Origin of the sequence: Paenibacillus uliginis N3/975, assembly GCF_900177425.1 — a bacterium.
Lineage (GTDB): Bacteria > Bacillota > Bacilli > Paenibacillales > Paenibacillaceae > Paenibacillus_AQ > Paenibacillus_AQ uliginis.
Window position 1 is genome coordinate 2,553,024 of sequence record NZ_LT840184.1, and the last position, 57,671, is coordinate 2,610,694.

The 57,671-nt window shown below is 41.8% G+C and carries 52 protein-coding genes, 2 pseudogenes and 1 other annotated feature (2 of these 55 cut by a window edge); of the genes and pseudogenes, 45 read left to right on the plus strand and 9 right to left on the minus strand.

Features of this window, described 5'->3' with window-relative positions:
- Positions 1–620, minus strand: partial view of a response regulator transcription factor gene (locus tag B9N86_RS12145; RefSeq protein ID WP_208919446.1) — the 5' portion only. Its footprint begins 55 nt before the window's first position; 620 of the gene's 675 nt are visible here — the first part of the coding sequence; its start codon is at positions 618–620; its stop codon lies beyond the left edge, outside the window.
- Positions 621–898: 278 nt separating this feature from the next.
- Between B9N86_RS12145 and B9N86_RS12150 the strand changes: the two genes are divergently transcribed.
- The 6 genes from B9N86_RS12150 (at position 899) to B9N86_RS12175 (ending at position 6,494) form a co-directional block, all read left to right on the plus strand.
- Positions 899–1,750: a DUF2785 domain-containing protein gene (locus B9N86_RS12150; RefSeq protein ID WP_208919447.1), complete on the plus strand. Its 852-nt coding sequence runs from the start codon at positions 899–901 to the stop codon at positions 1,748–1,750.
- A 153-nt stretch (positions 1,751–1,903) separates the two neighbouring features.
- A complete protein-coding gene (locus tag B9N86_RS12155) occupies positions 1,904–2,497 on the plus strand; it encodes an RNA polymerase sigma factor (RefSeq protein ID WP_208919448.1) in 594 nt (197 codons plus the stop codon).
- Positions 2,463–3,653: a DUF4179 domain-containing protein gene (locus tag B9N86_RS12160; protein ID WP_208919449.1), complete on the plus strand. Its 1,191-nt coding sequence runs from the start codon at positions 2,463–2,465 to the stop codon at positions 3,651–3,653. Before B9N86_RS12155 ends, B9N86_RS12160 begins: the two co-directional genes overlap by 35 nt.
- A gap of 35 nt (positions 3,654–3,688) precedes the next feature.
- On the plus strand, positions 3,689–4,576 hold the full coding sequence (locus tag B9N86_RS12165; protein WP_208919450.1) for a DUF5643 domain-containing protein: 888 nt from the start codon (positions 3,689–3,691) through the stop codon (positions 4,574–4,576).
- 165 nt (positions 4,577–4,741) lie between these two features.
- Positions 4,742–5,323: an RNA polymerase sigma factor gene (locus B9N86_RS12170; protein ID WP_208919451.1), complete on the plus strand. Its 582-nt coding sequence runs from the start codon at positions 4,742–4,744 to the stop codon at positions 5,321–5,323.
- Positions 5,298–6,494 (plus strand): DUF4179 domain-containing protein, encoded by a 1,197-nt coding sequence (locus B9N86_RS12175; RefSeq protein ID WP_208919452.1) that lies wholly within the window; start codon positions 5,298–5,300, stop codon positions 6,492–6,494. Before B9N86_RS12170 ends, B9N86_RS12175 begins: the two co-directional genes overlap by 26 nt.
- Before the next feature lie 121 nt (positions 6,495–6,615).
- Here the strand turns inward: B9N86_RS12175 and B9N86_RS12180 are convergent, their stop codons facing one another.
- Positions 6,616–7,167, minus strand: a complete 552-nt coding sequence (locus B9N86_RS12180) for an NADPH-dependent FMN reductase (protein WP_208919453.1) — start codon at positions 7,165–7,167, stop codon at positions 6,616–6,618.
- A gap of 203 nt (positions 7,168–7,370) precedes the next feature.
- On the opposite strand from B9N86_RS12180, the gene B9N86_RS12185 reads away from it, so the two are divergent.
- From B9N86_RS12185 to B9N86_RS12235, 12 genes and pseudogenes are all read left to right on the plus strand, one after another.
- Entirely contained in the window at positions 7,371–8,543 is a 1,173-nt protein-coding gene (locus B9N86_RS12185; protein WP_208919454.1) for a GNAT family N-acetyltransferase, read from the plus strand.
- Positions 8,544–8,988: 445 nt separating this feature from the next.
- A complete protein-coding gene (locus B9N86_RS12190; protein ID WP_208919455.1) occupies positions 8,989–10,173 on the plus strand; it encodes an alanyl-tRNA editing protein in 1,185 nt (394 codons plus the stop codon).
- A gap of 249 nt (positions 10,174–10,422) precedes the next feature.
- Complete coding sequence (locus tag B9N86_RS12195) at positions 10,423–11,427, plus strand: ABC transporter substrate-binding protein (protein ID WP_208919456.1); 1,005 nt, start codon at positions 10,423–10,425, stop codon at positions 11,425–11,427.
- Positions 11,428–11,449: 22 nt separating this feature from the next.
- Positions 11,450–13,048, plus strand: a complete 1,599-nt coding sequence (locus B9N86_RS12200) for an AraC family transcriptional regulator (RefSeq protein ID WP_208919457.1) — start codon at positions 11,450–11,452, stop codon at positions 13,046–13,048.
- Between the two features lie 85 nt (positions 13,049–13,133).
- Positions 13,134–13,509: pseudogene (locus tag B9N86_RS30770) on the plus strand (DUF6886 family protein).
- Between the two features lie 227 nt (positions 13,510–13,736).
- A complete protein-coding gene (locus tag B9N86_RS12205; protein WP_208919458.1) occupies positions 13,737–14,924 on the plus strand; it encodes a multidrug effflux MFS transporter in 1,188 nt (395 codons plus the stop codon).
- Between the two features lie 265 nt (positions 14,925–15,189).
- On the plus strand, positions 15,190–16,260 hold the full coding sequence (locus B9N86_RS12210; RefSeq protein WP_208919459.1) for an undecaprenyldiphospho-muramoylpentapeptide beta-N-acetylglucosaminyltransferase: 1,071 nt from the start codon (positions 15,190–15,192) through the stop codon (positions 16,258–16,260).
- Positions 16,261–16,358: 98 nt separating this feature from the next.
- Positions 16,359–16,613: a binding site (T-box leader), on the plus strand.
- 72 nt (positions 16,614–16,685) lie between these two features.
- The gene (locus B9N86_RS12215; RefSeq protein ID WP_208919460.1) at positions 16,686–18,365 is read left to right on the plus strand and encodes a glutamine--tRNA ligase/YqeY domain fusion protein; all 1,680 of its coding nucleotides are present in this window, start codon (positions 16,686–16,688) and stop codon (positions 18,363–18,365) included.
- Between the two features lie 255 nt (positions 18,366–18,620).
- Positions 18,621–19,514 (plus strand): NUDIX hydrolase, encoded by an 894-nt coding sequence (locus tag B9N86_RS12220; protein ID WP_208920280.1) that lies wholly within the window; start codon positions 18,621–18,623, stop codon positions 19,512–19,514.
- The gene (locus tag B9N86_RS12225; protein ID WP_208919461.1) at positions 19,511–20,065 is read left to right on the plus strand and encodes a riboflavin biosynthesis intermediates N-glycosidase; all 555 of its coding nucleotides are present in this window, start codon (positions 19,511–19,513) and stop codon (positions 20,063–20,065) included. The genes B9N86_RS12220 and B9N86_RS12225 overlap by 4 nt, the downstream gene beginning before the upstream one ends.
- Positions 20,066–20,307: 242 nt before the next feature.
- On the plus strand, positions 20,308–21,498 hold the full coding sequence (locus tag B9N86_RS12230) for an MFS transporter (RefSeq protein WP_208919462.1): 1,191 nt from the start codon (positions 20,308–20,310) through the stop codon (positions 21,496–21,498).
- Positions 21,499–21,858: 360 nt separating this feature from the next.
- Positions 21,859–22,851 (plus strand): helix-turn-helix transcriptional regulator, encoded by a 993-nt coding sequence (locus B9N86_RS12235; RefSeq protein WP_208919463.1) that lies wholly within the window; start codon positions 21,859–21,861, stop codon positions 22,849–22,851.
- Between the two features lie 125 nt (positions 22,852–22,976).
- On the opposite strand, the gene B9N86_RS12240 is transcribed toward B9N86_RS12235, so the two are convergent.
- Together B9N86_RS12240 and B9N86_RS12245 are read right to left on the minus strand one after the other, a co-directional pair.
- A complete protein-coding gene (locus tag B9N86_RS12240; RefSeq protein WP_244563051.1) occupies positions 22,977–23,840 on the minus strand; it encodes a DNA alkylation repair protein in 864 nt (287 codons plus the stop codon).
- Positions 23,841–23,911: 71 nt separating this feature from the next.
- Positions 23,912–24,598, minus strand: coding sequence for a Crp/Fnr family transcriptional regulator (locus B9N86_RS12245; RefSeq protein ID WP_208919464.1), 687 nt, complete (start codon positions 24,596–24,598; stop codon positions 23,912–23,914).
- Positions 24,599–25,111: 513 nt separating this feature from the next.
- On the opposite strand from B9N86_RS12245, the gene B9N86_RS12250 reads away from it, so the two are divergent.
- Together B9N86_RS12250 and B9N86_RS12255 are read left to right on the plus strand one after the other, a co-directional pair.
- Complete coding sequence (locus tag B9N86_RS12250; RefSeq protein ID WP_208919465.1) at positions 25,112–26,059, plus strand: acetylxylan esterase; 948 nt, start codon at positions 25,112–25,114, stop codon at positions 26,057–26,059.
- Positions 26,060–26,296: 237 nt separating this feature from the next.
- Positions 26,297–26,752, plus strand: a complete 456-nt coding sequence (locus B9N86_RS12255) for a V4R domain-containing protein (protein ID WP_208919466.1) — start codon at positions 26,297–26,299, stop codon at positions 26,750–26,752.
- 317 nt (positions 26,753–27,069) lie between these two features.
- On the opposite strand, the gene B9N86_RS12260 is transcribed toward B9N86_RS12255, so the two are convergent.
- The gene (locus B9N86_RS12260; protein ID WP_208919467.1) at positions 27,070–28,020 is read right to left on the minus strand and encodes a helix-turn-helix transcriptional regulator; all 951 of its coding nucleotides are present in this window, start codon (positions 28,018–28,020) and stop codon (positions 27,070–27,072) included.
- Between the two features lie 161 nt (positions 28,021–28,181).
- Here B9N86_RS12260 and modA point away from each other — a divergent pair, with 161 nt between their 5' ends.
- The 13 genes and pseudogenes from modA to B9N86_RS12325 all read left to right on the plus strand — a co-directional run bounded on the left by modA (position 28,182) and on the right by B9N86_RS12325 (position 37,064).
- Positions 28,182–29,039, plus strand: coding sequence for a molybdate ABC transporter substrate-binding protein (gene modA / locus B9N86_RS12265; protein ID WP_208919468.1), 858 nt, complete (start codon positions 28,182–28,184; stop codon positions 29,037–29,039).
- Positions 29,040–29,041: 2 nt separating this feature from the next.
- Positions 29,042–29,707 carry a molybdate ABC transporter permease subunit gene (gene modB / locus B9N86_RS12270; protein WP_208919469.1) on the plus strand — a complete coding sequence of 222 codons (666 nt, stop codon included), beginning with the start codon at positions 29,042–29,044 and terminating at the stop codon, positions 29,705–29,707.
- Between the two features lie 276 nt (positions 29,708–29,983).
- Positions 29,984–30,445 (plus strand): GNAT family N-acetyltransferase, encoded by a 462-nt coding sequence (locus B9N86_RS12275; RefSeq protein WP_208919470.1) that lies wholly within the window; start codon positions 29,984–29,986, stop codon positions 30,443–30,445.
- A gap of 254 nt (positions 30,446–30,699) precedes the next feature.
- Positions 30,700–31,248 carry an AAA family ATPase gene (locus tag B9N86_RS12280; RefSeq protein ID WP_208919471.1) on the plus strand — a complete coding sequence of 183 codons (549 nt, stop codon included), beginning with the start codon at positions 30,700–30,702 and terminating at the stop codon, positions 31,246–31,248.
- A gap of 181 nt (positions 31,249–31,429) precedes the next feature.
- Positions 31,430–31,996, plus strand: a complete 567-nt coding sequence (locus B9N86_RS12285) for an NUDIX domain-containing protein (protein ID WP_244563052.1) — start codon at positions 31,430–31,432, stop codon at positions 31,994–31,996.
- 322 nt (positions 31,997–32,318) lie between these two features.
- Positions 32,319–32,672, plus strand: a complete 354-nt coding sequence (locus B9N86_RS12290; protein ID WP_208919472.1) for an acylphosphatase — start codon at positions 32,319–32,321, stop codon at positions 32,670–32,672.
- Positions 32,673–32,988: 316 nt separating this feature from the next.
- Positions 32,989–33,381, plus strand: a complete 393-nt coding sequence (locus B9N86_RS12295) for a VOC family protein (protein ID WP_208919473.1) — start codon at positions 32,989–32,991, stop codon at positions 33,379–33,381.
- A gap of 271 nt (positions 33,382–33,652) precedes the next feature.
- Positions 33,653–33,915: pseudogene (locus B9N86_RS12300) on the plus strand (hypothetical protein).
- A 174-nt stretch (positions 33,916–34,089) separates the two neighbouring features.
- A complete protein-coding gene (locus tag B9N86_RS12305) occupies positions 34,090–34,614 on the plus strand; it encodes a GNAT family N-acetyltransferase (RefSeq protein ID WP_244563053.1) in 525 nt (174 codons plus the stop codon).
- Between the two features lie 74 nt (positions 34,615–34,688).
- A complete protein-coding gene (locus tag B9N86_RS12310) occupies positions 34,689–35,369 on the plus strand; it encodes an NUDIX hydrolase (RefSeq protein ID WP_208919474.1) in 681 nt (226 codons plus the stop codon).
- A 195-nt stretch (positions 35,370–35,564) separates the two neighbouring features.
- A complete protein-coding gene (locus B9N86_RS12315; RefSeq protein WP_208919475.1) occupies positions 35,565–36,038 on the plus strand; it encodes a DUF6896 domain-containing protein in 474 nt (157 codons plus the stop codon).
- Positions 36,039–36,289: 251 nt separating this feature from the next.
- Positions 36,290–36,556, plus strand: a complete 267-nt coding sequence (locus B9N86_RS12320) for a hypothetical protein (protein ID WP_208919476.1) — start codon at positions 36,290–36,292, stop codon at positions 36,554–36,556.
- 97 nt (positions 36,557–36,653) lie between these two features.
- Positions 36,654–37,064, plus strand: coding sequence for a hypothetical protein (locus B9N86_RS12325; protein ID WP_244563054.1), 411 nt, complete (start codon positions 36,654–36,656; stop codon positions 37,062–37,064).
- Between the two features lie 47 nt (positions 37,065–37,111).
- Here the strand turns inward: B9N86_RS12325 and B9N86_RS12330 are convergent, their stop codons facing one another.
- On the minus strand, positions 37,112–37,921 hold the full coding sequence (locus tag B9N86_RS12330; RefSeq protein WP_208919477.1) for an alpha/beta fold hydrolase: 810 nt from the start codon (positions 37,919–37,921) through the stop codon (positions 37,112–37,114).
- 145 nt (positions 37,922–38,066) lie between these two features.
- Between B9N86_RS12330 and B9N86_RS12335 the strand changes: the two genes are divergently transcribed.
- Entirely contained in the window at positions 38,067–39,395 is a 1,329-nt protein-coding gene (locus tag B9N86_RS12335) for an MFS transporter (protein ID WP_244563055.1), read from the plus strand.
- 77 nt (positions 39,396–39,472) lie between these two features.
- The gene (locus B9N86_RS12340; RefSeq protein WP_208919478.1) at positions 39,473–40,360 is read left to right on the plus strand and encodes a YwqG family protein; all 888 of its coding nucleotides are present in this window, start codon (positions 39,473–39,475) and stop codon (positions 40,358–40,360) included.
- A 504-nt stretch (positions 40,361–40,864) separates the two neighbouring features.
- Here B9N86_RS12340 and B9N86_RS12345 read toward each other — a convergent pair.
- The gene (locus tag B9N86_RS12345; protein WP_208919479.1) at positions 40,865–41,761 is read right to left on the minus strand and encodes a phosphotransferase; all 897 of its coding nucleotides are present in this window, start codon (positions 41,759–41,761) and stop codon (positions 40,865–40,867) included.
- Positions 41,762–42,585: 824 nt separating this feature from the next.
- Here B9N86_RS12345 and B9N86_RS12350 point away from each other — a divergent pair.
- From B9N86_RS12350 to treR, 10 genes are all read left to right on the plus strand, one after another.
- Positions 42,586–44,307 (plus strand): ABC transporter ATP-binding protein, encoded by a 1,722-nt coding sequence (locus tag B9N86_RS12350; RefSeq protein WP_244563056.1) that lies wholly within the window; start codon positions 42,586–42,588, stop codon positions 44,305–44,307.
- Positions 44,304–46,088, plus strand: a complete 1,785-nt coding sequence (locus tag B9N86_RS12355; protein WP_208919481.1) for an ABC transporter ATP-binding protein — start codon at positions 44,304–44,306, stop codon at positions 46,086–46,088. Before B9N86_RS12350 ends, B9N86_RS12355 begins: the two co-directional genes overlap by 4 nt.
- Before the next feature lie 218 nt (positions 46,089–46,306).
- On the plus strand, positions 46,307–46,819 hold the full coding sequence (locus B9N86_RS12360) for a hypothetical protein (protein WP_208919482.1): 513 nt from the start codon (positions 46,307–46,309) through the stop codon (positions 46,817–46,819).
- Positions 46,820–46,850: 31 nt separating this feature from the next.
- Positions 46,851–47,258, plus strand: coding sequence for a hypothetical protein (locus B9N86_RS12365; protein WP_208920292.1), 408 nt, complete (start codon positions 46,851–46,853; stop codon positions 47,256–47,258).
- A 67-nt stretch (positions 47,259–47,325) separates the two neighbouring features.
- Complete coding sequence (locus B9N86_RS12370) at positions 47,326–48,084, plus strand: N-acetyltransferase (protein WP_208919483.1); 759 nt, start codon at positions 47,326–47,328, stop codon at positions 48,082–48,084.
- Positions 48,085–48,353: 269 nt separating this feature from the next.
- Positions 48,354–49,910: an ABC-F family ATP-binding cassette domain-containing protein gene (locus tag B9N86_RS12375; RefSeq protein ID WP_208919484.1), complete on the plus strand. Its 1,557-nt coding sequence runs from the start codon at positions 48,354–48,356 to the stop codon at positions 49,908–49,910.
- 212 nt (positions 49,911–50,122) lie between these two features.
- Positions 50,123–50,467 carry a DUF4181 domain-containing protein gene (locus tag B9N86_RS12380; protein ID WP_208919485.1) on the plus strand — a complete coding sequence of 115 codons (345 nt, stop codon included), beginning with the start codon at positions 50,123–50,125 and terminating at the stop codon, positions 50,465–50,467.
- A 184-nt stretch (positions 50,468–50,651) separates the two neighbouring features.
- The gene (gene treC / locus B9N86_RS12385; RefSeq protein WP_208919486.1) at positions 50,652–52,370 is read left to right on the plus strand and encodes an alpha,alpha-phosphotrehalase; all 1,719 of its coding nucleotides are present in this window, start codon (positions 50,652–50,654) and stop codon (positions 52,368–52,370) included.
- A gap of 28 nt (positions 52,371–52,398) precedes the next feature.
- The gene (gene treP, locus B9N86_RS12390) at positions 52,399–54,432 is read left to right on the plus strand and encodes a PTS system trehalose-specific EIIBC component (RefSeq protein WP_208919487.1); all 2,034 of its coding nucleotides are present in this window, start codon (positions 52,399–52,401) and stop codon (positions 54,430–54,432) included.
- Positions 54,433–54,474: 42 nt separating this feature from the next.
- On the plus strand, positions 54,475–55,206 hold the full coding sequence (gene treR / locus B9N86_RS12395) for a trehalose operon repressor (protein WP_208919488.1): 732 nt from the start codon (positions 54,475–54,477) through the stop codon (positions 55,204–55,206).
- Positions 55,207–55,554: 348 nt separating this feature from the next.
- Here treR and B9N86_RS12400 read toward each other — a convergent pair whose 3' ends face one another.
- Both B9N86_RS12400 and B9N86_RS12405 read right to left on the minus strand, forming a co-directional pair.
- A complete protein-coding gene (locus B9N86_RS12400; RefSeq protein WP_208919489.1) occupies positions 55,555–57,507 on the minus strand; it encodes a PTS fructose transporter subunit IIABC in 1,953 nt (650 codons plus the stop codon).
- Positions 57,508–57,610: 103 nt separating this feature from the next.
- On the minus strand, positions 57,611–57,671 hold the 3' portion of the coding sequence (locus B9N86_RS12405; RefSeq protein WP_208920294.1) for a BglG family transcription antiterminator. It continues 1,874 nt past the right edge of the window; only the last 61 of its 1,935 coding nucleotides appear in the window; the start codon falls outside the window, past its right edge; the stop codon is at positions 57,611–57,613.

Here is a 57,671-nt window from a genome sequence, read left to right on the forward strand (position 1 = left end):
AGCGCAGCGATTTTCCTGCGCAGCCGGTTCACGTTCACGGTCAGTGTGTTATCATCGACGAACTGTTCTTCATTCCATAGTGCCTGCATTAAGTCCTCGCGCGAAATAATTTTCCCGATGTTCCGCATCATCAATTGTAAAAGGATGAATTCATTCCGGCTTAACTCCGTGCTTTGCCCTTTATGTTCAATTGATGAATTGGTTACATTTAATTTCAAGCCCTGATGGATGAATCTGATATTCTCATCTTCCTGGTAGGTATATTTCCGGCGGATGAGGGCACTGATTTTTGTGACAAGGATATCTAAATCAAATGGCTTCTGGATAAAATCATCCCCACCCATATTAATCGCCATAATGATATCCATATTCTGATTTCTGGATGAAAGGAACATAATCGGTACCTTGGAAACCGAGCGTATTTGTTGGCACCAGTAGTATCCATCAAAAACCGGAAGATTGATATCTAATAGAACGAGGTGTGGATCTGTCTGCTCAAATTCCGTTAGCACCTGATCAAATTGGGTCACTTCCACCACATCATACTGCCACTTTTTCAATGTATCTGCGACAATCCGTCTAATTTTTTCATCGTCTTCAATTAACATTATTCTATACATGAAATCCCTCATCATTGTAAAAATGGTTACTACATTTATTTTAGCACAATCTTTGGGGGGATTCTCATGCTAGGACTGACCGTTATTCCGACAATAACAGGCAAGTTGTAATAACATGCTCGTCCATCCTGACGGAAGTGTTGTTATTATTGATTGGATGGGTTACGTTATTTTTATTACCGAGTTATACTTAATCGTTCTGATATAGTAATATATGGAATATAGTTCAGATGGCTGAACTATAATTTTGGATTTTTAAATATAAAGGTGGTAAAAGAATGAACAAGTCAAGGGCAGAATTTATGCTGGACCTGCAAAGAATCGAGAATGAAAGCTACCAGCTTCGTGAAGGCGAGCAGTTGCAGGATTATGTAACTCTGATGCTGGAATATATCGGCGACCCTGATCCGGAATTGCGGGACAATCTTATCTATCCGACATTCTATGAATGGATTAATGAAGAGAACAGGTTTACGGAAGAGCAATTGCGTAACCTCCTGACTGTCCTGACCGACATGCAGCATTTGTTCTATCATATTGGCAACGAGGGTGATCAGACTGTATTTACAAGAACATTCTCAGTCCTCCCCATAGCTTTAATTGTAGGGCGTCACAGGCAGAAGCCTTTTCTAAACTTTAACGATTTTCAAAACCTAAAGCATTCATTGCTTCGCTATTATAAGGAGGAAAAGGATCTGCGAGGCTATCTACCCGAAGGAGGATGGGCTCACAGCGCGGCCCATGGTGCGGACGCTTTGGTGGAACTGGTACAGTGCCCCGAGTGCGATTCAGAGTTACTTCTTGATGTTCTTGCCGCTATCCAAGGGATGTTACATAATGGTATACATATTTTTAGTGACGAGGAAGATGAGCGGATCTCGAGTATCGTGGATATTATGATCGACAAAGACCTGCTTCCTCAGCAGGAGATTACTGACTGGATAAACGACTTGGCACAATGTAGTGTGTGGCCTAGAAGCCGTATTCAGGTGATCGCCCGGGTGAACAGCAAGAACTTTCTGCGAAGCCTCTATTTCAGGAGAGGACAGGGTAGCCGGGGGAATAGTCTTAACGCTACCATACTTAACGCCGAAGCTAAATTGAACAGATTTTCGATAAGTACGAATTAACGATCAAGAGAATGATTTGGAGGAACCCGCTAATGGCGGGTTTTTTCCGTTAGAGATGAGCAGATCTACTCTATTCCACCACATGAATTAAATAGTGTCACAAAATCACAGTTCGAGATTGTTATATAGGTAAAGAAGAGAGGAGGTGAGCTTTTGCAGCCAACCATCCCCGGGGCAATAGATGAAAAAAGAAATGCAATTGAAGAAGCTGTAGAACAGGTCAAAGCAGGAGACAAACAGGCATTCAGAGAGATTATTATCCAATTTGAACGGCAAATGTATACTTACTGCTACTATATTCTGAAAAATCATGCGGAGACAGAAGATGCTGTACAGGAAATCTTTATCCGTGCTTACGAAAATATTCATCAGTATAGCAGACAAGTATCCTTCTCTGCCTGGCTATATAAGATGGCCTATCATCATTTGATTAATATGAAGAAAAAGCAGAGCCGTTGGCTCAAGTTGGTCGAACATTATAAAGAGCAGCAGCCTGTGCTGCAAATTTCTGAACATGAGACAGTTGTTAGTGAACTCTTGACTTATCTTACAGCGGAAGAGCGTCATATTTTACTTCTAAAGGCGGTAGAACAATATACCTTTGATGAAATAAGTCAAATCATGGGTATCAAGTCCGCTACATTACGGAAGAGATATGAACGATTGCGTCGAAAACTGATGGATCGCACAAGCCAGAAAGGAGAGGTGATACATGGGAAATTTGCAGAAACAAACGGAATTCGCTGAATTGGATGCCATTGAACAAATGATTCGTGAATCATCATTACCAAAAAACAGTATGAGTTATCAAATTATGAACAAGCTTGAGGATAGTCCATTGTCAAGAACATCTTCTAGACGAAAGCCTAATTTAATTAAAAGAACCGTGTTGGTGGCATCTGCCGCAGCAGTACTCGGTGCAGGTGTGATTGGCACAGGATTTGTATCGCCGGTAATGGCGGATGCTTTGAAGAAGATTCCAATGTTTGGAACACTCTTTGAAGGAACCAGTGAAAAATCTGTGCAAGCTGCCATTCAACAAGGAATCGTATCTGAACCTAATCAGAGTGTTACTTATGATGGAATCACGTTGACGGTAGCTAATTTGCTATATGATGGAACCCGCTTGTCCTTCATTTTGGATCGTGAAGGGGTAGATTTGCCGAATACGTCTTCTCCATATATTGATGAAGATTCCAAGATCATTGGAAATCCTGATAACGAGTATATCAAATCCAGAAAGATTCCTGAAAAAGATCAGAAGAAAGGATATATTAAGATGCCAACCATTCTTGCGAATGGACAAAAAGTGGATTTCAGCGAAGGTAGTTTTGGGGATTATCCAAAGAAGGGAAATGCTTATATCGTTGAATTGACCAAGGATCTGAAATTGCCTGACCAATTCGAGCTAACGATACAGGCGAATGTCACAGGGGTAAACAGAACCTTTGAGTTCAAAATTCCAGTAAATATAGATAATAAAGCGCTCGTTCTGAAGCCGGAGGCCTCCAAATCTGACGGACAATTCAGTTATACCGTCAAGCAGCTGGACCTTTCACCAGTATCTACACGTCTCGTTCTGGATAGTAAGGGTCAGGTTCCAAACTCTCCAGAGCAAAAGGGCGATTACAGCGCCAGCATGGTATATTATGAGATTGTGGATGACCAAGGAAATGTCCTGAATCCAAGTCGATTTGAGTATTTCAACAGCAAACCAAAAACAGAATATCACATTGATCAACTGTTCAGTCCGTTTAATGAAACACCTAAAACCATTACGATCAAGCCGTTTACCCTTACTGTGAACACCAAGGATTGGAGTGTTGTCGGCCAAGGGAAGAACAGTCTAGGTGATAAAACATATCTGAAGGATCTGGAATTGACCATTCCAGTTAAACAATAATCAAGAAAAGTGATGATACGTCAGCTTTATCATCATTGATCTCTACTAAATCAAAGTACATTAGAAATAAAATCGCTTTAACTGCATTGATAGTAGCATTGGGAATGACTGTCATAGGCAGTGGATTTCCTACTTACGTTAGTGCCGACACTTCCAAACAGGCGGCTGCTGCCAGTTACACCACCGCAGCGATGAAGGGGATTAAACATAGCGGCGTGACGTTTAGCTTACCCAAAGTGATGTATGACGGAAATCGTCTAGACATTACTGTTCGACAAGAGGGGGGGACGATGGATCCGTTGAATTTCCCAGTATTGTCTGTTGACGGGAAAGAGATGAAGTTTTCTACCAGTATAACTACTAGTGAGGGAAGCAACACAGCTTTGATCTCCTACTCCATAAATGGAAAACAGCAGCTCTCGGATAATTTCAATATGACTTTGAAGTTGTACGCCAAAAACGTTACGGAGCCGTTTATCTTTAACGTCCCGGTGAAAAAGCTTGATAGTCTGGTAACATTGCAGCCGGGTACCACTAAAAAAAGTGGGGATTTTAGCTATACCGTGGACTATTTCGAGATGACACCGTTAATGATGAAGCTTAAGGTGAACAGCCAAGGCAAAGTTCCGGCAGTAGCCAAATCGAAGGGGCTCTCGAGCAAGATGTTTTATGACATTGTAGATGAAAAAGGAAATATAAAAGAGGTAACCGTTAGCGATATCGACGTAAAGTCAAAGCCTGGATCAAACAGTAAAGAAGACCTGAGCTATGCTTCCTCGTTCAAAGCAGTGCCGAAAACAATCACGATTAAGCCGTTTACATATACCATAGACACTAAAGGTGAAATTATGAAAGACAGTAGTGGCAGAAAGTGGGCCAAGACGTATTACAAGAACCTGGAAATGAAGATTACAATGAGGTAACAATCGATCGATGAGGGGAATTCACGCTGATGCCAGCGCGGATTCCTTTTTTATTCGGGAAGAAAGCAATATTTCACTCATTTTTATTCCCCCTAATAATAAGATGGTGTCACAAAATCGGTGTTCGAGATTGTTATATAGGTAAAGAAGAGAGGAGGTGCGCTCTTGCAGTCACCCATCCCCGGGGAAGTGGAAGGAAGAAATGCAATTGAAGCGGTTATAGAACAGATCAAAGCAGGAGACAAACAGGCATACAGAGAGATCATTATCCAGTCTGAACGGCAAATGTATACTTACTGCTACTATATTCTGAAAAATCATGCGGAGACACAAGATGCTGTACGGGAAATCTTTATTCGCGCCTATGAAAACATTCATCAGTATAGTAGACAAGTTTCCTTCTCTGTATGGCTGTATAAAATTGCCTACCATCATTTGATCCATATGAAGAAAAAACAGAGCCGCCAGCTCAAGTTGTCTGAACATAACAAAGAGAAGCAGCCTGTGCTGCATATCTTCCAACACGAGTCCGTAGTTTATGAGCTTTTGACTTATCTTACAACGGAAGAGCGTCATATTTTACTCCTTAAGTCGGCGGCGCATGTCACCTTTGATGAAATAAGCGAGATCATGGATCTCAATTCCGTCACTGTACGGATAAAGTATGAACGATTGCGCCGAAGGCTGATGGAACTTGTTAGCCAAACAGGAGAGGTAACACATGGGACATTTGCCGAGGCAAACTGATTTCGTTGACATGGGTGCCATTGAACAAATGAGAAGTAAATCGTCATTACCTAAGAACAGTAATAGTATGAGTTACCAAATTATGAATAAGATTGGGGAGAGTCCAATGACAAGAACGACATCCAAAAGAAAGCCTAATTTAATTAAAAGAACCATCATGGTGGCATCCGCCACAGCAGTTCTCGGTGCAGCAGTGATTGGCACAGGATTTATATCGCCAGCAATGGCGGATAGCTTGAAGAAAGTTCCAATGTTTGGCACGCTCTATGAGGGAACTAGTGAAAAATCTGTACAAGCTGCCATTCAACAAGGAATCGTATCTGAGCCTAACTTGAGTGTAACTCATGATGGAATCACGCTGTCGGTAGCTGATTTACTGTATGACGGAGACCGTTTATCCTTCATTTTGGATCGTGAAGGGGTAGATTTGCCGAATACGGCTTCTCCATATATTGATGAAGATTCCAAGATCATTGGAAATCCTGATAGCGAATATATCAAATCCAGGATGGTTCCTGAAAAGGATCAGAAGAAAGGATATATTAAGACGCCAACCATTCTTGCGAATGGACAAAAAGTGGATTTCAGCGAAGGTAGTTTTGGGGATTATCCAATGAAGGATAATGCTTATAGCGTAGAATTGTCAAAGGGCCTGAAATTGCCCGACAAGTTCGAGCTAACGATCCAGGCGAATGTCACGGGTGTAAAAGAAGCTTTTGAGTTCAAAATTCCAGTGAGTATAGATAATAAGGCGCTCGTTCTAAAGCCAAAAGATGCTACCAAATCTGACGGGCAATTCAGTTATACCGTTAAAGAAATGAAGGTTTCACCAGTTTCTACACGCCTCGTACTGGATAGTAAGGGCAAAGTTCCTACATCTCCAGAGCAAAAGGGCGATTACAGCGCCAGCATGGTATATTATGAGATTGTGGATGACCAAGGAAATGTCCTGAATCCAAGTCGATTTGAGTATTTCAACAGCAAACCAAAAACAGAATATCACATTGATCAACTGTTCAGTCCGTTTAATGAAACGCCTAAAACCATTACGATCAAGCCGTTTACCTTGACTGTAAACCAGAAGGATTGGAGTGTAGTTGGTCAAGGAAAGAACAGCGTTGGTGATAAGACATATCTGAAAGATCTGGAGCTGACCATTCCAGTTAAATAATAACTAGCAATAAAGTAAAAGAGAGACCGGCATAAGTTGCCGGTCTCTCTTTTGAATAATAGAATATAATTACAATTTCCTATAATACGGATCGAAAGGTTTTACCTAAATATTGATGATATTAGCGCAAAGTTTTCAGTGCACCGCTCCAAGCGAGTACTTGGTCAAGCATACCATTAACATTTACGAGATGCAGATCAGCCGGCTTGAAAACAGCTTCAGGTGCAAATGCATTATCAAAATCAGTGAATATGGAGAGGGCTGGATGTACACGAACATCGGCTACGGACAATTCTCCTAAAATTCCACGCAAATGCTCTGCGGCCCGTGCACCACCTACTGAACCATAGCTTACAATACCTGCAGCTTTATTGTTCCATCCTTCACGAGCATAATCCAGAGCATTTTTTAATGATGCTGTAATACTGTGGTTATACTCTTGTACGATAAACACAAAGCCATCCAGACTTGAAAGTTTGGTATTCCAGGCAGTTGCTTGTTCTGTAGCATCGGCTTCTCCCAAAAGTGGAAGTTTGAAATCTGCGATATCTACGATTTCATAATTAGCATCCCCACGTTGATCCGCGACACTTTTTACCCATTCTCCAACTTGTGGACTTAAACGACCTTGACGCGTGCTTCCCAAAATGATCCCGATATTTAATTTTGACATTGTTTTTCCCTCCTGCTTCTTTTCATATTAATTTATGTTCTGTTTTTGATTTCCTTGTATGAGCTAATAATAATCTTCGTGAGTATACATTGTCAAGTAACTTACAAAAAGTTCGTTATACAAATATATATATGACAGAGGAATTATGATAGAGTATTCCTATAACAGGGGTTTACAAAAACAATTTTTAAAGAGGTGGAAATATGGAACTTAGGCAGCTAAGGCAGAATGAATTTGAAGCAAGCGTGAAATTATCTGAATATGCCTTTCAATATACACTGACTTCAGATGAAAAAGAGTCCAGAAAAAAACATTTCAAGCCCGAACAATTCTGGGGGATCTTTGATGGAGAAGAGCTGCAAGCGAAACTGACATTACTCCCTTTTCAAATCTATCTGCAAGGAAGGGTTGTAGATATGGGCGGTATTGCAGGGGTAGCTACTTGGCCGGAAAATCGTAGAAAGGGTCATGTATCCACTCTCCTGAAGCATGCACTACAAGAGATGAAGAGCAAGGGACAGACTATTTCCTTTTTACATCCTTTTTCAATTCCGTTTTACCGTAAGTTCGGTTGGGAGCTTTACACCGAGTATAAAAAATATACGATTCCCGTACAAAAATTCCCGCTGAAAGTGGAGGTGCCAGGCCGTATTGTCAGAGACGTAATGGACATTTCCATTCTCGATTCGATGTATCAATCATTTGTAAGTCGATATAACGGAACCCTTGTGCGCGATGAAGCTTGGTGGAAACAGTCTGTGCTTGAGGATGATGGACATAGTGCTGTTTATTTTTCAGCAGATGGTGAACCGCAAGGTTATGTTTTATATGAGTTAAACGATAAATCGATCGAGTGTGATGAATTCATTTATTTGAATGAAGAAGCACGAAGTGCGCTATGGACCTTTTTCGCAAACCATGATTCTCGTATTGAACAAGTGAAGATGATGATGGTGCCAGGTGATGATCAGCTGCCATACATGCTGCCCGATCCTCGTGTAACGCAGGAAATAGTCCCTTATTTCATGGCACGTATTGTAGATTTGAAATCCTTTTTAGAACAATACTCATTCGAGGCGAATAGAGAGGCTGAACTAATGATTTCAGTGAAGGATTCAGTCGCTCCTTGGAATAATGGCTTGTGGAAGGTGTCAGTTAACGAGGAGGGAAGGGCAGATATCATTCAACTGCCTTCACATGATGAAGCTCAAACTGATCTGTCTACAGATATTCAGACCCTTTCAGCACTCTTTATGGGTTATAAGCGCCCTCGAGAGTTACACCAGATGAATCGTCTAAACGGTAATCCATTGAAAGTAGCGCAGCTCGAGTCCATGATCCCTGTGGGGCAAACTTTCCTTATGGATCATTTCTAAATGAAAGCGTGGATTCCCGGCACCTTATTCTCCAAAGATAGTCAAAGCTAAATCATCACTTACAAGTAGGACGAAGAGGGAGCTAAGCTCCTTCTTTTTGTTATTACCAAAATTGGAGTGGAATTCCGAATGAGGCGGAAATCAACCGTACGGTTGAGGCAGTGAGAATAAAATCGAGTGAAAAAAACAATATATGAAAAATTCACAAAAGAAAGAGAACTAAGGTTATCTCCTCTTTGATCATTCACACGAAAACAATATAATACGTTACTTAATTACTTATCTGTATAAAAAGGTGTTACCTGTCACCCTCACACTCGGCATACATAGAGGCTCAAATGACTAGACTTTTAAGAGTGAAAGAGGAGATCACGTCTCTTTTTTGACTGTATAATCAAACAACTATATATTTAAATAATGTTCGAGATTAGAGAGGAAAATAGTCATGACTAAAAAGCTATATTACGATTCTGCTTATCTGGCCCAATGGGAAACAAGCATTTTAGAAACGGTAGAGAAAGATGACGGCTATTATGTAATTCTGGAAGAGACGGCTTTTTATCCGCATGGGGGTGGACAACCTTGTGATATAGGGTATATCCAGGGAATTCCTGTGCTAGATGTCTTCAGTGAAGGGGAGCAGATATTACATAAGATTGAACGTTTTCCCGAAGAAAGCACAGTAAGCTGCTCCATTGATTGGAATCGAAGATTTGATCATATGCAGCATCATAGCGGACAGCATTTGCTCTCGGCGGTTTGCCTGAACTTGTGCCAAGCAAGGACCTTAAGTTTTCATTTGGGAACCGATTATTGCACGGTTGACGTAGAAACATCTGAGCTGAGCACAAGTCAACTTGAATCCATTGAGCGTGAAGTCAACCGGCAAATCTATCGGAACCATAGCATTATAAGTTATTTCGTTACCGGGGAAGAGGCCAATCAACTGGATCTTGTAAAACAGCCAAAGGTGACGGAGAATATTCGGATTGTAGAAATCAAGGAAGTAGAGTACAACGCTTGCGGAGGAACACATGTCTCTTCAACAGGCGAAATTGGAATAATTAAGCTGCTTAAGGCAGAGAAACAAAAGGGAAACATTCGGATTTATTTTATATGCGGATACCGAGCCTTAGAGGAGTTTAACGATAGCCAGCGGATATTGGGTGCCTTGTCTGCTAAGTTCAATACCGGCAAAGATGAAATCTTAGACCGGTTTGAGAAATGGGAGAAGGAGCAAAAACAGCTCCAAGTCGAACTAACCATTCTTAAAGAAAAAAATGACGAATATGTTGCACAAGAATTGTTATCTAGCCATGGAGGCACTCTGATCGCACATATATTTGAAGACAAAACGCTTAAAGATCTACAAAGCTTGGCGGCCAAAATCACCTCGCAAAGTGATGTACCAGTACTATTGGCTACTGCTGCTGAGAATAAAGTTGTTCTATCTCAGAATAGCAATTCTGGGCGTTCCTGTGGTGCATTCTTCAAAGCACATCTTGGGAGTTACAATGGAAAAGGCGGGGGCAGCAATATTCTGGCACAAGCAGGCTTCCCAACTTGGGAAAATGCTGATGCTTTTTATGAATTCACAGCGCATGCTCTCAAAAACCAAATTATCGATTAAACAAAGGCATCATTTTCTCTCGGATAGGGACACAATTCTTATCATAGAAAAGACAATCGCGATGAATGCGATTGTCTTTTTTTGATAGGAGCACTCAAGTTTGTATAAGAATCACTTTGAAAATGTGCATTGTTCGAACCAAACGAGTGCTATATAATAGACCTGTATCAGTGAGAATGATTATCATTATTGTTGGATAGATCGTATTCACTATTCGTACATATACAACATTCATGGGAGGGAACATTTATGGCAAGATCACGTCAAATAATGACTGTCTTCATAGCAGTGACGCTGATTCTGATGATCGGATTGACTGGTTGCGGAGCACCAAAGGATACAGCGGATACAGCGCAATCTCAACAGGTTACGGAAAATAAGGACAAACCGTCAGAAGAGCAAGGAGATGCGTCCAATTCAACACGAATTGTGAGGGATGAATTTGGTGAGGTGAAGGTCCCCACAGATCCTCAGCGTATTGCTGGGGTTTATTTGGAAGACTACCTGGTAGCATTGGGTATAACACCTATTGTGCAATGGTACCATCCGACTTGGGGAATCCAGGAATATTTGAAATTGGATGTGCCTCAATTTGATATTAGTGGGAACATCGAAGCGATGCTGGAGGCAAGTCCGGATTTGATCTTTGTGGACGGTGCAGCGGATGCGGCTAAATACGAAACGTATTCCAAGGTAGCGCCGACATACAGAGTAACGGAATCGGTGGTTCAAGATCCAAGAGAAATCCTTAAAACCATAGCTAATGTATTGGGTATGTCTGATAAGGCAAATCAGGTCCTTCGTGATTATGACCAAAAGGTCTCCAACGCGAAAGCCAAATTAAAAGCAACGATCGGAGATGAGACAGTCGCAGTCATGAGGTTGAACATTGGCGACAAATCGATTGCGCTGTTTGGCATCAATAATCGATTTGTAGGCAATATTCTCTATAAAGAATTGGAACTGAAACCGAATGCGTCAGTGAGAGACATGGAAGAATTCCAAGCTATTCTATCTGAAGAGATGATTCCGAAATTTGATGCTGATCATATTATCCTATTACCGTCGAACGGTTCGTGGACTTCGGAAGAGAATAAGGAAGCGATGAAAATATTAGACAGCCCGTTATGGAAGTTGATGCCAGCTGTCAAGAAAGGCAATGTCTATATGGCTGATCGATCACACTGGCAGACAGGCGCAATTACGGCCAATATGTTGAAATTGGATGATCTATTAAAGTGGTTCGTCAAGTAAGCAGGAAGAAAAGAGGATAGGCATGGTTCGACCAACTTGGTTCTATGTTCTAACGGATATTCAATATAACGTTAAAACGTCGGATTGGCACCAGGAAGATAGCTTTATTCGGAATTATACGATGTTGGTTATGACAAGCGGGGACGGGAGAATTGTCATAAACGGCACAGGAATTTGCTTGAAGCGAGGATCTTGCATGATTGTCACGCCCGATATGACAACGTGTATGATAGCTGGAGAGGAAGGACTAGGCTTCTATCGACTAATTTTTGAGGTGTCTCTTCTGAACACTTCAGAGTTTCCAGAAGATCTACCATTAAGATTAACACATCATATTCCGTGTAGTGGCGAGGTGGTGTGCCAACCTTTTTCAGAATGCATCGATTACTTGGAAGCAATCTATCAGAATCGAAATTCCCAAGATGAAATGGAATTATTTCGTAACCATGTCAGATTTCAAGAGTTGCTAAGATTCATATTTGAACAAAACCTTTTCATCCATAAGGAAATGAGCATACGCCAGGCTGTGTCTAATTCTATCGAGCATATCAAACAGAATTATCGGAGTACGTGGACGGTAGATCAGATGGCAGAGGTGGCACAAGTCTCCCGCTGGCACTATACGCGCATGTTTAAAGAGATTACAGGTCAAATTCCACTAGAATATCTAAATCGTATTCGGATTGATCGGGCGAAGCATTTACTGAAGACGACCGATGACCGACTCATGGATATCGCCCAGCATGTTGGGTTTAGTAATGAATACTATTTTAGTCGGAGATTTAAGCAAACATTCGGAATTTCTCCGGGACAATACCGTCGTCATTTACGAGATGGATCTCGCGTGTTCGCTCCGTTTCTTGAAGATTTTCTGGTGGCCTTAGGCGTAACACCTGTTATGCAATGCTACCATGTAGGATGGGGGAAACAAGAGTATCTTGGTCTGCAGAATGTACCTATATTCGATATCGCTAGAAACCCGATCGATACATTACTTGACCACAAACCGGATCATATCTTATTAGACGGGGGAATGGATCGTTGGATGCCTTTTGATCAGATCACCGAGTTGGTGCCAACCTATAACTTGACACATCCCGGTGAGGATTGGCGTGCTACTTTGCGTACGGTGGCTGATCTACTAGGGAGGACGAGTCTAGTTCAGGATATTATTGAGCAATATGAATATAAAGCGAATGAAGCTCGAAGCTTGCTTCACCGCTCTGTTCGTAAGCAGACTGTTGCGTGTCTTCGAATATCTGCTCTTGGCGTGAGCCTGTATGCAGGATCAGAACGTGGCTATACAGGACCAGTCCTATACAGCGATTTAGGGCTGACGCCTCATCCCCTCGTTCGGAAATTAACGAATTATCATCGCAGAGTAGAGCTTACGCAAGAATGGCTCGAACGGTTGGATGCCGATCATCTGTTCATTATGTTTGATAAGCGGCATTCGATGTTGGAAGGTGAGGAACGCCGACTGTTGAATACCCCTTCTTGGCAGGCTCTTCCGGCAGTGAGGAACCGTTGTGTGTATGAGGTTGATTTTATGACTTGGATGAATTATGGCATTCTGTCTCATGGACTTAAAATTGATGATGTCCTAAAGGTTCTGGTATAGTGTGCTAAAGTTGCGAATCCATAAGCTCAAGAGCTCGATCCAATTGGGTCGGGTTCTTTGTGTGCTTTTCTAATGAGGCGCTTTAATGCTATTTCATTTTAGTGAGGATGATAGTATCAAAATATTTAAACCCAAAGAAAAACAGAATCGACCTGGCTTTCCAGCTGCGGTTTGGGCTATAGATGAGGAGCATGAATTTACATATTATTTTCTGAGGGATTGTCCGAGGTTTCAACCACGACAACTTTGAACTTTTTGATAAGACAGCTGGTTATTATATCTCACATTCGGAAGTTGAACCTATAAAAGTAGACGAAGTAACCAACTTAATTGAACGACTAATCAATAAGGGAATAGAGTTAAGATTCACAACAAACTTGTATCCACTTCGAGAAGCCATATTAGCATCAGACTTTAAGGAATTTGGAATACATAGATTTAATAACGCAAAAAAGTTATAGCTACTTAGAAAATAAGGATAGGCACGCCCCGCCAAAAAGTAGACTTTAGATTAAGATCCAATGGTCAATATCCCCAAAACTTGCTATAATGCTTGATAGAACTCCCCCCTATAAAGAATAAAAGGTGAAAAAAATGCTCTCATTTACTAGATTGATCAAATGCAAACCCCCTATCCCGTGATTTCTTCATAGCTAACTGAGATTTTTGAATTATAGGGGGATTAGCTGTGGAAAGAAAAATCTCAACACCATCATTGTTACTATTAATTATCCTTGTGGGTTTCCCACAAATTAGCGAAACGATATATACACCATCATTACCGGATATAGCTAGTAATCTAAATGCAAGTAGCAACATGATCCAACTGACACTCAGTATTTACTTCCTAGGCTTCGCCGTTGGCGTTTTTTGCTGGGGTAGGCTTTCGGATTCTATTGGGCGGCGTCCCGCATTGCTTTGGGGAATTTTAGTTTATGGAATAGGAAGTTTGGGGTGCTTCCTGTCTGGCTCCGCCGAATGGTTATTAATAAGCCGATTGGTTCAGGCTTTTGGTGCAAGTACTGGTTCTGTCGTTACACAAACGATTCTGCGCGAGAGTATCGATGGAGCCAAGCGTCATGCTGTGTTTGCTCAAATTTCTGCAGCTCTTGCTTTTACGCCGGCAATTGGGCCACTCATTGGAGGATGGGTAGATCAATGGCTTGGTTTCAGAGCTGTTTTCTTCACTCTTATTGTGATGAGCGTTGCTATTTTTACGTATACGTTCGTTTCTCTGCCTGAAACAAGAGTGCCCACAACCTCAAGAATTAACACACTTTCTGTGGCAAAGCGGCTGGTTTCAGACCGAAGAGTATGGGGATTTGGTTTTCTCATCGGGGCAACCAATGGTATATTGTTTAGTTATTATGCAGAAGCCCCATTTATTTTTATTGAATTTTTTGACATGAGCCCTGGTGTATTTGGATTTTTTGGTATTTTTGTGGCATTGTCATCCATACTAGGGGCGATGCTTTCGAAGAAAATGCTAACCAGATATCCAGCGGAAAAAATTATCCTTTTCGGCTCTATGGTTACGACAGTGGGCGCCGTATGTCTCACGGGTCTTGCCCTTTATGGAATTAGTCCTTCCATCATATTTTTGGCTATTATGGTAGCTTGTATCTTTACCCTGCTGTTGGGGATTGGTATGGCCATTCCAAATTGTCTGAGTTTAGCACTTGTTCATTATAGTGATGTACTTGGTACAGCGGGTGCCATTTTTGGATTGGGTTACTACGTTGTTGTCAGCCTTATTACGAGTGGCATGAGTTATCTTCACAATGGATCATTAGCAACGATGCCTTTGTATTTTCTCGTACTGGCGATCATCATGGTATTTGTAAGCAGGAAGATTGTTCGACATAAAACAAGGTAACCTACTATCATGAAAAAGATTATAGGTTATAAATGTAAGTAGACTTTTCGATAACAATCACATAAGCATCGAGAAGCCGATTTTCTGTTTATAGAAAATCGGCTTCTTTTTATAATATTTAATGGTCAAACACTCTAAACATCACGAAAATTAATACCATGTTGTGGTAATATGGGTGTCAAGGGATACAACATACTTTAATGCTGTACTACATCGAATGTACATCGAGTATATTTTAACCAATACAAACATTTCGGGTGAATAGATGAAAAAAATAATTTTTACTGGTGGCGGTTCTGCAGGACATGTTACAGTAAACCTCGCGTTAATACCAAAATTTATTGAGGCAGGCTGGTCAACTGGATATATTGGATCTAACAACGGCATAGAAAGGGAATTAGTCACCCCTATTTCAAGCGTTAGCTATTATTCAATCTCAACAGGAAAGTTGAGAAGGTATCTGGATTTCCAAAACATAAAAGATCCATTCAAAGTTGTAAGAGGTGTGTTTCAAGCTTATCAAATCATAAAAAGTCAAAAACCAGACATTGTGTTTTCTAAGGGTGGATTTGTTTCTGTACCTGTTGTCATTGGAGCATGGCTAAACAAAATACCGGTGATCATTCATGAATCGGATCTTACTCCTGGATTAGCCAATAAACTTGCCATTCCATTTGCTAGTGTAATATGTACTACTTTTCCGGAAACAGCAAATTCATTAGGCAAAAATAAATGTCACTATGTAGGTCCGGTACTTCGGGAGAAATTAAAACAGGGAAACGCGGAACGAGGACGAATTTTCACGAGATTTACAAAACGAGGAAAGCCAACCATTTTAATTATGGGGGGGAGTCTTGGGGCGCGGAGGATTAACCAAGTTGTTCGAGATTCCTTATCTAAATTAACAGAACATTTTCAGATCGTTCATTTATGTGGGAAAGGGCAGTTGGATTCCTCACTTACAAATTCAGATTATCGCCAATACGAATACATAAACGAAGAATTACCAGATATATTGGCCATGTGCGATTTTGTTATTTCTCGAGCAGGGTCCAATTCGATCTTTGAATTTTTATACTTTAAGAAACCGATGATACTGATACCACTCACGAAGGAACAGAGTAGAGGTGATCAGCTTCTTAATGCGGCTTCTTTTGAACGAAACGGTTATTGCAAAGTATTGTATGAAGAGCATCTATCCACGGAAACATTACTTGAATATATTGAAGAAATATCTCAAAACAAAGAATTATTCATTCGTAACATGAGCCAGTTTGAGTCTAAAGATGCACTATCAATAGTCTATAATTTAATTATGAATACAGCCAAAAAATGATCAATAAATCACGTTTAGACGAACATACAGTGAGCGTATATAACGGAGAATAGTCGTTTACAGAAAAGGGAATGATTTGTTATCATATATGCAATATTTTAAACGCAACGATGAGAAGAGTAGGGAAAAACGTTCTTGTACAGAGAGCTCCGGCAGCTGAAAAGGAGCAAAGAGCCCTTACCCGAAACAAGCCTCTGAGCAGCATGTCGGAACCGTGAGCGGGGATGGCGTGACGGGAGCTCCCGTTATAGAGCTAGAGTATAAACATTGCCTGCAATGTCGTACTTGATGAGGTTAATATGGCGACATATTAATGAAGCTGGGGTGGTACCGCGAAAAATTTCGTCCCCAAGACATGAAGTCTTGGAGGTGAAGTTTTTTTTATTTGCAATTACCACTTATCCAGTTCATTAGGAGGAGTCGACATGAGTACGGAACAGAAGTATCACGACGAAAATTTTTTATTAAGATTGATTAGCGAAGAACTTGATTCAAGACCATTCGAGCGGGACATGTGCACGCGATTTCCACCTGAGCCTAACGGCTATCTTCATATCGGGAGCGCATACGCCATACACACGAATTATATATTGGCTCAAAGGTATAATGGAACGTTTCATTTACGTTTTGACGACACGAATCCTCTTAAGGAGGATATTAAGTATGTGAACGCGATTATCGAGGATATCCAGTGGCTCGGTTATGATCCAGGAAAGCATATCTATTACGGCTCGGACTACTCGGAAGAAATATATAAGGCCGCAGTTGCCTTGATACAGCATGGAAAGGCCTTCGTCTGTGATTTATCACCGGAAGAAGTAACAGAATATCGGGGGACTTTGACGGAGCCGGGCAGGAATAGCCCATATAGAAACCGATCTGTCGAGGAGAATCTGGAGCTTTTTGAGGATATGAAGAAGGGCCTCTATCCGGCCTCCTCCAAAGTTCTTCGCGCCAAAATCGATATGAGTTCGCCTAATATCAATTTGCGTGATCCTGTTATTTATCGAATTATTTATGCTGAGCATTACAGGACGGGAAAAGACTGGTTCATCTATCCACTGTACGATTTTGCTCATCCTATTCAAGATGCAATTGAAGGAATCACCTATTCCTTATGCTCAATTGAATTCAAAGACCATCGATCATTGTACGAGTGGGTCTTAAAGGAGCTTGCTATCCCTGAGCCCCCGCGACAAAGGGAGTTCGGGCGACTGAACTTAACGGGTGTCGTGACAAGCAAACGGTATTTGAGGCAGTTGGTAGAAGGTGGGGACGTAGACGGCTGGGATGATCCGAGGCTTCCGACGATCCAAGGTTTAAGAAGAAGAGGCTTTACACCGGAAAGCATACGCAGCTTCATTGAGGAAATTGGAAGTATCCGAACCCAAAGCACGGTAGACATCTCGTTGCTTGATCACTGTCTAAGGCAAGATCTAAAGGGAAAAGCACTTAGCGTCATGGCTGTTTTGCACCCTCTTAAGGTCGTGATTACCAATTATCCGGAAAATGAAGTTGAGCTGTTAACGATTGAAAACAACAACGAGAACGAGGATCTGGGGAAAAGAGAGGTTCCTTTTTCCAAAACGATATATATCGAACGGGACGATTTTATTGAGCTGCCACCCAAGGGCTTTCACCGGCTAAGTTTAAATACCGAGGTAAGACTAAAAGGTGCTTATTTCATCAGATGCAATGAAGTGATCAAGGACCCGGATACTGGTGAAATTACGGAGCTTCGTTGTACTTACGACTCGATCACAAAGAGTGGTACTGGATTTACTGGACGTAAGGTGAAGGGAACGATCCATTGGGTCTCAGCGGATCACGCTATAAAAGCAGAGGTTCATCTGTACGAGAAACTACTTTTAGAGCAGAACATTCCAAAGGAGAACAGTGTTGATTGGACGGATGTCATCAATCCAGACTCACATGTTGTTATAAAGGATGCTTTGATGGAATCTCTCGTTGAACATCCTCTCCTAGAGCAAAAATTTCAATTTTTACGTCATGGCTATTTTTGCGTAGATAAGAAGTTCACTACTGATGACCAACTTGTATTTAATCGTATCGTACCGTTGAAAGATACCTGGAAGAAGAGATGAAGCTAAATTATATGGATAGGTTTGGAGTATGCACACTTCAGATATCTATAACAAATAAAGAGAAAGGCGCTACCTTGCGCTTTTTTCTTTTTTTTTGTTTTTCATTGATTCATGCGGACTGCGGACATAGAACGGGGCGATTGACAAAAGCTTACGCTACTCCAGTTGACAAAAGGTACCATAACGTATATCCTGTTAGTAACACTTTGATAATAACATATTGTTAATAACTAACAGCTCGAACAGGTGGTGAAATTGGTGGCAAGAGACCACAATGGGCTTACGGAGGAGCAATTTCTTGCCCAATATGTCGCAGAAGATTATGTCCGTCCGTCAGTTGCGACGGATATGGTCATCTTCACGGTGGCCGATACCGAAGAGATGAACTACCGCAAACTACCGGAAAAGAATATGCAAGTACTGCTTATTCGCCGGGGAGAACACCCCTTTTTGGGACAATGGGCGCTACCGGGCGGTTTTGTTCGCCCCACGGAGACGACGGAACAGGCGGCTCAGAGGGAACTTCGGGAGGAGACGGCAGTAAACAACGTGTATCTGGAGCAGCTCTACACGTTTAGCGAACCGGGGCGCGACCCGCGGACATGGGTAATGAGCTGCGCCTATATGGCATTAATTGATAGTACCAAGGTGAAGATTGAGGCTGGGGACGATGCGAACGATGCCTCCTGGTTCACTGTTTCTTACCGTCTAATAAAGGAACAGAAGGAATTGTTGGAGGACGGTTATATTCAGACAAACCATTACGAACTTAAACTAAGTAACGAGCATGAGACACTAAAGTCCATTGTTGAGCGTAAGAAAAAATCGATAGAATCGGCTTCGGCTGTTGTATACACCATACTCACCAATGATGGACTCGCTTTTGATCATGCAAAAATGATCGGGTACGCTATCGAACGCTTAAGGGGGAAGGTAGAATATACCGATATTGCACTACACCTGATGCCGGAGTTGTTCACACTGACGGAACTTCAGCAGGTATACGAAGTGATTCTGGACAAGGAATTACTGAAAGCGGCCTTTCGCCGCAAATCAGCTCATCTCGTCGAGGAAACAGACCATTATAAAGAAAATGCCGGACATCGCCCATCACGACTGTACCGGAGAAATCGGGAGAGGATAGAATGATATATAATATTGATGACTTACAAAAGGCATACCGAGCGGGAGAAAAACAGAAGTTCCTATACTTCTGGGGACACACGCCCCCAGCTAACGGCAGCGTCAATTCGAGCTGCTTCAGCCAGTGGTGGAAATGCCATTTCATCGTGGAAGGCGAGTCCTACAGCTGCACCGAACAATATATGATGGCGGAAAAGGCGCGGCTGTTCGGTGATGAAAAAATGCTTGAAGCGATTATGAATGCCAAACATCCAAAACAGATGAAGGAATTCGGACGTGCGGTTAGATCCTTCGATAACAACGTTTGGGAAAGAAATTGCTACGATATTGTTAAACGAGGAAACCATGCTAAGTTCGAGCAGAACCCGGAACTTTGGGACTATATGAAAACAACGAAAAACCGAATATTGGTGGAAGCGAGTCCTGTTGATCGGATCTGGGGAATTGGAATGGCGAAAGACAATCCGAACGTAGACAATCCATTGAAATGGCGGGGGAAAAACTTACTTGGATTTGCACTGACCGAGGTGCGCGACCAGTTACTAAGCGATAAGTGAGGTTAGCAACTCGATAAAAGCAATATGCAATAATGCGGATTGAGCAACTGAGTTTTGAAAACTCAGTTGCTTTTTTATTGACTGCACAGGTGAATGCTCACTATTTGAACCAGCATTAGAAAAACTAAATCCGTTTCTCCGTAGGAACAATCCGTTTCATGGTAGCAGAGGTTGCGGATTTCACTTAACATTCAGTAAGTAAAGCGTCATTAGAAGATGCTGCGAAAGGAGAAATATGTTATATGGCTAGAATTCGATTTAGTATATTTTTTAGTGTCTTTGTTGCGATGGTGGGATTGATGATCATTGCACCTGTCATGCCTCCGCTCATTCGAGAATTGGGTTTGAGTGAATCACACTCGGGCTTAATTATTTCTTTAGGTTCCGTTGCGATGGCCTTAATGGCTCCAGTATGGGGACGTCTCAGTGATGTAAAAGGAAGAAAGCCTGTGATTATACTTGGCTTCATAGGAATGTTTGTGAGTTACGTCGCGTTTACAGCGACCATGTATGCTGGACTCAATGGACTCATAAACGGCGGACTTTTAGTCGCATTGCTCATTGCAGCACGTGCTATGGTCGGACTATTTATCCCGGCCGTCCCTTCGTCGGCGCAAGCGTATATGGCGGACGTCACCGATGAAAAAGAACGTTCTGCAGGTATGGCATTCATTGGAGCCGCCAATGGACTTGGCCTTGTGCTTGGGCCGGCGATCGCAGGGGTGTTCGCCCTGATCGGATTGATCTGGCCCCTTTATATTGGAGCTTTGCTGCCGATAATAGCCATTATCGTTGTACTAGTACTAATCCCTGCACACAAACCAATTGTTCAAGAAAAGCCACCAAAGGTGAATCCGTTTCAAAAAGGTGTGGGCCTTTATCTATTTGCAGGTCTCGTAACCATGCTAAGTATTGTTACCCTGCAGGTAATCGGAGGATTCTATTTTCAAGACCAATTATCTTTGACTACACAGGAAACCGCTAGAATGGTCTCATTGGGCTTAATGTTTACAGGGGTAGCGATGATCATCACACAGGGTATTCAAATGAAAAAGCAAAAATGGCAGCCTAAACAGCTTATTATGGTTGGATCACTATTGTTCATCATTAGCATAGCGCTATTTTTGTTAGTCAATCATTTAATAAGCTATTACATCGCATTCTTCTTGTTCGGGGTGGGATCAGGTCTGATGATGCCGGGCTTTATGGCGGGTGCATCGCTAGCAGTTGCCCACGACCAGCAAGGAGGTCTAGCAGGACTTGTGGGTTTTGTTCAAGGTGTATCGGCTGTGATCGCGCCAATTCTAAGCACAAGCCTTTATCAATTGGATAGACATCTTCCTTTTGCAGTCATTGCTGGATTGGTTCTTATTATGGCCATAACGTTATTTACGGTGAACAATAAGCCAGTAGAACGAAGCTCGGCAACATGACCATTGCGATCATTTGGCTCTCTGATTCTCCGCACAAATGATTTAGCGGCATTGATAGTGGAGGGATGCGTCCTTGGAGAAAGGACTTATTTTTTTTAAAATGTATTGATAATGATTATCGATCTCGTTAATATATAATTAATGAATCATGATCTGAAGCGTGAAGAGACGGTGAATGAAAGAGCAGCAGGATCAGATGAATGGCATTTTTGTGTGAGCCATACTCAACCTGCTGCCTTTTTTTAGCTATTTATTTTCCTTAAGGAAAATATTTTTCACGAAGACAACATATGATTATCAGGATAAAGCCTAATGGTAAAGCTTGAATGCAATCACGAATGGAACGGAAGGAGAATGGCTTTGAAACTACAGCTAGAAACTTGGGATTTGGAAGGGGTATACAGCGAGTTTAACGAGCTTAAACCGTCAACCTCGCCACAGAATCCGTATCATCAATTCTATTCTTTTCCGGCACAGAGCGGAACGGGTCATTTACAACGAATTCATCTAAGAAGAGGGCTCGAGATCAATTGGATCGATACACAAATGTACGAGCCGATGACGATGGATGTCGGCATCCACTATCCGCATCTGGAGATCTCTTATACCATATCGGGTAAAGGTTGTTGGGAAACATCTGGTGAGGCACAAGATTTCGAATTGTGTACAGGCGTATCGACGCTTCTCTATATTAAAGACACAAAAATGCATGCAGAGATGTCACACAATGAGCGAATGCTGCATATGGAGCTTCGATTCGATATGCGGCAGTTCAACACCATTCTTCCAGAGCTGGATCGATTGACCACAAATCCAGTCTTTTGCAGACAAATCGCAGGTTCTCCTCATATTCTACAGCTCGTGGAACAAATGAAGAATTGTCCCTATAACGGCTCGCTTCAGAGGCTTTATTTAGAAGGAAAAGCACTAGAGTTACTAGCTTTTCACTTAGATGGAACAGGTAAAGAAGAGATGAAAAAGGAAGTTACATCGAAGCTAACGTCCTATGATATCCAATGCCTTTTTGAAGCGAAGAATATATTATCTCGTAACTGGAAGCAGCCTCCTAGCTTACTTGGGCTTGCGAGATTAACTGGGCTTAATGATTACAAGTTGAAACTTGGCTTCAAAGAATTGTTCGGAACGACAGTATTCGGTTATGTGCGTGGACTACGAATGAACGAGGCTCGAAATCTATTAGAGCAGGGAAAAGCGAACGTTAGCGAAACCTCTATCCAGGTTGGGTACCACAATGTAAGTCATTTTGCATCACTCTTTCGAAAAACATTTGGTTACAATCCTAGTGAAATCGGTAAGCTCGCTTCTAGTAAGAATCAAGAACAAAGACGATAATAATGACATGAGGATTTAAAGTTGCTCAGGACTATGTTATTTCAATGGAACAACATTATTGCGAATTTAAAGAATAACATGAAAACAGCATCTCAGTATTGAGGTGCTGTTTTTCACTAATATAACTATACAAGCCCGTCTTTTGATAAACTTCTTTGAGCCCGGCTTACAATCCGTTTCGTTTCTTTAGTATTGGAAGTTTCAGACCATTCTTTGCACACCCGAATTACCCAATCCGGATTAGACTTACTTGCATCATTGAGCCAATTGCCAACCGAATCCTGTACGTATCGGGATGGATCAGATTTTACTGTATCTAAAAGCGGTAAGGCTAGTCCAGGATTTTCTTTTAAAACAGGTATATGTTTAGCCCAAACACCTTGTGGACGAGTGGCTTCGATGGCGAATCTTCTGATATTGGGATCAAAGTCTGAAACCCAGTCGATTAAAATATTCAATGATTGATTCAGATTATGGATAATCAACTCTCTTACAGCCATCCAAGAAATCTCACGTACACCAAAATGAGAGTCGGCAGCAAAAGGGCGGATGCTTGCAAGCTTCTGATCGAGATTCAGTTTCTCGTTTAATCCAACGACATAAGCAGCCCAACAGCGTACACTGTCAGAACGATGGTTAACTAGTAACGAAAAAATACGCGATTGCTCTGCTGGTTGTTGTCTTTCCAACAATACCAGCCATTCATTTGCTACTGCCGGTATAATTTTCATTATCCTTTTTTCGTTCTGAGCATACAGAGCTGTTAACTTCGGTTCTGACTCCTGCTCCAATCCTATTTCAGGCAAAATATTGCGCAGCAGTTCCAGGTGATCAACAGCCAACCACTCCGTTAGATTGACACTCTCCAAAGCTCCCTTTTGAAGTAAACTAACAACTTCTGGAGGTATCTCATTAACTTTACGAGCACCTTTTCGTTGTAAAATGGTGTCTGAAATCGAATTCATCTTTTCAATAACAATCAGTCCCATATCGTATATTTGTTAAAGCACTTTTACTATACATAACCGGATTCAGCAAAAACTGTAATGCAGTTTACAGATCAATCCCGATTTAGTTCTCGTATCAGCTTTTCTCTATGAATACTGATGGTCTTATATTTTGTTTGGATCAGTTCTTCTTTCACAAAATCTTGTAATATTGAGGACACCGCTTCCCGGGTTGCGCCGACCATATTAGCAATTTCTTGGTGAGATACAGAGAGATCGATTTGTACAAAACCTTCGCTGGATCCAGTTCCAAACTGGTCAGCAAGCTTAATCAAAACATGTAAAATTCTTATTCGTAATTTACCGAGAGCCAGACTATAAGCTAAATGGTTCATATTGACAATTCGTTCACTCATCATTTGAAGCAAATTCATCATAAAGCGGGGATGATCGATTAAAAAAGTCTCAAACCGAGATTTATCCATCAGACAGATGTCGCATTCTTCTAGTGTTTCAATAAACATTTCTCTTGTGCCAAAAGAAATCCCGGACAGTTCGCCAAATACATTCCCTTCATTGAGTATATCCAAGGTAAACTGCTTGCCATCGGTATTCAGTTTGTAAATACGAACTTTTCCTTTTTTTATAAAGTATAATCCTTCTGTGAAAGAACTCGGCGTTTGGATATATTTGTTTTTTGGAATGGTTGTAATGGAGGTCATTCGGTCCATCTCTCTTAAATCCTCCAAAGAAAGGCACTGCAGCAGATTGAATTGTGACAAGTAAGCGATTTTATCCATCGTTTCTCCTATTAATTATCAGGAATGCATACCTATAATGAGACACATGGCATCACCCTATATTTATTTTACAAGATACCATTTTCATGACTGTTCGTTATTCTCTTATGTATTCTACAATTCTATCGTAGTTTTAATAGGTGTTGGCTAACTAAAATATACACTAAGTTCTTTAAACACAAAAATATGCCGACCATTCCTTAGAGTCAGGAATGGTCGATCTCAGTCTGATTTCCCGTGCCACATTTGTACTTACACCAAAATTCTCATAAGATACAATGAGAATGTTTCTCACTTATGGCGAAAGAGACCATCCTATATTCGTTTCAAGTGAATCTTCCGTATTTCCTATGCGCTGTCTTTGTCGGATTGTTTGTACCTCTCGTAATGATGAAATCGAGGAGTTGAGCTTGCAGCTTCTCTATTTTTGCATTCGGGATAGCGCGGCGAATCGGAATGATGTATGGTGGGAATATGGTAAACAAGATGAAGTGAAAGGGCAGGTAACAGCTTATGAACGCAATAGAAAAAAGAATCGAGGAATTGTATCGATATAACCCGGATGTTGCGGCGCCGCTAGACCTTACTAAGTTCTGGAACCGGACAATCAAGGAGGCGAAGGAGTGCCCGTGTGTTGGCGTACGGGTACAAACGGAGACGCCGTTCCCGGCAATGGACGTCTATCATGTTACGTATGAAGGATATGATAACACGCCGCTGAAGGGTTGGTATATCGTACCGAAGTTTACGATGGAGAGGAGTTTGCCTTGCGTAGTGCTCTTCCACGGATATACGGGGGGCAAAGGCTATCCAGAGCAGTATGCGGATTGGCTCATGTTGGGATACGCAGTCTTCGCCGTAGACGTGCGCGGACAAGGCGGGGAGACGGGCAACCAGATGGACAGCGAATACGGGATGACGAAGGGCTGGATAACGCAGGGGATCCTTGACAAGGACACCTGTTATTACAAAGCCGTCGCAGTTGATGCTATGAAGGCGATCGAATGGGTGGCCTCACAACTGGAGATCGACGCGTCGCGGATCGTCGTGACCGGTGACAGTCAGGGCGGAGGCATAAGCCTGCTGGCAGCCGCTATAAGCGATACGCCGTCCATCGTTGTGGCGAATATTCCGAACATGTGCCACATGGACTTCGGGTTGTTGAATTCAACTGGATCTCTAACGGAGGCGGCCGAGTTCCTGAACCGGTTTCCGGAACATCTGAATGCCGTGCTGACGACGCTGAGCTACTTCGATATACTCCATCTGGCTGACCGCATCGATATTCCGGTGATGATGTCCGTCGGGCTGAAGGATACCGTGTGCATGCCGGAGACTGTGTTCGCGGCGTACAACCGTATTTCATCCGAGAAGATTCTGAACATATATCCGTTTACGGGACATGCCGTAAGCGGCTACCAGAAGCGGAAGGTATTTGAGTTCTTGAAAATGCATTTATAGTTCAAGTTTTTGCTTAATTAATATTCTGATGTTAAATATGACCCGTAAGGTGACACTTTACAAGAAAGTGAGTCATCTTATGGGTTATTTGTATTTGATTCATTAATGTTGGGGGTTGGCACATAGTGATTGGGCTCACTGTTATTCATAGATGTGCGCAGAATCACTCTCTTGCCATAGTGAAATGTTAAACTGTACCAGTACCCAATAAAGTAAACAAAGGGAGGCGGAGTAGGCATGAAAGAGGCATTTACATATGAGGACATGAAGTTAATCGGTCGGAAGAAGCTGGGAACTCAGGTGCCACTGGAGTTGTTCCGGGCAATTCGGTTGATTGGTTTACATCAAGCTCTACCAATGGGCGGGAAGGGAACTACCGTTACAATTGGTCGCAAAATAGGAGAATCACTGCCTGTATCTACATTAGAGGATATCTTGGTTCTGTTCGAAGAGCTTCAGATTGGTATTCCGAAAATTGTATATCAGGATGAGCATAAGCTTCGGATCGCAGTTGAGGAATGTTTCTGCATAGGACTTCCGGTGATGGAAGGGAAGATGGTCTGTGATTTGGAAGGGGCCATGTTGGAGGGGGCTATCAATAAAATATGGAAAGACAAGGTATCTGTGCGAGAAGTTCTGTGCAACGTAAGCGGAGATGATCATTGTGAATATGAGATCCGTTATTTACGATAAGGTTTGCCCAATACATAAGAAAAAGACATAGAAGCTTATCACAACTAACTGGTCAAGTTCCTGTACATAGACATTAATAAAAAGCTCTAAACTGAAAGCTGTTTCTGGTACGCTACCAGAGGCAGCTTATTTAATTTTCGTTACCGCCTCTGCGCAGAGAGACAGTGGACTTACTCCACGGCTTCTTCTTTGCAAGGGAGCGGTCCTGCAGATAATTACAAAGCTGGAGGGGCCGATGAGCAGACTACTCATACGCCGACGTCGCGCCGAATGTCGCAAATTGGCGGGTAAAGTGTGGATGCTGCTCAACGACAATTCTACGTTTCTAACAATATTTCGCCAGTACGTGATAAGTCATAGCCTGAAATGGATTGAAGCTCTTTCTTAAAATCCTTTGATCTGAGAATACCGAGCAACGAATGGATCCATGCTTGATTGTCTGGTGTATTCATCATGACAAGATCATAACGTTCCTGAATCAATGGTATAAAATCGATATTACCTACAATAACCGCCGCTTTTTCTATGCCTACGCCAACATCTGCTTCACCTAATGACACTTTAGAGGCTACGCCAAGATGATTGGTATGTTCTTGCTCGTAACCGATAAGCTGTTTGGACTTTATGCCATGTAGACGAAGTTGCTCATCTAACAATACACGAGCTCCGGAACCTTTCTCACGATTTGCAATTCGCAAGGATTGATTCCCTAGATCAGACCATTCCTTTAGTTGTAGTGGGTTACCCTTCTGAACGTACAATCCTGCATTTCTGGAGAGTAAATTGACGACGGTGTAGGAGGATCCAATGAGTAACTTTTTAATATAAGGTAGGTTGTATTCACCTGTATCGCCATCGAAGAGATGCGTGCTGACAATATCGGATTCACCGCGATACATTGATATGAGGCTATCAAGACTTCCGACATATGCGCGTAGCGGCCGTATTCCAACCGTATTTTTTTCCAAATGTTTTGTTAAAATATCGAGACTGGGATCTTGGCCTGTTATAACTACGGGGCGGAGCCCAGTAATGGAAGCTTGCATATGTGAACTCTTTGTACGATCTGTATTCGTTGGACGCTCGTTTATTTGTAGTCCTTTATGTTTTTGCTTATACGCTTCGAGGTCCGCATGATCCACTCGCATTTGTTTGCCTACACGGTATGAGGGCAATTCACCTTTTTTAATTAGATCATATACGGTCAGTTTGGAAATTTTCAGCAACTTTGCAATTTCTTCGGTCGTATACGAAACATCGATGAACATTATGCTCCTCCTTATTTATTATGCTATTTATAACTATTATTTTCATTGTACCATATTCGGATGTATTCATTTTGCTAACAGCATTTACAATAGAAATGAATTAGTTATAATTCTATTTAGATATAATTAGTTATAATTGATGATAACTAAGGAGGGGGATTATGTTCAAATTTGTTAAAGGTTATACGTTATTATCATTCGTTTTCGTTATGATGTTGGTATTTACCGGTTGTGGTGCTGCACAAAAGACAAATTCCGATACCAATACGAGTACTGCTACTCCAACAGAAAGTACACCAGCTTCTAGTGAGCAACCCGTCGAAACGGTTGAACTAACTATTTCGGCTGCAGCAAGCATGACGGATGCTTTGATGGAAATTCAGAAGACTTATGAATCTAAAAATCAAAACATTAAACTGAACTTCAATTTCGGCGCATCCGGTGCGCTGCAACAACAAATTGAGCAAGGAGCACCGGCTGATTTGTTCCTGTCGGCTGCCGTTAAGAATATGACAGCCCTTGTTGAAAAACAATTGATTGATGCGAATCAACAAGCTAATTTGTTGAATAATGAGCTTGTTGTTGTTGTTCCTGTAGACGGAAAAACGCCGATTGAAAATATAGCAGATCTAACCAAGCCGGAAGTGAAAAACGTTGCGATTGGCATACCGGAAAGCGTGCCTGCTGGCAACTATGCCAAGGAAGCGCTCACGAACGCGAAGCTATGGGACGGTTTGCAAGCTAAATCCGTACAGGCAAAAGACGTTAGACAAGTACTTCAATATGTAGAGACCGGCAATGCGGATGCGGGTTTTGTATATAAGACAGATGCGCTAACATCTGATAAAGTTAAGGTTGCTTTTGCGGTTGACCCAAATACGTATGACACCATCCAATATCCGATTGGTATTATCAAAGCTACGAAAAATAATAAGGAAGCCGAAAATTTTTACACATATTTGCAATCGCAAGAAGCACTTGATGTATTTACCAAATATGGATTTAAGGTGCCTGACTAATCGTGGCATCATTCAATTCGCATGATTTTTGGTCGCCTATTCAGCTTTCATTACAAGTAGCTTTGTTATCAAGCATAGTAGTTATCATCATTGGGGTAGCAATCGCATGGTGGTTATCCCGCCGCTCATTTAAAGGCAAGATTATTGTTGAAACGATATTTATGCTGCCGTTGGTGCTCCCCCCAACAGTAGTTGGCTTTTTATTACTTGTTATGTTAGGACGGAGAAGTTGGATTGGAGAGTGGATAGAATGGTTTTTTAACGCACCTATTGTATTTACTTGGTGGGCTGCCGTTGTTGCCTCTATCGTTGTTTCCTTTCCTCTTGTTTATCAGACCATGAAAGTGGGATTTGCTTCCGTAGATCAGAACTTGGAGGATGCAGCCCGCTCGACAGGTGCGAACGAATGGGAGGTATTCAAGTACATAACACTACCGTTAACTTTTCGCTCACTTGTTACCGCTTATATTTTAGGCTTTGCACGTGGTCTAGGTGAATTCGGAGCTACATTAATGATTGCGGGAAATATTCCAGGCAAAACCCAAACGATTCCAACTGCGATCTATGTTGCGGTAGATTCTGGCAACACTCCGCTAGCTTGGGCTTGGACAGCCGCTATTATTGTAATCTCATTTCTTTTGCTGCTTGCTAGTCGTAAAATCTCATGAAATGGGATAATTATAAATGAATAAATGAATTTGGTAAGCAAAATGGAGAGTCGATAGCTGTAATCGGCTCTTTTTATATTTTATTGCGGTTTAAAACTTTGACATGAACAGAACTAAATAAAATTTGAGGTAATTGTATTATCCTAATCCTACAGTAGATTGGGTATTTACGAAGTTCAGGAATACACATAATATGGAGTTATTAGCGAAGTTCGTAAACATACAGTTAACTGAAATCAACGAAATTGTAATGGAAAATCGAAAGGAATATAAAAAATGAATCTAATTCGCATAGAACCAATTGATAAAAATAACTGGGAAGAAGCTCACTCGATATCTTTACTCAAATCACAAGAGAAGCTTGTACCTTCTGTTATCGAATCTTTAGCATGGGCTTATATAAAACCGTGGGATGAGGCTTTTGATCCATATATTTTGTGCAAGGATGATAAAACATTCGGATTTTTTTATCTTTCCTATACACCTAATAGTACGAATAATTACTGGATCGGTGGTTTTCAAATAGACAAGGAATATCAAGGGCTGGGATTAGGAACACAATCTCTTAAAAGAATATTAGAATTCATTCAGGAAATGCACAGACAATGCGAAGTAATCTCTCTAACAATCGAAAAAAGTAATAATCATGCTAGAAAGCTTTACGAGAAATTAGGATTTGTCAATCAAGATAAAGAGAACCAAGATGGCGAGATTATATATAAACTAAAGTTAAACTAAACTATAAAGAACTTGTACTAGGTTACTCGAAGAGGTCGTTGACATCAGCTAACATTACATTCCTGCGTCGTCGCTAGCGCTCCTCGGTCACCGAGAGGATTTTCGGAGAAGTTAAATCAGACGACACATCCAACCGGCTAAGTCTGACGACCCGGCAACTTTGTTGCCTTAAGCCGCTTGGACGTCAGGAATGCGAAACGTTATCGGAAATCAGTGCATTGATATCAAATTGAAATTGAAAGCGGTGACGTAATATGTTAAATGAACATCCTAAGATCATTTTAATTACAGGCATTATGGCAAGTGGAAAGTCGACAGTGGCGCAGATACTAGCCGAACGCCTTGAGAACTCAGTTCATTTACGAGGGGATATCTTTCGTAAAATGATTGTTAATAATCGAAGAGAAATAAACCCGGATGCAGAAGAGGTTGAGTTGGAACAATTGAAACTTCGATATAGATTCGCAGCACAAACCGCAGATCTCTATTTTGAAGCAGGTTTTTCTGTAATAGTTCAAGATGTTGTAATTGGTCCGTTGTTAGAAGACTTCATATCATACGTCCGTAACCGCCCATTATATGTAGTCGTTCTTTGTCCAAGTACGCACACCGTAACATATAGAGAGGCTACTAGATCGAAGAAAGGATATGGTGTTTGGACAGTTGAAGCATTGAATAGTGTTTTACTAAATGAAACACCTAGAATTGGAATGTGGATCGATTCATCAAATATGACACCTGAAGAAACAGTTCTTGAAATAATGACAAGATTAGATAATGAAGCAATCCTAATAAACAAATGAGAACGGTTTATGGGCTATTTCAAGGAAGGCTCTGACATCAGATAACACTGCATTCACTCATATCATCCTTACGGCTGCTCGGTCGCGAGAGGCATTTCGAAGAAGCGGATTCAGGCGACAACCCTGCGAACCTAACCGCGTCGCGGCCGGCAGCTGAAGCTGCCTTATGGTTCTCGGGTTCGTGAATACAATAACGTTATATGAAAGAAATGCAAAGATTAATATTTTAGAGCAGAGGAAGGTATTCATGGAAGTAAGACAAATGGCAACTGCATTTTTAATTAACGATGACAAAGTATTGATGATGAAAAAAGCAAGAAGTAAGCTCTTTAATTTTGAATTTTGGGGAGGGATTGGAGGACATCTTGAATATGAAGAACTAAATTTTCCAATGAAGGCCAGCTATAGAGAAATTGAAGAGGAAACGGGATTTAAAAAGAGTGAGATTAAAAACTTTAAATTGAAATACATACTGATAGAGAATAACTGTGGGGAAATCCGACAGCAATACGTATATTTTGGAGAAACAAAGCACATGAACTTTATCTCTTCTGATGAAGGGGAATTATATTGGATACATAAGAATGAGTTATTAAATTTACATATGTCAAAGATTATTAAATTTACTATTGAACACTATTTAGAGAATCCAAATCTTGATGATATTTTAGTTGGAACAATAACGGCTAATAATGAATCAAATCCACAAATACAATGGGCAACAACTAAAGAAACCGTGACTTTCTAGCAGTTCGAAGAAGGTATTTCCTTCATAAAACATCGTGTTCCCGCTGTGATGCTGGTGCCTCTTGGTCTGCCAGAGGAATTTCGAGGAAGCATAAACAGTAGACAACCCTGCACTGCCTAACCGCGTTGCGGCCGCCCTTGGGGCTTAAGGCAGTAAGGGTTCGGGAACACAGAGAACGTTATAGGAAATCAACGCAAATAATTAAAAAAATCAAAACCTATTTAAATTAATTGTTGAATTAACTAACGGGTCGTTAATTGAAGGTGGTATGTTTCAATAATCCAAAAGGAAAAAATAGAAATAAAAAGGAGTCTGCGGAAGAATGAGTGTTTTTAAGAAATTAAGAAATGAATATGTAATTTGGCATGCAAATCGTGTTAAGTTTCCAAAATTTACACCAAGCATTATAGTCAGAAAAAAAGTAGCTTTTTCTGGAAGGGTGCAAAAGGTAGGATTTCGCTTGGAAATATATTGTATTGCTCGAAGAATGAAATTAACTGGATGGGTAAGAAATTTAAAAGATGGAAGTGTGGAAGCAGAATTACAAGGGGAAGAGTCGCATATTGATTTTCTGATCAATTGCATGCGGTCATTGAAACGGGCGTCTGTAAAGAAAATGACTATAATTGATCTGCCTATTAGAGAGGGTGAAGAAAGCTTTACAATAGTGGAATAAAGTACATATAGTATAAGCGATTTTCCTAATTTCAATTTCGAACACTTGATTAAAACTAACGGATACTATAGTTAAGCAAATGATGATGTTGGTTATTTCGAAGGAGGCGCCGACATCCTATAACATCATATTCACGCTGCGGGGCTTCCGCCCCTTGGTTGTCGAGATATATAACCATGAAAGTAGTTCAGACAACAAACGACCCAGCCTAAGATAAGAGCTATCTATGGCTGGGTCGTTTCGTGAATACAACAACGTTATAGGAAATCAACGCAATGCATTCAGTAATAAGAAAATTAGGGAGGAAATAATAAACATGAAAAGTCCTATTATTAATCGGATTGATACCGTTTTTTTACATGTAACAGATCTGAAGGAATCTGTAAGATGGTATTCGAAACTTTTGGCAATCGAATTCAATGAGGATATTCAATTTGAAGGTCCGATTCATACATTTCCTATGGGTAAGAATAGACCTGGACTAACATTAGATAATCATAGTTTTGATGAAGCATATAAATTTGTTCCATCAAATCAACCATTATTTAATCTAAGCACTGAAGATATAGATGAAGCTTACGAATTTGTTAAGAGTATAGGAACAGAGATTGTAACAGAAATTGCAAGATACCCAGATCTATCTGATTTTTCTTTCAAGGACCCTGATGGGAACATTTTGATGATTTGTTCATGTATAACGGAGAATTAATACTGTTTTTAGTGTTTTCGAAGAGGCTCTAACATCATCTAACATAGTATCTACGCTGCGGGCTCCGCCCTCGGTTCGCAAGTAATGTAGAGCATAGAAGTCGATTCAGCGAACAACCCTGCGAGGCTAAGTCCGTTGGACCTAGTCGCTTACGCTCCTCTAAGCCTCTGGGATTCGTAGATACAACAACGTTAGATAATACGGAACGACAAATATGATAAAATTACAATAAACAAGGGCTGTTAAAAAGAAATAGAAGGAGGAAGAACAAATGAAATGGCAAAAAGTAAGAAAACTGTTCCCTGACCAATTTGTTCTGGTTTCCATCCTTGATTATCATGAGGAAGGCAATAGAAAATAGTTGATGAAGTTGCGCCGATCCGCTCTATTTCAGATCAAGAAGCAAATAAGGCATTTTTTCATGCTGAGCCTGGGAGTTTGGTATACCAAACTTCAAATCAGGAGTTTGTAATTCATATTCGCAGGGATCCATTAATGAGAGTGAGACGTAGTAGCAATGAAAATTTATTATGATGGACAGTTAATAACAACGTCACTCACCATTACATTTAGAGGGAAGGTATTAAGGATAGATGATGTCAACATACGCCCCGGCCTAAAATAGGAGCTATCTAAGGCCGGGGCGCGTCGTAGATGTGGAAACGTTATAAGAAATCCCCCACAAAACAATAGATTCGTAAATAACTTATGAAAGTGGGAAAGTATATGAATATCCATATTAGAGAATTGAATGAGCATGATCCGGTAGTTATTTCAGCATCATTTAAAGAACAAGGATGGAATAAGCCCGTTGATTTGTATCTTAACTATCTTGAGGAACAAAAAAACGGCGATAGAGTTTCGATAATTGCTGAAGTAGATAATACTTTCGCAGGTTATGTAAATATATTATGGAATTCATACTATCCATCCTTTAAAGATAAGGGAATCCCAGAGATAAATGATTTTAATGTTTTAATCAAATATCGCTGTCAAGGTGTTGGCTCTAAATTGATGGATAAGGCGGAAAATATTATTAAAGAACGATCTGAGATTGTGGGCATTGGAGTTGGATTATTTTCGGATTATGGAAATGCACAAATTTTGTATGCAAAGCGTGGGTATATTCCAGATGGTAAGGGAATCTATAATAGTCACCGATATATTGAACGTGGAGATACAGTAATAATAGATGATGATGTTGCACTCTATCTAATAAAGAAATTGACATAATAAAGGTTAATAGAAATTATTCCTAAGGAATGCGAAACGTTATCTGAAATATCACGAAAAAGAGGTGTATATGAATGTTGAAACCTATCAATGAATTTCCAAAAGACAAGAAAATAGCAGGGATTCATAGTATACCAATTACTGATGATGGATCAGTTGTTTTTGTATGGGATATTAATGAAGAAACTTTAACTACTGTAGGCGGAAGATTAGAAGATAATGAAGATCTTAATACAGCACTCGACCGTGAAACAACTGAAGAAGCTGGTCTTATACTAGACACGTATAGAATACCGATAGCTTCTTGGTATTGGGAAAATACGAATACATATACTGTGTTTGTTATCGCTCGAATTAAAGAGTATGTATCGTTGCCAGTTGGATTTGAAACTTCAGGAAGGGTAGTGATGAATTTCGAAACGGCACGACATCTTATAACTAAACTAGAAGGAAATAGTCATAGAATTGAATTATTGAATCTTGCCGAACAAAAAAGTATAGAAATATTGAATCAAGTAACAAATGAACAATTATACCGATTAAAGGAGAAGGAAGAAAACCGCTTTTTATACCCTAATTTAATGAATGATCGTTTCAGAATTATTGGTCGTCATACATTAATAAAAGACAATTACGAGGATGAATTGATTCAAATAGAGTCATTAGGACCAGGTTATAGTGGTGGGTACATTTATGTTTCAAGAAATGATATACAAAAATTAAAAACTAGTGTGGGAATCTCAGGGATATCATGATACTTCATATAAGCTGCGGGCTTCGCCCTTGGTTCATAAGAAGTGGTAAGCAGAGAGGTTGATTCAGCGAACAACCCTGCGAGGCTAAGTCCGTCGGACCCAGTCGTTGGCGCTCCTTTAAGCCTCTCGGATTCGTAGAAGGGCTTTAAAAAAACTTTATCTAAAAAATATTAATAGTATTGAAGGCGGTAATGTATGAACTCGCTAACAAAAGAAACGATGGATGAATTATTGGCAGCAATGGACACTTATAAAGTAATTGCGCAAGAACTCATTGACAAATTAATATCGGAAACTAACCAGCCTGAAAAATCAGAGATCATAAAAGGAGGTTACTACTTACTTTCAAATGCGGAATTACTAAACGGTGAAGAATATTTAACCGGTAATTGGTACTTTGATGTTCATGGAGAGCATTGCATGTTTGAGAATTTAGAAACTGGGCAAAAATTGGAAGTTTCTCTCGGGAGTACAGACGATATTGGAAACGTTGACCCCTATTTTTTTTACAACTTCTTGGAATCAACTGAGAATCTTAAACACTTGATTCAATATTTCGAAAATCCATTTGGTGATATGTTGAACTTTTTTGAAGTATTAGAAAAGCGAAAAATGCTTCTGCATATTCATGGTGTTGAATACAGAAAGATTCTTCAGAATGAAAAATAATTTTCTAAAACAATGAAGTACAACACATGTGCTTGTGTGTAGAAACGTTTTTGTTTTCCTGTTAGTTCACACTGCGGGGCTTACGCCCCAGGTTCGGCAGGAGTTTTGGCAGGGAAGCAGATCAGCCGGACACATCCGTCGGACGTCGTGAATACCAGAGCGACCGTCCATTTGTATCACGAGAAAATGATGAGTTACATCAGAATATTCAAAGCATATATCAAAAATATAGACCTTCCAGTGCCAAAATTGTGGAGCATGATACTGAAAGATATAATTATCGAAAGAAAACAATTCAGGCATATGGATTTAGAGAAATTGTGTTCAAGTTATATCATTTAACAAGAACATTTTCTTCGACTGACTATATTGCCTTATTAAATACATATTCAGACCATAGAACAATGCCATCAAGTACAAGAGTATTATTTGAAAACGAGATTAGAGAAGCGATTTTACGTTTTGGTGATGTGTTATATATTTATGATACTATCGATTTGTATTTAGCAAGAAAATGATTTGTTCTCGTTGCATTAACGGGAAATGTTTGTTGAGTTGGGGCCGATCCATTAGATAAGATTATTAAATGCATTAATCATTTCTTGTGGAGGATTTATGATGAATAAAATGATCGAGTACGGTTTTTTATGCACAAGTAAGGATGAAAAGGCACTGATGAATGCTCTTTATAAATTTTTGGAACCACTTAATAGAACCTTCTCAAAAAGCAATAATAAAGGTATGTTAAATGCAAGACTTCCATTTATTTATAAATATTTTTATTGGAATTTAAATAAAGAAAAGCAAGTATATGTAGAAATATACCCAAATACAGATTTAGAAGGGAAATGTAAGTTTCCTAATGAAAATGTAGGGTGGGTATTGTTTGCAAATCTAAAAGATGTAGCACCACCATATCATGTACCTATCGAAGAACAAGAAAAATATCTTAATGACTTACTAAGCTCATCCAATTTTGATTTTGTAAAACTATATGAGTATAGCGATGACGAAGAAAGAATATAGTGAAAAACAGTGATGAAGTGTAGCATCAATTTATAATTCAGTAAAAATCAAGCGTTTATAAAATGCATCAACGCCTTGTTGAAGTCATCTGCTTGATCGATCGGCAATCCATGACCGCTGTTATCAAAAGGATATAGCTGTGAACCTCTGATCCGCTGCTGAGTAATTTGGGCGCTTTTGAATGGGATCAGTTGATCATGAACTCCATGAAATATTGCCGTAGGGACATGAATTTGACTTAAGTCCTTGGTTACATCATCTTTTGCCGCTTCTTGCAATATTTTAATAAGCGCGTACGAAGCAGATTGAAACCCAAGGTGAACAAACCAATCCAATGTAGCGGGGCCCAGATTTCGATTGAAAAACATTAAAGATACATCGTTCAGAAACTTTGGCAGATTGACGTACATTTGATTGATAAGGGCGTTAGCTTGCTCTTTCGTAACCCCGTAAGGAGAATCGGGAGTTTTAACAAAGGAAGGAGTAACAGCATCGACTAATGCCAATTTTGTAATATGACATCCACCATAACGGGACATGTAGCGAATGGAGATGGCTCCGCCTACAGAAAAACCAACTAGAGCGGTATTTTCCAACTGTAGAGTTTCTAAAACGATATAAAGATCATCCGCCAAACGATCATACGAATAGCTTCCCCAAGGCTTCGAGGATTGTCCATTACCGCGAATATCCATACTAATACAACGGAAACCATATTCCGGCAATATGTTGTATTGATATTCAAACATTTTATGATTTAAAGGCCAGCCATGAACGAAAAAAACAGGTCTGCTTCCGGGGCCCGGGTTAATATCCTGCACGAAGATACGCACATCTTTTTCGACTTCAATATACATGATCTAACCTCCACACAATTTGTTTGGTACTTCAAGTTATGACTGTTGGCAGATGGATATGTGTGCAACACCTATCACCAACTCGGCCAAATCATGCCTGAAGTTTATGACTCAATCAATCTGTAAAAGAAGGTGGTTTTAACATTTGTCGGATATCACTACTGTTGAAGTGAAATTAAAAAGTCGAAAAGATTCGCTACAAAAATACATTGATTCGCCTGAAAAACAACGCCAGCTGTATCAAAAGACTTTGATTATCGTTGTCCTTTCTCAAATCTTTGGCGGAGCTGGACTTGCAGCAGGCGTAACCGTCGGCGCGCTCCTTGCTCAGGAAATGTTGGGTACGAACAGCTATGCGGGGATTCCTGCGGCTCTTATCACGCTAGGTTCTGCCGTGGCAGCGCTTCTAGTAGGACGACTTTCTCAACGTTTTGGCCGTCGAGCAGGACTAACAACAGGCTTTTTCGCTGGTGGCATTGGTGCAATCGGAGTCGTGATCTCGGCAGTCGCTAACAGTCTTCCGCTGCTGTTTGTTTCGCTGCTGATCTATGGTGCTGGTACGGCTACAAACTTACAAGCACGTTATGCTGGTACCGATTTGGCTAAATCCACACAACGAGCAAGAGCGATCAGCATTGCGATGGTATCTACTACTTTTGGTGCTGTTGCGGGTCCAAATTTAGTAGATGTCATGGGTCGATTCGCTTCGTCATTTGGTATTCCTACATTGGCGGGTCCGTTCATACTAGCGGCAGCAGCTTACATTTTAGCTGGTCTAGTGCTTTTGGCATTGCTTTACCCAGATCCATTTGTCGTTTCTAAAGCCATAGCTGAAGCACAGAAAGCAAGCCAGAACAACGTTACAGAAACAAATATCAAGCCTGCGGCTTTCAATAACAGGGGAATCATTGTCGGGGCAACCGTCATGGTGTTAACTCAAATCGTCATGATCGCAATCATGACGATGACACCTGTCCACATGAAGGATCACGGACACGGTTTACGCGAGGTAGGGTTGGTAATTGGCATTCATATCGCTGCTATGTATCTTCCTTCCCTTGTGACCGGTATCCTTGTAGACAAGTTCGGACGAACGATTATGTCATACGCTTCAGGAATTACGCTTCTCTTAGCAGGGATTTTTGCCGCATGGGCACCGCCCGATTCAATGGTATTGCTTATCGTCGCTCTAGCGCTACTGGGACTCGGATGGAACTTTGGATTAATTAGCGGTACAGCGCAGATCATTGATGCAACGCCGCCAGACATTCGTGCAAAAACACAAGGAACGGTTGATGTTCTGGTTGCATTGGCAGGGGCATCTGGCGGAGCTTTGTCCGGTATGGTCGTTGCACATGCTAACTTTACGATCCTCTCCCTTGCAGGAGGTTTCAGTTCTCTGCTGCTTATCCCAGTTGTAATTTGGGCACACAGTAATCAGAGAAAAGATGAAATCATAGAAAGACAATTATAGATATGATTTTTGCATTTTATTGAAGTGGTTCTGTCAATGTTTTTAGTATATGAAGCCATAGGAGGAGTTTAAAGAACATGGAGTTAAACGAACAAAATAAGAAAAAGTTACAGCACATCATCAGTGAGCATCAATTTGGTCATGCTGTGGAATATTTAATGGAACATACACGACAAGGTATTCGATTATCCAAACAGGGATTGGCTGACTACGGTAAAGCCTGTACCTCCCGAATTGGTGGAGATCCGGATCTTCCCCCGCATGTTGAATGGCCGCAGGATTCCGAGGGAAAGGCGATGACTTTTTTGGCTCAGCTACAATTGGGGGATTTGGCCCAGTATGATGATTCTTCATTACTTCCGGTTAGCGGGATGTTATATTTCTTTATAGGTGTGGATGAGCCGGCCTATAACATTGAGCATCGGGTTCTGTTTTTGCAAGAAGATCAAATTGTTGAAGCCCGTCGGCGCCCTTCTCCAGAATTGACTACGCTCGAAGAGGAATATACCGGTTATCACATTGAAGCAAGGGCGTCACTTGAACCTCCCAACTATGCATATGTGGATGATGAACAGGTGGAAGACGATGAGCATGATTTCGAAGCTTATGAAGAGCTGTGCTTCCAGCTGTATGGCATGGATAGTGACGATCTGGCGGTAATGTTCGGTTATCCCGCCACCCAGCACGGAGATTGTGAATATGAGGCCGCTTTAATGATGCTAACAGGGAAGGAATACACCTACTCTCCCGAAGAAGCAATACAGCAAATCACTGCTCATTTTGGCGGCAGCTCGGAACGGGCTGAGCAGGAGATTCGCGATACCTTGCTGCTGCTAGCCATCGATTCGGATGATGAGGTGGGCTTCTGTTGGTGGGATGCCGGAGAACTGCAATTTTATATTCGTAAAGAGGATTTGCTTGCGGGGAATTTTGCTCATACCTATTGCTCTTTATATTCCAGCTGACAATCTGTCCAAAAGCTGCTGCTCTCGGCAGCAGAATTTAATGATGTCCTAACAGATAACGGGAGAAGTGGAGAGTATGTTAATTACGGTTACTCCAAACGTTAAGTGGGTAGAGGGCCAAAATACTACTGCATTTGGAAACTCAGGCTTATTGAAGGACAACATATATACATAGGGAACCGCGAATATCGCGGTTTTTTTTGTTGTGAGGACAAGAACTTGTATTCTTTAGAATTGAGGTCATACATATAGTTTCGCTAATTTTATTAGCACTAGTCAGTATGATTTCATTACCCATTATCGTATTTCACTTGATCTTTTTGATTTTCTAAACAAGCAAATAATCCATTTCTACAATACCGATCGTTTTCAATAGACATTAAAAAAAGATGACCCCAAACGAAAACGAATTCGGAGTCATCTTCTAATAGTTAGTTATTTTTAAAACGTCCACAATGGGGTGTACAGTTCAAGTTTTTAACGATGTTTTATTAGTACTAAACTTTATGTAGTCAATTGCTGATATATATTCTCTAAATCTTTCATTAGATCGGGTATCCAGGCTTCAGATCCTGGGATTGTCTCTGTGCCGCCATATACAAGCCATCGCAAAGTTTTTATTAGCCAACATAAACCGCCGATTTGCACTTGCCAGTTCAGATGATCGATATTTATATCAGTTACCTCTAGAAATGCTGATAGTAAATCTTCTCTTGATAGACAGTGATCCGCTTCCTTAATTAAGCAATACAAGTCACCAAGATGAGGACTTAAATAAGCATGGGACCAATCAATCGGCATAATTCCATTGTCTTGAATCAGAAGGTTTTTTGCATGATAATCAGCATGTACTAGCGAAGTAGGGACCTTATGATATAACATCTCTAAATGTTGTGGTAATACACCCTTAACGTCTAGTAATAATCTGTTCTCTGCTAATTTATCCGATTTCAAAAGATCGCCCAACATCTGAAGAAAGTCGTCTTCTGAGACTGAATATTTTTCGATGGTCTTTCTTGAGAGCAACCTTTCAAGGTTGACTGTTGCTTTCGTTCTTAGTCTTGCTAATTCACTCGCAGCTTCAAGAAAATACTCAGGTTCTATCTGCTGTTCCAAATCTCTTTTTCCGGCATCCTCCATGATGATAACTGCGCTGTCCTTCATTTGAATGATCTCAAAGATCTGTGGTGCCTTTAACTCCAATGGATGAACCAACTCTTTATAAATTGTAGCTTCCCTAGCCATTTCATTTCCGCTCCACTTAATAATGCGTGTTTCATCCCGTAACAACTTTACTCTGTAAACTTCGGAAAGAGCCCATTTCCTCAAGGGTGACCATTCAGTAACCTCATTCAACAAGGGCGTCTTCGAACAATAAGCTGATATTTTTGCTGGAATCATATATATTGCCTCCTCTTTTTCATTAACAAATCATATTTTTACACAATCCGGCAAAAAAAAGTAGACTTATAATTTCGTTTTTGTTATGATGTTGAATAGGGTCTCGAAAAAATTCGGTACTCTTTTTGTTTCTAAATATACGACACATAAATGGATATAGATGTATTTATAGTAAATAATATCTTGACGTTTATTGTGTAAACGAATACAATGAGAACAAATTATGTGAATGGGTTGGTAACGATGAAAATGTTTATGACAGGAACTATCGATTAATCGATAACTGAATAAGGTATGAACGATTAAGGTGATTCTAACAAGCGCCTAGTAAGGTTGTTTGTGTTGCCAACGTTTGTGCACTCCTGTTATGAACTTTCATCATTATTGCAATGCATACAAGAAACCTGCAAAAGTGTATTTACTTATGCTGTTCTCTTGTTGTTATAAGCCGTAGATGGACATTTGTTCATCTACGGCTTTTTTGCGTACATCCAATAGTCTCTTCACATAGGAAGGAGAAGTTCAAAGAATGAAAAGGAACCATTTGGAAATCATGAACGGCGTAAAGGTGATGTTATTTGTTTCACTTAAAAAATTGAAAACGAATTGTTTTAACGAGAAGTCAGAACTTGTCCCTTGTTGTAATGTTGCGTTATACGATACTTCGTAGCGACTTTCCGACTGAAACATCGGAATGCCCAGGCCTTTCATCTAGAATGGTCATGATTTACTGACTTCTGACATAGGGTCTTGGGTGGTATTGGTCTATACACACTTGTATGTATATGGGGGTGGGCACAGTGCCCAAAAAAGAGAAAACATCAATGTCATGGCTGCTACGATATTTGAGCCCGGTCAAAGGGCGGCTGATGATTTTGCTCATCTTGCTGTTAACCTCGACAGGCTTGCAGCTTCTGAATCCACAGATTGTCAAACGTTTTATTGATACGGCAGCAGGTGGCGGGGTATTAGCCAGCCTGATTCAGCTCGCGGGGTTATTCCTCGTTGCTGCCGTATTAAACCAGTTGATTACGGTAGCTGTTAGTTATCTTGGAAACGACATTTCATGGCGGGCAACGAACCAGCTTCGCGGGGATCTTTTGAAGCATTGCTTGCGACTGGATATGCGTTTTCATAATATGAAAACGCCCGGTGAGATGATCGAGCGGGTCGATGGTGATGTGACGAACATTTCGAACTTTTTCGCAATGTTTATCGTGCAGGTCATCGGAAGCTTTGTGCTGCTGGCCGGGATTTTAGGGTTTATGTTTACCGTGAATATGCCGATCGCTATCGTGATGACAGTCTTTACGCTGGTGTCGATTATGTTCATGGTGTTCATCCGTAATCTGGGCGTCAATTCATCGAAAAACGAACGTGAAGCCAGTGCTTCCCTGTTCGGATTAATTGAAGAACGCATTGCAGGGATTGAGGATGTGCAGGCCAACGGTAATGTGCCTTATGTCATGAATCGGTTTCATCGGATGATGCGCGCCGTGTTTTTGAAAGGAAGAAAAGCTTGGATGCTCCGGGTCATTCCGTGGAACACCACCGTCATCCTGTTTGCTCTTGCGGTTACCGCTGTACTATTACTAGGGGTTCGTTACTACTTGATTGGTGAGATTAGCCTCGGAACGCTGTTCCTCATTTATCAATATACACAGATGTTGAACGACCCGATTGAGATGCTAGGCGACCAGGTGCAGGAGTTTCAAAAAGCGAAATCCGGCATGCTTCGTTCTAGAGAATTGCTCTCGAATCGCAGCGAGATCATGGACGGGGAGCAGGATCATCTTCATGAGGGAGCGCTGGGTCTGGAATTTGAGGGAGTCAACTTCAGTTATAACGAAGAGAAGCCAGTGCTAAAAGACATTAATTTTACAGTTAAGCCAGGGGAACGTCTTGGCATTATTGGACGCACCGGCAGCGGGAAGTCGAGTCTCAGCCGTGTCTTACTTCGTTTGTACAATATCGACAGTGGGGTTATTCGTGTCGGTGGTACGGATATTACGAAGTTGAAGCTTCCGGCACTGTATCGCCGGGTCGGTATGGTTACCCAGGATGTTCAGCTGTTCGATGGCTCACTGCGTGACAATCTGACACTGTTTGATAGCCATGTATCGGATGCGTTCATTTTGGAAACAACGGAGCGACTGGGACTACGTCAGTGGATTGATGCGCAGCCGGAAGGACTGGATACCCATCTGACGACAGGCGGGTCCTCCCTGTCTGCAGGGGAAGCGCAGCTGTTTGCGTTAACCCGGGTATTTTTGACACAGCCGAGTTTGGTGATTCTGGATGAGCCTTCTTCACGCCTTGATGCTGCAACGGAAACGATGCTGCAGGTGGCGGTGGATCAGCTGATGAGTCAATGTACAGGGATCATTATTGCTCATCGTCTGGCAACGCTGGAGCAGGTGGATAAAATTATGGTGCTGGGTGATGGCCGAATATTGGAATTCGGAGCACGGGAAGCACTGGCGCAAGATCCGGATTCGCATTATGCCAGGCTGCTGATTACAGGCAGAGAGGAGGAATTGGCATGACGATCGCTGGTTTTATTGGGCGCCTATTTCGATTTAAGCCTTCATTGTTTTTATTTAATGGCTTGTTGTGGTGTATATTTCACTCCTTGCCGTTGTTGACTGGGATTGGAATGCAGTGGTTCTTTGACCGTGCCACGTCCAATTCTACCGATTATTTGTGGCTGGCTGTACCGCTGATCTTCATTGCCGTTGTGAGGGTCGCAAGAGTTGGGACATTTTTTGCAGCATTCTACCAATGGGTAACGTATATCTATCACATTCAGGCTATTCTGCGTACGAATATGCTGGCAGGCATTATGCGTTGGCCAGGACGGAATCTGCCAGCATCACCTGGCGAGGCGATGAGTCGCTTCCGTGATGACGTGGATGAGGTTGTCGAGTATGTGGAATCTTGGGTGGATTTCTGGGGGAAGCTTGTATTTACAGTGGTTTCAGTTGTCATTATGGCGAGCATTAATTGGAAGATTATGCTGGTCGCTGTTTTGCCGTTTGTGGTTGTGACGCTGCTTAATAATTTATCTGGTAACCGGGCCCGTCGATATGGACAAAAGAACCGTGAAGCTACCGGACGTATTACCAGCTTTATTGCGGAAACCTTTGGGGCGGTTCAAGCCCTGAAGCTGGGGCAGGCTGAGGATCATGTTCATGAGCGTTTTTCGAAGCTGAACGAAGACCGCCGACAGGCAGCGCTAAAGGATAATCTGTTCAAACAGTGGATGAGATCACTCAATCAACATGTACTCAGCATCTGTACGGGTTTGATCCTTCTGATGTGTGCTGCTGAGATGCAGGCTGGGCATTTTACCGTTGGAAATTTTGCCTTGTTTACGACCTATCTGGCAAACATCGGCTTCAGTATTTCCTTGTTCGGCTACATGGTATTTCAGCATAAACGGTTGAAGGTATCCTTTGACCGGATGCGGACACTGTTCCGCCCGGGCGAGGAAGACCGAATCATTGAGGCACGGGAAACTTATCTTAACGAGGACCCTCCTAAACTGCCTAAGATTAACAGAGATCCGAAGGAAAAGCTGAGAGAACTTGAAGTAAGCAACTTGTCGTATCATTATCCGAATTCTGAGAACGGAATATCGGATATCAATTTCCGTCTGGAACGCGGCAAATTCCTAGTTATCACTGGACGTATCGGGGCCGGTAAATCTACACTTGTTCGGACACTGCTTGGCCTGCTGCCCAAACAAGAGGGCAAAATTCGCTGGAATAGGGAGGAGGTTGATCCTGCTACCTTTCTAATGCCGCCTAGAGCTGCATACACGCCTCAGGTTCCTCGTTTGTTCAGCGATACTTTGCGAGAGAATATTGTGCAAGGGAAGAAAGAGCGTGCTGAAGAATCCTTGGAACGTGCTATTCGTCTAGCTGTCATGGAAAAGGACATTCAGAACTTGGAACAAGGGCTTGAAACATTCGTAGGTCCAAGGGGCGTCATGCTGTCAGGTGGACAGATCCAACGTGCTGCGACTGCACGTATGCTGATGACGGGTGCGGATCTGTTCATCTTTGACGATCTATCCAGTGCGCTGGATGTGGAGACGGAGCAGCAGGTTTGGGATGGACTGTTCAAGGAGCGTGATGTTACTTGTATTGCGGTATCTCACCGGAGGGCAGCTCTTGCGAAGGCAGATCATATTATCGTTATGAAGGATGGCCGGATCGAAGCGGAAGGCAGCTTGTCTGAATTGCTTGCGACTTGTGATGAGATGCGGCTGCTGTGGCAAGGAGAGCAATCCTCTGTTGAGGAGTATGCAAATTGTACGAAGTAACATGAGGAATCTTACTATACTACACATGTAAAAAAACAAGGTCGGCTAAGGGTTCACCCTAGGTCGGCCTGTTTGCTTTTGTTGTCGGAAGGCAAGGGCACGTTCACATGAGGAACCGCTTATCTAATGATTGGGGTTTACACCATATTGTAAAATATTGATACTTGAAAAAGTAGTATAATAAACAAAATAGATGCAAAAAAACAGGAGAATCCTGAATGAAATATATTAAAGCGAACTGGGTGGAAGAAGGCGAAAGCTACTTTTTTGAGATCGATGATCACGGTATAGCTTATCGGCAGATGATCATGAAGGATTGTGGAACACTCCAAGTTTCCATTGCTCCTGATTTTATTTTAAGTGATCAGCAAGTAACGGTAATGGAAGGCGATCAGGAAATGACTCCAAAGGAATTCGAGACCCTATGGCAACGGGCGATCGAACCTTATAGAGCGGAATGGATACGGACCAAGCCGCAATATTCACTGGGTGACCGAGTCAGAGGGACTCTTGCGATGTTTTATCCTCAGGGGGTCATCATCCGGCTGAACAATCAAGCTTATGCCGTTACGGATGATAGAGAGCTTAGAGAGCAGACGCCGTGGCATTACTTATACCCAGGTTACTGTATCGAGGGCATCGTTGCAGGTTTCGATGAAACCAACTTCTGGCTCGTACTTGAAAGTTGCGTTCTAACCGGGGAAAAGGTTCAGGAATCGATATTAGGATAAAGCAACTGTGCGAGTGAAAGGTGATGAGATGATGGATAAAGCGGAAGCGCTTTTCCTGCTTAAATGTCACGCGTTCGTTCATGAAGATCTTGAGCATGAGAAGATGCAGCATGGATTTTTGGGTATGCTTAGGCCTTTTCGCGGAGAGTTGGATGAACGTAATTTCCATGAACTGATGAATATTATCGAGGTGCTGGCGAAGGAGTTTGAGAAGCCGCAAGTGAATCGGGAGATTTTAGCATGCTTTTGGAGCATTTGTCAGCTTGCACGCGCGTGGGCCCTTTACCCAGACGGCATGCTGCAAAGAAACGGACTGCTCTCCAAGGAACAAGTCGAACTCATGGAAGAGTGGCTGGATATGATTTCGTATGCTGTCATGATCCTGTTGGAGGGTGATGGTCAGCTGGATGAGGCGCTGTGGGGATATCGGAACTACTGACTCTACGCAGGTTTTGAGACTTCTTGAGCTTGTACCTAATCAAATATTATGGTGAGGTTATGAACAAATGCGATATATACAATTAACAAAACACAATTTGGACCAGGAACATATTTGTTGCGCTTTGGGTGCGAAGCAATATGAACAAGCCGTTCGTGAAAAGAAACATTGGCTAACGGAGCGTATGGAAGAGGGATTAACTTTTTACCGACTGGATGATCGGGCCAAGGTTTTTATCGAGTATCTTCCAGCGGAAAAAGCCTGGGTACCTATTGAAGCGCCAAATTATATGTATATCAATTGTTTATGGGTTTCAGGTCGGCATAAAGACAATGGACATGGGAGAGAGTTGCTTAATAAATGTAAAGAAGATGCGATGGCTCTTGGGATGGATGGAATTGTCCACATTGTAAGCAAAAAGAAACTTCCTTATCTGAGTGACAAGCGTTATTTCGAACATATGGGCTTTACAATTGTAGATCAAGCAGACCCTTATTTCGAACTGGCTGTCCTCAAGTGGAATGATCAGGCCAACATGCCTACCTTTGCAACTTCGGTCAACAACGCATTGCCTGTTAATGACGGGGTTACTATTTATTACACGGCTCAATGCCCTTTTGCAGTGGGAGTTTTGGAGGATCTAAAGAAAGTTGCAGCTGAACAAGGGGTGGACTTTACCAGTCATCGATTGAACACTAGGGAAGAAGCGAGGAAGGCTCCTAGCGTATGGACAACCTTCTGCATGTTATACAATGGTAAGTTTATTACTCATGAAATTATGAGTCCAAACAAATTCGAAAAATTACTTCTGAGCATAAGTAAATAAGCTTCTTAGATAGCTGCGCGTGAGATCGCGTGGCTTTTTTGCAAGTAAACGCAAGCTTTACTTAGACCTGAAATTTTTAGGTGAATTACCAAACAAGCTATTAGTTTTTCTATGATTTTTTAAGGCTGACCAGTTCATAAAATGAGATGAATTAAAGCAACTTATCCTGAGGCTGATGGGGATTTAGTAGAAAGCGTTCTGACTTCTTATTGAACTTTTCACTTCATCATGCTTATAATAGATCGATAATATTAGAAAAAGGTGTATAGATGAGTATATTAAACGTTGAAGGATTAAGTCATGGTTTTGGAGATCGCGCTATCTTTAAAGATGTTTCGTTCAGACTTTTAAAAGGCGAGCATATCGGATTAATTGGCGCAAACGGCGAAGGCAAATCTACTTTTATGAACATCATTACGAGCAAGCTGCAGCCAGATGAAGGCAAGGTTGAATGGTCCAAGCGGGTACGCGTCGGTTACCTTGATCAGCATGCTGTTTTGACCAAAGGGATGACGATTCAAGATGTACTTCGGGGTGCGTTTCAATACTTGTTCGACCTCGAGCAAGAAATGAATGAAATGTACAACAAAATGGGGGAAGTGTCCCCGGAAGAGCTGGAAAAACTGCTGGAAGAAGTCGGAACTATTCAAGATACGCTCACCAGCCAGGATTTTTACATGATTGATGCCAAGGTGCAGGAGACAGCCCGCGGTTTGGGTATAACTGACATAGGACTTGACCGTGACGTTAACGACCTTAGCGGCGGTCAGCGGACAAAAATATTGCTGGCAAAACTGCTGTTGGAAAAGCCGGATATTTTGCTTCTTGATGAGCCTACCAACTATCTTGATGAACAGCATATTGAATGGCTGAAGCGTTACCTTCAAGAGTATGAAAATGCATTTATACTGATCTCGCACGATATTCCGTTCCTGAACAGTGTAATCAATCTGATTTACCATATGGAAAATCAAAAGCTGAGTCGGTATGTAGGTGACTACGATCAGTTCCAGCAAGTTTACGAAATGAAGAAACAACAGCTTGAATCGGCTTATAACCGGCAGCAGCAAGAAATCTCGGAGTTGAAGGATTTTGTTGCCCGTAACAAAGCCAGCGTGGCTACCCGGAATATGGCGATGTCCAGACAAAAGAAACTCGACAAGATGGAAGTGATTGAACTTTCCAAGGAAAAGCCGAAGCCGCAGTTTAACTTCAAGGAAGGTAAAACAGCCGGCAAGGATATCTTTGAAACGAAAGATCTGGTCATCGGCTACGATAGCCCACTATCCAGACCTCTTGATCTGCGGATGGAGCGTGGACAGAAGGTTGCGCTTGTTGGTGCGAACGGGATCGGTAAAACGACACTGCTGCGCAGCATTTTAGGTGAAATTCCGGCACTATCCGGCTCTGTAGAGCTTGGTTATAACTTGGAGATCGGCTACTTCGAGCAGGAAATGAAAGAAGGCAACTACAACACATGCATAGAGGAAATATGGGAAAGCTTCCCTTCATTAAGCCAGTTTGAGGTACGTGCGGCGCTGGCCAAATGCGGACTAACAACCAAGCATATTGAGAGCAAAATTGCTGTATTGAGCGGCGGGGAAAAGGCCAAAGTCCGTTTGTGCAAACTCATTAACAGCGAAACAAATCTGCTCGTGCTCGACGAACCGACAAACCATTTGGATGTCGATGCGAAAGATGAACTGAAGCGGGCCTTAAAAGCGTACAAAGGTAGCATTCTGATGATTTCCCACGAACCGGAGTTCTACAGCGATATTGCAACAGATATCTGGAATTGTGAATCATGGACGACAAAAGTATTTTAACAAAGATAAACCCAAAAAGCCGCAGCTATGCGGCTTTTTCTTTGTGCGTTTAAACGGACTTAAGAGACTCTCATTTAGTCATTCAACTTATCCAGGTTCTATCACCGGATTCTGCTACCATAAAATATGATATAATCCATTGGAAAACAAGAAGGTATAAATTAGGACTTTATGCATATTGTAGGAGACACATTAACGCAGGAGGCATCCTTATGGGTATTTCAATCTCATCATTAGTTTTTATTCTGGCCATCGTTCGAATGTTATTAAAACTATGGTTTGTTAAAGGGGAAAAGATCAAGATTTCAGAGACGAGCGGAAAAAGGTTCTACACTTGGGGAGGATGGATTCTTTGTTTAATTTCTCTCGTGATTCTCTTTAACCTCGACTTCTCAGATATGAATATTATGAGATGGTTTTGGCTGTGCTTTCTCATCATTGCATCTAGCTTTAATGCATTCGCAGAATGGAAGTACATCAGGGAATCGAAGGAGCATATTATTTCGCTTGTTTCACTAATGATCGGGACGGCCTACATTCTTTTGTTCATGTTTTGAATGTTTTGAAACTTATTTCTATGTTTTAAATAGTATTTTTTTATCCGAAGATTATTCAAAATATTGGTCTATAACCCACAGAAGTGGGTATTAATTGTTAGGTGGTTGACTTCCTGTATATACAAGTATATGATTTGTCTATAAACAACCTGTATATACAAGATGACAAGGAAGGTGGATTTTCATGCTAACTAAGGGAAACCAGCCTCGAGATTGGTGGAGAGCATCTACGGTTTATCAGGTATACCCGAAAAGCTTTAACGATACAACCGGCCGTGGTACAGGCGATATTCGCGGGCTTACTGAGAAGCTTGATTATATAAAAGGATTGGGTATCGACATCGTATGGCTTCAGCCGGTGTATGTTTCTCCACAAAATGATAACGGTTACGATGTTGCGGATTATTACAACATTGATCCTGCCTACGGAACGATGGAAGATTTTGATGAGCTCGTTCAGGAACTAAAGAACAGAAGTATGCATCTTATGATCGATATTGTGGTCAATCATTCCTCTACCGAACATCGTTGGTTTAAGGAGGCGAAGTCTTCTCGGGATAATCCATATCGGGATTATTACATCTGGAAAGATCCTGCAGAGGATGGGGGGCCGCCTAACAATTGGCAGTCCAAATTCGGAGGCCCCGCTTGGCAGTTTGACGAAGGAACAGAGCAGTATTATTTGACTCTTTATGATAAGACACAAGCGGATCTGAACTGGGAAAATGAAAAGGTTAGACAAGAGGTTGTTGATTTGCTAACGTTTTGGGCTGAAAAGGGTGTAAGCGGGTTCCGGATGGATGTCATTAATCTTATTTCCAAAGATCCCTCATTCCCAAATGATGACGGCTCTGTACCACCAGGGGATGGGCGTAAATTTTACACCGATGGACCTCGTGTGCATGAGTATGTTAAAGAACTGAATGAAAAAGTGTTCAGACCGTATAATTTAGTAACTGTTGGTGAAATGTCTTCAACTACACTAGAACATTGCATTCGCTACTCTAATCCGGAGGAAAATGAGTTTTCCATGACATTCAACTTCCATCATCTAAAGGTGGATTACCCCAACGGACAAAAGTGGGAACTTAAGCCTTATGATTTCGAGGAACTGAAAAAAGTGCTTTCCGATTGGCAGATCGGCATGCAGCAGGGTGGTGGCTGGAATGCGCTGTTCTGGAACAATCATGATCAACCGCGCTCGCTTACCCGGTTTACGAACGAGGACCAATACCGGAACGAAAGCGCCAAACTGCTCGCAACCACGCTTCATGGATTGCAAGGTACGCCTTATGTCTATCAAGGAGAAGAAATCGGTATGCCGGATCCCAAATGGAATGATATTTCCGAGTTCCGTGATATTGAATCAAGGAATATGTACGAAATTCTTCAGCTAAGGGGAAAAACACCTGAAGAAGCTGCTCATATTGTAAGTGTACGCTCCAGAGATAATTCGCGGCTGCCCATGCTATGGGATGATAGCGATCAGGCTGGATTTACTACCGGTACACCTTGGATCAAGATCGATGAACGTTATCCGTTAATCAATGCAAAGGCACAGGTAGAAGATTATAATTCGATTTATCACCACTATCGAAAGTTAATCGAGTTTCGTAAAAGTATCCCGGTATTTACAGATGGAAGATACGTTCGTCTTGATGTAGGACATCCCCAGGTTTATGCCTATGCCAGAATAAATTCTGAAGAAACACTTGTCGTTATTTCAAATTTCAGCAAGGAAGAGGTTCGGTTTGAACTTCCCAAGAAGTTCACTGAGAATCTCCCCGAAGATCGGTTAGCAGAGCTTCTCATAGGTAATACAGCGGAAGAACCAGAACTCACTCCAATCGTTAAGCTTTCACCTTACGGGTCATATATGTGGCTGATTAAAACCATACAATAAAATCTCATAAAGTCAGGAGCGGGAGGCTATGGCGAAATTAGATCGTAAAAATGTGGAGCGGATCATTGAGGCAGTCGGAGGAAAAGACAACATTGAAGCCGCTACGCATTGTGTAACCAGATTAAGATTTGCCCTTGCGGATGAAAGCAAAGTAGATTCTAAAGCACTTGATGAAAATGATCTGGTGAAGGGACAATTCTCTTCCCAGGGTCAATTTCAGGTCGTGATCGGACCGGGTCTGGTCGACCAAGTCTACAATGAGATGATTGAAATTACTGGGGGCGCCAGAGCAACCAAGGATGATGTGAAATCGCTTGCCAGCAAGAAACAAAATCCACTCCAGCGGGCCATAAAGACGCTTTCCGATATCTTTATCCCGATCTTGCCGGCCATCGTTATGGCGGGTCTCCTGCTTGGAATTAACAATATTCTTACGGGACCCGGCATTTTCTATGAAGGCCAATCATTAATTGAGGTGCATCCTGAGTGGGCAGATGTGGCTTCCATCATTAACCTGATTGCAAGTACGGCCTTTACTTTCCTACCTGTCTTGATCGGTTGGTCAGCTGTGCGACAATTCGGGGGTAATCCGCTGTTAGGGATTGTTTTAGGTTTAATTCTCGTGAATCCGGATCTAATGAGCGCATATCAATATGCAGATGCCAAGCTGGAAGGCACAGTACCGGTATGGAATCTATTGGGATTTGAAGTTGAGAAGATAGGTTATCAGGGTCAAGTGTTACCTGTACTTGTCTCCGCATACATTTTAGCGAAGATCGAGAAGTTTTTAGACAAAAGGGTGCATGATTCTATTAAATTGTTAATCGTAGCACCTGTTGCCTTGTTAGTTACGGGGTTCCTTGCATTTATTGTGGTAGGTCCGATCACATTCATGATTGGTAATGCGCTTACTTCGGGACTTGTCAGCATCTTCGATTCTTTTGCTGCACTCGGCGGTCTGATTTATGGTGGTTTGTACGCATTGCTTGTTATTACGGGGATGCACCACACCTTCCTTGCGGTGGATATTCAACTCATCGGAAGCGAAGGTGGAACTTTCCTGTGGCCGATGCTTGCCTTGTCTAATATTGCACAAGGTGCAGCAGCTCTTGCCATGATGTTCATTGTAAGAGAACAGAAAGCGAAAGGCCTTGCCGTAACCTCATCCATCTCCGCCTTTTTGGGCGTAACCGAGCCGGCGATTTTCGGTGTCAATATACGTTTCAAATACCCCTTTATTTTCGGAATGATCGGTTCCGGGATCGCAGGCGTACTATTAGCCGTAAATAACGTTCTTGCTTCTTCCATCGGCGTAGGCGGCATCCCGGGATTCTTGTCGATCTTCCCGAACCAATGGGGTGTCTTCTTTCTGGGAATGGCTATTGTTCTTGTGATTCCTTTTACCGGTACGCTATTGTATGGCAGATACCAGTTGTCCAGGCAGTCTAATCGGTTGGAGAAAGAAAATACACTGGATTCGGCAGTAAGTGAACAGGCAGTAACGACGGAAGCAGCGAGTGGTCAGAATGAGGTTTCACTAAAATCTGAAGCAAATCCAATTTCTGCGAAGCTTACGGTTGATATCGCGGCACCGCTGAATGGAGTAATTGTGCCTCTATCAGAAGTCCCTGACCCTGCTTTTTCGGAAAAACAGATGGGGCAAGGAATTGCCATTATTCCATCCGAAGGGAAGGTATATGCTCCATTTGACGGAACCGTTGCACACCTGATTAAGAGCAAACATGCACTCATTCTAACCGATGCTAACGGAATTCAGGTTTTGATTCATGTGGGAATTAATACGGTTTCCTTAAAAGGGGACGGCTTTACCGCCCATGTGGAGACAGGATCGATTATAACACAAGGACAACTTTTGCTTGAATTCGATAAAGAACGTATTGAAAAAGCAGGTTTGCCAGTCATTACCCCGATTCTTGTTCCGGATGGGCAGGATGGCATTCAGGAGATTAAAGAATATGAGGGGAGAGCTATTCAAGGTAAGACCCCGGTATTGCAGGTTTCACTCGATCCTAAATCTGGCGTTTCAGACATGGAGCAATGAAATCGCTGCAAAACATGGTACAATAGCTATGGTGATAAAGCGATGACAAACAATATTTTTTTGACACTTTACAAAGATTACGTCGAACGTATTGATGCGGGAATCCTCCAATCTGGAAGTAAACTTCCATCTGAGAATGAGCTTGCTGTGACATACCAAACCTCAAGAGAAACCGTACGCAAGGGATTGAACTTACTGGCACAGAATGGTTACATTAACAAAGTAAAAGGGAAGGGTTCCTTTGTACTAGATACAGGCCGATTGAAATTTCCAGTGTCGGGTCTGGTCAGTTATAAAGAGCTTTCCGAACGATTAGGCAAAAAGAGCCGAACTCTTGTTTATGTAACTGAATGTGTTCCGGCAGGAGACAAAATAGCTAAGGAGCTTCATATCCGAGCAAATCAGCCTGTATGGAAGGTTATACGTGCCAGAGAAATTGAAGGTGAACGCATCATTCTGGATATCGATTATTTGCTTGCTGAAATCGTTACGAATTTGACGAAGGAAATCACGGCAGATTCCATTTATCAATATCTGGAGCAGGAACTTCATTTAAAGATCAGCTACGCAGAGAAGGTTATTTGCGTGGAACGGGCTACGGAGATGGACCATCAGTATATGGATCTCAGAGATGATACCCATGTGGTTGTCGTCCGGGGATATGTTCATCTGGAGGATACAACGCTCTTTCAATATACGGAGTCGAGACATCGGTTGGACAAGTTCCAGTTTGTAGATTTTGCAAGAAGAATATCCATGGTGGAGACTTCGTGAGCTTCAAAATGTATGACCGTTTTCTCAGGAAGACGGTCATTTTATTTACAATCTGATGTGATCCTATTATCCAATATATCGATACTTTTCATAATTTTAGCTAGCATTACATCAAGATTTACGATAATGGCCATAATTAAACACCTCAATTCGTTAGATCGTTATAAATACTTCGAAATCATACTTGGTATGGCTAAGGGAAGTACCTGTCTGCGTATGCATACTTCGAGGAGGGTCAAACAATATTAAAGAGCCTGTTGGTCAGGTAGATCAAGCTAAGTCGTATGTGAGCAAAAAGCCCCCTAGTAAGATCGTTCTGATCTTGGAAGGGGGCTGCCCGTTTATATTTTAATGAATCTCATCTAAAAGATCATAAGCTTCCTGTTTAGTCTGAACTTGCAACAACCGATCACGGTAATCATCGTCCATCAGCTTGCGGGACAGCATTTGCAGTATCTTGAGATGCTCATTCCCTTTGTTCTCAGCGGGAATTGCAATCATAAAGATTAATTTGGCAGTGGAACCGTCTATACTGTTCCAATCAACACCTTCCTGCTTGATCCCGAATACAACACGTGGTTTGATGACTGCATTTGATTTCCCATGGGGAACAGCGATGTTCATACCGATACCGGTTGAGCTTTCCTGCTCACGATTTAGTATCGCTTGTTTAAATTCGGACGCAGAGTTTAGCACCCCGTGTGAGTTTAGCTTTTCGATCATTTCGTCTATTACGCCGTCACGAGAAGTGGCGGTTAATGCTGTATCAATGAGATCGAAGCTAACAATATCCGTCAACTTGTTGACAGGTTCATGCTGCTCTTCTTTTTGAGGAAGAGGCTTGGAATCAACAGTAGAAGCAGGTACAAATGCGTCTTCAACTAAAGCTTGAGGTTGATCGACATCAACATCCTTCTTCAACAGCTTTATCATGAGAGCGGTGACAATCGAGCCGACAATAACAGCGACAAAGAACATCAACACATGATCAACCGCTCCCAGAACTGCAACGATAGGTCCACCATGGGCAACCCGGTCTCCAACCTGACCGAGCATCGCGATAACGGAACCGGTCATGGAGCCGATCATAACACTTGGAATTACGCGCAGTGGATCTTGTGATGCAAAAGGAATTGCGCCTTCCGTAATACCGAACAAACCCATGGTGAAGGAAGCTTTACCGGATTCCCGTTCGGCCTCATGAAATTTGTCCTTAAATAGAAATGTTGCAAGTCCGAGGCCAATTGGCGGAATACATATGGCAACTGCAATGGGTCCCATAATTTCATAGTTTCCTTCTCCGATCATGGCAGAGCCGAACAAGAAAGCAACCTTGTTAACTGGTCCGCCCATATCAAAGGAGATCATGGCTCCGAGTATTAAGGCCAGTAAAATCGAACTTGTTCCTTGCATGCCTGCTAGCCAATTTGTTAATGACTCAAAAATTTGTGCGATCGGTCCACCAAGAAGATAAATAAAGGCTAATCCGACAATTAGAGATGCCATAACAGGAATAATAATGATTGGCATAATCGGAGTGATCGCTTTAGGCACTTTCAATTTCTTAATTCCTAGCGCAACATAACCTGCCAGGAATCCGGCAATAATTCCGCCGATAAATCCTGCCCCAGCCTCACTGCCATAGAAGCTTCCGTTAGCAGCAACGAAACCACCGATCATACCTGGAGCAATACCCGGCCGATCCGCGATACTATAGGCAATAAATCCAGCTAGGATCGGAACCATAAATGTAAAGGCAGCTGCGCCCAAACTTTCGATCGTTTTCCAGAAAGAGTCCTCTGGAATTTTCAAACCGCCTGGTGTAGGTACACCACCGAGGGATAGTGCAATAGCGATGAGCAACCCGCCAACAACGATGAACGGAATCATATAGGATACACCGCTCATCAAATGTCGATAAAACTCATTTTGCTTAGCTGCTTTCTGTTTTCCATTAGTGCCTGCCGCTTCAGAGCTAGGCTGTCCTTGATGAAAGGGAACTTTCCCGCTGATCACTTTTTGAATTAACGCTTCCGGATTTCGAATACCTTCCTGTACACCGACGACTAACAACTTTTTGCCGAGAAACCTACTTTTATCCACATATTTGTCTGCGGCTATTATAATGCCGTCTGCTTGGGCAATATCCGCTTCGGTAAATTCGTTCTCCACACCGATGGAGCCCTGGGTTTCCACCTTCATGGAAACGCCTAACTTGTCTGCTGCCTTCTGCAAGTTTTCTGCAGCCATATACGTATGTGCAATACCGTTTGGGCATGATGTAATTGCTAGAAGCTTCATCTTGACCTTCCCCCTTGTTTTCTAAAACGTTTACAATTTAATCTTAGCGGATTAAAACAAAGGAAAAGTTTTTAATTTTACCGGAGCTTCCGGCAAAATAAGATTATAACAAGGAAAAAATGTCCTCTGGCTGCTTGGCGTAAATAAGCTGCTCGTTTAAAGAG

What these genes read in the sequence shown, in the direction of transcription:
- B9N86_RS12365 (WP_208920292.1), top strand. Translation starts at nt 46,851, where the DNA reads ATGGATAAAGCGGAAGCGCTTTTCCTGCTTAAATGTCACGCGTTCGTT.
- B9N86_RS12190 (WP_208919455.1), top strand. Translation starts at nt 8,989, where the DNA reads ATGACTAAAAAGCTATATTACGATTCTGCTTATCTGGCCCAATGGGAA.
- B9N86_RS12310 (WP_208919474.1), top strand. Translation starts at nt 34,689, where the DNA reads ATGTTGAAACCTATCAATGAATTTCCAAAAGACAAGAAAATAGCAGGG.
- B9N86_RS12350 (WP_244563056.1), top strand. Translation starts at nt 42,586, where the DNA reads ATGTCATGGCTGCTACGATATTTGAGCCCGGTCAAAGGGCGGCTGATG.
- B9N86_RS12185 (WP_208919454.1), top strand. Translation starts at nt 7,371, where the DNA reads ATGGAACTTAGGCAGCTAAGGCAGAATGAATTTGAAGCAAGCGTGAAA.
- B9N86_RS12340 (WP_208919478.1), top strand. Translation starts at nt 39,473, where the DNA reads ATGGAGTTAAACGAACAAAATAAGAAAAAGTTACAGCACATCATCAGT.
- treP (WP_208919487.1), top strand. Translation starts at nt 52,399, where the DNA reads ATGGCGAAATTAGATCGTAAAAATGTGGAGCGGATCATTGAGGCAGTC.
- B9N86_RS12200 (WP_208919457.1), top strand. Translation starts at nt 11,450, where the DNA reads ATGGTTCGACCAACTTGGTTCTATGTTCTAACGGATATTCAATATAAC.
- B9N86_RS12240 (WP_244563051.1), bottom strand. Translation starts at nt 23,840, where the DNA reads ATGGGACTGATTGTTATTGAAAAGATGAATTCGATTTCAGACACCATT.
- B9N86_RS12150 (WP_208919447.1), top strand. Translation starts at nt 899, where the DNA reads ATGAACAAGTCAAGGGCAGAATTTATGCTGGACCTGCAAAGAATCGAG.
- B9N86_RS12215 (WP_208919460.1), top strand. Translation starts at nt 16,686, where the DNA reads ATGAGTACGGAACAGAAGTATCACGACGAAAATTTTTTATTAAGATTG.
- modA (WP_208919468.1), top strand. Translation starts at nt 28,182, where the DNA reads ATGTTCAAATTTGTTAAAGGTTATACGTTATTATCATTCGTTTTCGTT.
- B9N86_RS12195 (WP_208919456.1), top strand. Translation starts at nt 10,423, where the DNA reads ATGGCAAGATCACGTCAAATAATGACTGTCTTCATAGCAGTGACGCTG.
- B9N86_RS12345 (WP_208919479.1), bottom strand. Translation starts at nt 41,761, where the DNA reads ATGATTCCAGCAAAAATATCAGCTTATTGTTCGAAGACGCCCTTGTTG.
- B9N86_RS12375 (WP_208919484.1), top strand. Translation starts at nt 48,354, where the DNA reads ATGAGTATATTAAACGTTGAAGGATTAAGTCATGGTTTTGGAGATCGC.
- treR (WP_208919488.1), top strand. Translation starts at nt 54,475, where the DNA reads ATGACAAACAATATTTTTTTGACACTTTACAAAGATTACGTCGAACGT.
- B9N86_RS12210 (WP_208919459.1), top strand. Translation starts at nt 15,190, where the DNA reads ATGAAAAAAATAATTTTTACTGGTGGCGGTTCTGCAGGACATGTTACA.
- B9N86_RS12380 (WP_208919485.1), top strand. Translation starts at nt 50,123, where the DNA reads ATGGGTATTTCAATCTCATCATTAGTTTTTATTCTGGCCATCGTTCGA.
- B9N86_RS12260 (WP_208919467.1), bottom strand. Translation starts at nt 28,020, where the DNA reads ATGTTCATCGATGTTTCGTATACGACCGAAGAAATTGCAAAGTTGCTG.
- B9N86_RS12360 (WP_208919482.1), top strand. Translation starts at nt 46,307, where the DNA reads ATGAAATATATTAAAGCGAACTGGGTGGAAGAAGGCGAAAGCTACTTT.
- B9N86_RS12355 (WP_208919481.1), top strand. Translation starts at nt 44,304, where the DNA reads ATGACGATCGCTGGTTTTATTGGGCGCCTATTTCGATTTAAGCCTTCA.
- B9N86_RS12275 (WP_208919470.1), top strand. Translation starts at nt 29,984, where the DNA reads ATGAATCTAATTCGCATAGAACCAATTGATAAAAATAACTGGGAAGAA.
- B9N86_RS12160 (WP_208919449.1), top strand. Translation starts at nt 2,463, where the DNA reads ATGGGAAATTTGCAGAAACAAACGGAATTCGCTGAATTGGATGCCATT.
- B9N86_RS12305 (WP_244563053.1), top strand. Translation starts at nt 34,090, where the DNA reads ATGAAAGTGGGAAAGTATATGAATATCCATATTAGAGAATTGAATGAG.
- B9N86_RS12280 (WP_208919471.1), top strand. Translation starts at nt 30,700, where the DNA reads ATGTTAAATGAACATCCTAAGATCATTTTAATTACAGGCATTATGGCA.
- B9N86_RS12330 (WP_208919477.1), bottom strand. Translation starts at nt 37,921, where the DNA reads ATGTATATTGAAGTCGAAAAAGATGTGCGTATCTTCGTGCAGGATATT.
- B9N86_RS12180 (WP_208919453.1), bottom strand. Translation starts at nt 7,167, where the DNA reads ATGTCAAAATTAAATATCGGGATCATTTTGGGAAGCACGCGTCAAGGT.
- B9N86_RS12290 (WP_208919472.1), top strand. Translation starts at nt 32,319, where the DNA reads ATGAGTGTTTTTAAGAAATTAAGAAATGAATATGTAATTTGGCATGCA.
- B9N86_RS12250 (WP_208919465.1), top strand. Translation starts at nt 25,112, where the DNA reads ATGAACGCAATAGAAAAAAGAATCGAGGAATTGTATCGATATAACCCG.
- B9N86_RS12315 (WP_208919475.1), top strand. Translation starts at nt 35,565, where the DNA reads ATGAACTCGCTAACAAAAGAAACGATGGATGAATTATTGGCAGCAATG.
- B9N86_RS12370 (WP_208919483.1), top strand. Translation starts at nt 47,326, where the DNA reads ATGCGATATATACAATTAACAAAACACAATTTGGACCAGGAACATATT.
- B9N86_RS12255 (WP_208919466.1), top strand. Translation starts at nt 26,297, where the DNA reads ATGAAAGAGGCATTTACATATGAGGACATGAAGTTAATCGGTCGGAAG.
- treC (WP_208919486.1), top strand. Translation starts at nt 50,652, where the DNA reads ATGCTAACTAAGGGAAACCAGCCTCGAGATTGGTGGAGAGCATCTACG.
- B9N86_RS12295 (WP_208919473.1), top strand. Translation starts at nt 32,989, where the DNA reads ATGAAAAGTCCTATTATTAATCGGATTGATACCGTTTTTTTACATGTA.
- B9N86_RS12230 (WP_208919462.1), top strand. Translation starts at nt 20,308, where the DNA reads ATGGCTAGAATTCGATTTAGTATATTTTTTAGTGTCTTTGTTGCGATG.
- B9N86_RS12225 (WP_208919461.1), top strand. Translation starts at nt 19,511, where the DNA reads ATGATATATAATATTGATGACTTACAAAAGGCATACCGAGCGGGAGAA.
- B9N86_RS12325 (WP_244563054.1), top strand. Translation starts at nt 36,654, where the DNA reads ATGATGAATAAAATGATCGAGTACGGTTTTTTATGCACAAGTAAGGAT.
- B9N86_RS12400 (WP_208919489.1), bottom strand. Translation starts at nt 57,507, where the DNA reads ATGAAGCTTCTAGCAATTACATCATGCCCAAACGGTATTGCACATACG.
- B9N86_RS12245 (WP_208919464.1), bottom strand. Translation starts at nt 24,598, where the DNA reads ATGGATAAAATCGCTTACTTGTCACAATTCAATCTGCTGCAGTGCCTT.
- B9N86_RS12175 (WP_208919452.1), top strand. Translation starts at nt 5,298, where the DNA reads ATGGGACATTTGCCGAGGCAAACTGATTTCGTTGACATGGGTGCCATT.